Raw genomic sequence first — 56475 nt, forward strand, 5'->3', positions numbered from 1 at the left:
CGCCGTGCGCGGCGTGCCGCCGGAGATCATGGGCATCGGCCCGATCGAGGCCATCCCCGCCGCGCTGAAGCTCGCCGGCATCGGTGCCGCCGACCTGGGCTGGGTGGAGCTGAACGAGGCCTTTGCCGCGCAGTCGCTGGCCGTGCTGAACGACCTCGACAGCAAGGGCATCGTGCTGGACCGCAGCAAGGTCAACCCCAACGGCGGCGCGATCGCGCTGGGCCACCCGCTGGGCGCCACCGGCGCGATCCGCGCGGCCTCCGTGGTGCACGGCCTGCGCCGCACCGGCGCCAAGTACGGCATGGTGACCATGTGCGTGGGCGCCGGCCAGGGCGCCGCGGGCATCATCGAGCGTCTGTGATCCAGGCGTGACGGACCGCACCCGCCGGGGCGCCATGCCCTGGCGGGTTCAGCAAGACCTGGCCCCGCGGCCAACAGCACAGCGAGGACTTGCGATGATCCAGTTCCAGGCTGCCGACGGCTTCGTGCTGACCGGCCATCTGTACGGCAATGCCGAGACCGCCCGTGCGGGCTTGCTGATTGCGCCCGCGATGGGCGTGGAGCAGCGCTACTACGCCGAATTCGGCCGCTGGATGGCGGCCCAGGGCTGGCTGGTGCTGTGCTTCGACTACCGCGGCATGGGTGCGTCCCGGCCCGACGGGCTGCGTCAATCGCTGAAGGGGCTGGACGCGGACATCCACGTCTGGGCCGAGCGCGACGCGGCCGCGGCGCTGGACGAGCTGTCGCGCCGCCTCGCCGAGGCCGACGCGGGCCGCGACGAGCGCCCCATTCACTGGCTGGGCCACAGCCTGGGCGGGCAGATCCTGGGCATGCTGCCCAACCGCCATCGCGTCAGCCGCGCGGTCACCGTGGGCTGCGGCAGCGGCTACTGGCGCGAGAACTCGGCGCATCTGAAGCGATATGTCTGGTGGCTCTGGTACGTGGTCGTGCCGCTGGCGCTGCCGCTGTTCGGCTACTTCCCGGGGCGGCGTCTGCGCAAGGTCGGCGACCTGCCGCGCGGCGTGATGGCGCAATGGCGGCGCTGGTGCCTGGACCGCGACTACATGATGGGCGAGGGAGGCGCGCCGCTGCGCGCGCAGTACGCGGCGCTGACGCTGCCCATGCTGTCGCTGTCCTTCACCGACGATGAATTCATGTCCCGGCGCAACACCGAATCGCTGCACGGCTTCTATGCCGGCGCGCAGCGCGAGATGCGTCGCGTCGCGCCCCAGCAGATCGGCGAGCGCCGCATCGGCCACTTCGGCTTCTTCCGCGCCCGTTTCCAGCACAGCCTATGGCCGCAAGTGAGCGCTTGGTTGATGTGAGCCCCCGCCGAAGGATATGAGCCTCTCGCCCAAGGGGAACCTGGGTCGGCCTCCCGAGGGGGCGGCGATGCTCGCGGGGGCGGCCCCGCTCGCGCATCGCCACATCCCCAAATAGACAGACGCAGAAACTGAAACAGCCAACGAAACAACCGAGCCCAAGCACCGGCGAAAGCCGCCCACCTCATCCCCAGCAGGAGACACCCATGACCATCAAAACCGCCACCGTCAACGGCGTGCTGACGATAGAGATCGCCCGCCCCGAGAAGAAGAACGCGCTGACCCGCGTGATGTACCAGGCCATGGCCGACGCGCTGCGGGCCGCCAACGACGACAAGGCGGTGCGAGCGGTGCTGATCCAGGGCCAGCCGGACATCTTCACCTCGGGCAACGACATCGAGGACTTCATGAGCAGCCCGCCGCGGGATGAGGACGCCCCGGTGTTCCAGTTCATGCGCGCGCTGCTGGGCTGCGAGAAGCCGGTGGTCGCGGCGGTCAATGGCGCGGCGATCGGCATCGGCACCACGATGCTGCTGCACTGCGATTTCGTCTACGTGGCCGACGATGCCCGCCTGGCCATGCCCTTCGTGAGTCTGGGGCTGGTGCCCGAGTTTGGCTCCAGCCTGGTGGTGCCGCGCCTGATGGGCCATCGTCGCGCGGCGGAGAAGCTGCTGCTGGGGGATCCCTTCACCGGCGAGCAGGCCGCCGAATGCGGCATCGCCAACGCGGTGCTGCCGGCCGCCGAGGTGGTCAACCACGCGCGCCGCGTGGCCGAGCGCTTCAACAAGCTGGCGCCCAGCGCGGTGCGCGAGAGCAAGCGCCTGATGCAGGCGCCGGACCGCGAGCAGCTGATGGCGGTGATCAAGACCGAAGCCGAGATCTTCGGCGCCCGGCTGCGCAGCCCGGAGGCGATGGAAGCCTTCCAGGCCTTCTTCCAGAAGCGCCAGCCGGACTTCTCCAAGTTCTGACAGGCAAGGCGCCGGACCGCGCGCGCCGCGCGCCGTCCGGCTTGCCGCGAATTCAGTTGCGCGACGGGTAGATGCCTTCCGTCGCGATGCAGATGGTCATGCCCAGATAGGGGTTGCGCGTCGACACCGGCTGGCTGCCACCGCTCACGTCCGTGACCACCGTGCCGGCCGCCATGTTGCTGTCGGGCGCGTTGCTGCTGTAGAGATTGCTGCGCGCCAGCTTGGCCGGTGACGCGTTGACCGGGTTGTCCGTCGTGCCGGCGCCGCTGTTGGCGCGCACGCGGCCGGTGTGGGCATGGGCCGGCATCTGTGCCACGGTCAGCGTGACCGTCTCGGTGCCGGCCATCTCGCCGATCTGGATGGGCGAGAGCCCGGGCCCGCTGCCGGCGCCGACGATGCTGCGGCCGGACAGATTGGGCAGCCCGAAGGTGACACGGCCATCGCCGCCGAACTGCGTGCCCAGCAGCGAGAACAGCGCGGTGTTCGTCGCGATGGGCATCAGCTGGCCCGCGGCCTGCGCGAAGCCGCGCGGACAGAAGTTGTAGCTCACCACGCAGATGGAGCCGAGCAGGGGCTCGGCGGAGCAGGCCTGTGCCGGCGCCCAGGCCAGCGAGCCCAGCGCCGCGGCGCCGAGGAGGGTCAGCGATCTCAGCTTCATGTCGGTACTCCGTCGTGGTGGGGGGAAGGGGGGCGGCTCAGGCGCGCCGCCGCAGCACCGTGGCGCAGCCCAGCAGCGCCAGCACGAGCAGCGGCAGCGTGCCGGGCGCGGGCACCGGGTTGTTGCCGTCCACGCGCACGTTGTCGACCAGCAGATAGGCGCTCAGCAGCGCGCTGTAGCTGCCGTCGGCGGCGCCGCCGATCTGCTTCAGCAGCGCGCTGAAGCTCAGGCTCTGGCCGGGCAGCACCGTGAACGCGAAGGTGTCGCTGGCGCTGCTGAGCTGGAAGTTGCTGCCGGGGCCGGGGTTGGCGGTATCCGCGCGGTAGTCGGTGAAGTACAGCTCGTTGTTGGCGGCGTCCAGCACCGAGAGGTTGGACTGCACGAAAGCGTCGGGGCCGCTGGCACTGATGCTGTGGACGGTCAGCGCGCGGAAGCTGACCGTGAAGGTGTCGGTGGCCGACAGGTTCTGCAGGCTGAAGAAGTAGTCGATCGCGATCAGCCCGCTGCTCGCCGCGACGGGGGTGCCGGTGTCCTGGCTGGAGCGGCCACGAATGCTCACCTCGGCACCCAGTCCGTCCTGCAGCTCGCTCAGCTGGCCCTGCAGCTGCGAGGGCAGCAGCGTGCCCGGATCGCCGCTGGTGGACGAGGTGGTGGACGAGCCGCCGACGATGCGTTCGATCGAGATGCTCTGCTGCCCGCCGCCGGTGTGCGGCTGCGAGTTGGCGGTGTCCAGCGCGATCTGGGCGTTGATCTGGAGGCCGGCGGGCAACGGGCTGGCCTGGGTGCCCAGGCTCAGGAACAGTCCGGTTGCTAGGCTGGCAAGGCTCAGCAGCTTGATCAAGGGCTGGCGCATGGTTCCTCCCGTTTGTCTAACCTGGGTGCAGCGCCGCCGCAACCCTTGTGCCAGCGCAAAATCCGCAAGTTCTCACAAGCACTTAGAACCATGGCACGAAGTCCCGAGGGTGCGTCTGTCAAATCCACCGACAGTGGTGCGCTGGCGCTGGCCGATGCCCTGCTGCCCTGGGCCGCGGCGGCGCTGGGGCCGCTGCTGCTGTGGCAGGGGCGCTCGGTGCGACGCCGCGCGCTGAAGCTGCCTGAGGCCCAGGGCCCGCGTGAGGGCGAGGCGGGAACGGGTGAGGTCTGCCTGCGGCTGTTGATCGTCGGCGACTCCTCGGCGGCGGGCGTGGGCGCGGCGACCCAGGAGCAGGCCCTGGCCGGCTGCCTGGCCCGCGAGCTGGCTGCCGCGACGGGGCTGCGCGTGCGCTGGCAGCTGCTGGCGCAGAGTGGCGACGGCAGCGCCGAGGCGTTGCGCCGTTTGGAAGCGGCCCAGCCGCGGCCGGCCGACCTGATGCTGGCGGTGCTGGGCGTCAATGACGCGGTGGCACTGCGCTCGCCGGCACGCTGGCTGGCTGACCTCGAACGACTGGACCAGCTGGCGCGGCGCAAGGCCGGGGTGCGCTACACGCTGCACACCGCGGTGCCGCCCATGCAGGTTTTCCCCTTGCTGCCTCAGCCGCTGCGTGGCCTGCTGGGCTGGCAGGCCGCCCGGCTGAACCGCGCGCTGACGCGCGCGCTGCGCGGGCAGCACGGACGCGGCCTGCATGCGATGCCGGCCGACTGGCAGGGCAGCGCGGCCGGACTGATGGCCGACGACGGCTTCCATCCCGGGCCGCCGGGCTACCGGCTGTGGGCGCGCGAACTGGCGCGCCATCTGCATGACTTGGGCCTCGCGGCCCGGCTGCGCTGAACGCCCGCCTTACTGCGGCAGCAGGCGCGGCTTGCCTTCCTTGTCGATGGCGACGTAGGTGAGATTGGCCTCGGTCACCTTGACCACCTGCGGGCTGGCCGGGTTGCGCTCGGCGAACACCTCCACGTGCACGGTGATCGAGGTGCGGCCGACGCGGCGCACCTGGGCGTAGAAGCTCAGCAGGTCGCCGACGGAGACCGGCTGCTTGAAGATGAACTCATTGACCGCGACGGTGGCGACGCGGCCGCGCGAGATGCGCGCAGGCAGCACCGAGCCGGCCAGGTCGACCTGGGCCATGATCCAGCCGCCGAAGATGTCGCCATTGGCATTGGCGTCGGCCGGCATGGGCATCACGCGCATCACCAGCTCGCGCGGACCGGCGGGCTGTTCGGTGGCTTGAGGGGCGGGGGCTTGGGAATCCTTGGACATGGTCAGACCTGTAGCAATGGGAGAATTGTCGCCCATGCGCCGCAGCTCTCCCTCCGCCCCGCCGCCTTCGTTGCAGACCCCGGCCCGCCAGGGCGACTGGTCCACCATCGGGCGGCTGCTGCCCTATTTCTGGCATTACCGCGGCCGCGTGCTGCTGGCGCTGGGCTTCATGATGGCGGCCAAGCTGGCCAATGTCGGCGTGCCGGTGCTGCTCAAGCAGCTGGTGGACAGCCTCAGCATCAAGCCAGGTTCGGCGCAGGCGCTGCTGGTGGTGCCGCTGGGGCTGCTGTTGGCCTACGGGCTGCTGCGTCTGTCCACTTCGCTGTTCACCGAGGCGCGCGAGCTGATCTTCGCCAAGGCCACGGAGGGCGCGTCGCGCGCGATCTCGCTGCAGGTGTTTCGCCACCTGCATGACCTGAGCCTGCGCTTCCACCTGGAACGACAGACCGGCGGCATGACGCGCGACATCGAGCGCGGCACGCGCGCGGTCAACGCGCTGGTGTCCTATTCGCTCTACAGCATCTTCCCGACCCTGATCGAGGTGGTGCTGGTGCTCGCGCTGCTGGCCTGGAAGTTCGACCCGATGTTCGCGTGGATCACCGGCGGCGCGCTGCTGTTCTACATCGCCTTCACGGTGCGTGTCACCGAATGGCGCACCCACTTCCGCCGCCAGCTCAACGAGCTGGACTCGCGCGCCCACACGCGCGCGATCGACTCGCTGCTGAACTACGAGACGGTCAAGTACTTCAACAACGAGGACTTCGAGGCCGAGCGCTACAACGACAGCCTGGAGCAACTGCGCCGCGCGCAGCTCAAGTCGCAGACCACGCTGTCGCTGCTCAACAGCGGCCAGCAGCTGATCATCGCCGCCGCGCTGGTGGCCATGCTGTGGCAGGCCACGCAGGGCGTGGTGCAGGGCCACATGTCGCTGGGCGACCTGGTGATGATCAACGCCTTCATGATCCAGCTCTACATCCCGCTCAACTTCCTGGGCGTGATCTACCGCGAGATCAAGCAGGCGCTGACCGATCTGGACAAGATGTTCGTGCTGCTCTCGCGCGAGCGCGAGGTGGCCGACGCGCCCGAGGCACGCCCGCTGCAGGTGCGCGGTGGCGCGGTGCGCTTCGATGCGGTGGACTTCGCCTACGAGGCCGCGCGGCCCATCCTGCACGGGGTGGCGTTCGAGATTCCGGCCGGCCGCACGGTCGCCGTGGTCGGACCCAGCGGGTCGGGCAAGAGCACGCTGGCGCGGCTGCTTTACCGCTTCTACGACGTCAGCGGCGGCCGCATCCTGATCGACGGCCAGGACATCCGCACGCTGACGCAGCAGAGCCTGCGCCAGGCCATCGGCATCGTGCCGCAGGACACGGTGCTGTTCAACGACAGCATCGCCTACAACATCGCCTATGGCCGGCCGGGCGCCAGCCAGCAGGAGATCGAGGCCGCGGCGCGCGCCGCCCACATCCACGAATTCATCCAGGGCCTGCCACAGGGCTATGCCACCATGGTCGGCGAGCGCGGGCTCAAGCTCTCCGGCGGCGAGAAGCAGCGCGTCGCGATCGCGCGCACGCTGCTGAAGAATCCGCCCATCCTGATCTTCGACGAGGCGACCTCGGCGCTGGACTCGCACAACGAGCGCGCCATCCAGGCCGAGCTGGACGCCGCCGCGCAGGACAAGACCGTGCTGCTGATCGCGCACCGGCTCTCCACCGTGATCCACGCCCACGAGATTCTGGTGATGGACAAGGGGCGCGTCATCGAGCGTGGCACCCATGAACAACTGCTCGCGCAGGGCGGTCGCTATGCGCAGATGTGGCGGCTGCAGCAGAGCGCCGGCGGCGGCGAGGCCGCGGCGTCCGGCGCGTTGCCCGGTCCGGGGCAAGCCCTGCCCGCGCCGCTGTAAGGGCGGTGCCGGGCCGCGCGGCTACACTGCCGGGCGTGGAAACGAAGTGGCTTGAAGACTTTGTCAGCCTGGCCGAGACGCGCAGCTTCTCGCGCTCGGCGCAGCTGAGGCATGTGACGCAGCCCGCCTTCTCGCGCCGCATCCAGGCGCTGGAAGCCTGGGCCGGCGTGGACCTGGTGGATCGTTCGTCCTATCCCACGCGGCTCACCGCGGCGGGCGAGACCCTGCTCGACCAGGCGGTGGAGCTGCTGGCCAATCTGCAGGCCACGCGAAACATGCTGCGCAGCCACCAGTCGGCCGGCCAGGACATGATCGAGTTCGCGGTGCCGCACTCGCTGGCCTTCAGCTTCTTTCCGCACTGGCTGATGGACCTGCGCCAGGGCTTCGGTGAAATCAAGAGCCGGCTGATCGCGCTGAATGTGCATGACGCGATGCTTCAGCTCAGCGAGGGCAACTGCGACCTGCTGGTGGTCTACCACCATCCCAGCCAGCCGCTGCAGCTGGATCCCGAGCGCTACGAGATGGTCTCGCTGGGCCAGGAGACGCTGGCCGCCTATGCGCGCGCCGATGCCGGCGGCCGGCCGCAGTTCAGCCTCCCCGGCCATCCGGGGCAGAAGATTCCCTTCCTCAGCTACGCGGCCGGGGCCTACCTGGGCCGGCTGGTGGAGCTGATCGTGAAGGACGCGCCCACCGCGCTGCACCTGGACGCCATCTACGAGACCGACATGGCCGAGGGCCTGAAGGCCATGGCGCTGGAAGGGCATGGCCTGGCCTTCCTGCCGGCCAGTTCCGTGAAGAAGGAACTGGCGTCACGCCGCCTCGTCCAGGCGGCCGCGCCGGGCGAGTACGAGCTGACCATGGAGCTGCGTATCTACCGAGAGCGCCCCACGGTGGCGCGGCGCAGCAAGCCCGTGGCCTTGGCGCTGTGGGAGTTCCTCGCGCGCCAGCACCCTGGTAAGAACCCTTAGTGCTCATGCGCGGCCTGCATGGTGCCGCCTGATATCGGCATTGGGCGGATTTCGCACACGCCGCTAAAGTCCGGCGCGCCGATGCGACAGGCAATCGGCCCGGCGCTTCTGGGTCATACTTCTGCTCGCACAAAACCGTGCTCCCCGATCCGCTTTCGACTTTGAATCAGGAGTCCCCATGAAGAAAAACCTGCTTGTCCTGGCCCTCGCGGCTGCCTGCGGCGTCGCCGCCGCCGACACGCTGACCAAGATCAAGGACAGCGGCTCCATCACCATGGGCGTGCGCGAATCCTCCGGCGCGCTGTCCTATACGCTGGGTGATGGCAAGTACGTGGGCTACCACGTGGAGATCTGCCAGCGCGTGATCGCCGACATCAGCAAGCAGCTGGGCAAGAAGATCGAGATCAAGTACCAGCCGGTGACCTCGCAGAACCGCATCCCGCTGGTGCAGAACGGCACCGTGGACATCGAGTGCGGCTCCACCACCAACAACAACAGCCGCCAGAAGGACGTGGCCTTCGCGGTGACGACCTTCGTCGAGGAAGTCCGTATCGCCACCAAGGCCAATTCGGGCATCACCTCCATTGCCCAGCTCAAGGGCAAGACCGTGGCCACCACCACCGGCACGACCTCGGTGCAGACGCTGCGCAAGCATGAGCGCGCCACCGGCCTTGACTTCAAGGAAGTGCTGGGCAAGGACCACGCCGACAGCTTCCTGCTGCTGGAGACCGGCCGCGCCGATGCCTTCGTGATGGACGGTTCGCTGCTGGCGGGCCTGATCGCCAAGTCCAAGAACCCGGCGGACTACAAGATCGTCGGCGAGGTGCTCAGCGTCGAGCCGATCGCGATCATGATGCGCAAGGACGACGCGCCGTTCAAGAAGGCCGTCGACGACAGCCTGAAGGCGATGATGAAGTCCGGCGACGTCGCCAAGCTCTATGACAAGTGGCTGATGCAGCCCATCCCGCCCGCGAACGCCAAGGTGGGCCTGCCGATGAGCGAAAACCTGAAGGCAGCGTTGGCCAACCCCAACGACAAGCCCGCGGAAGAGTACGCGAAGAAGTAAGTCTTCGGCTTTGATCCCAGGCCGCCTGATCCGTTCTCGGGCGGCCTTGTTTTTTCGGGAGATCTGATTGTGAGCTGGGATTGGCAGGTGTTCTGCAAGAACACCATCGATGGCGAGGTGGTGCCGCGCTGCTTTGGCAGCGGCGGTGACGTCACCTATCTGGACTGGATGATGTCCGCCTGGGGCTGGACGCTGTCCGTGGCCCTGCTGGCCCTGCTGGTGGCGCTGCTGGTCGGCACGCTGATGGGCATTCTGCGCACCGTGCCCAATCGCAAGCTCGCGCTGGTCGGCGAGGTCTGGACCGAGCTGTTTCGCAACATCCCGCTGCTGGTCCAGATCTTCCTCTGGTATCACGTGATCCCGTCGCTGATCCCGGTGCTGAAGTCCGTGCCCAGCTTCATCCTCGTGGTGCTGGCACTGGGCTTCTTCACCTCGGCGCGCGTGGCCGAGCAGGTCAAGGCCGGCATCCAGAGCCTGCCCAAGGGCCAGCGCTATGCCGGGCTGGCGCTGGGCCTGACGCTGCCGCAGACCTACCGCTACGTGCTGCTGCCGATGGCGCTGCGCATCGTGATTCCGCCGCTGACCAGCGAGTCGATGAACATCGTCAAGAACTCCTCGGTGGCCTTCGCGGTGTCCATCGCCGAGCTGACCATGTTCGCGATGCAGGCGCAGGAGGAGACCTCGCGCGGCATCGAGATCTACCTGGCGGTGACGGGGCTCTACTTCATCTCGGCCTTCGTGATCAACCGCATCGCGCTGTTCATTGAGAGCCAGGTCCGCGTCCCCGGCCTGATCGGGGGGAGCAAGTGATGCTGGAGCTCGACTTCGCCTTCCTGAGCTGGGACGTGCTGTCCAGCTTCATCGCCAAGGGCCTGATCTTTTCCTTCCAGCTGACCCTGGTCGCGATGCTGGGCGGCATCGCGCTGGGCACGCTGCTGGCGCTGATGCGCCTGTCCGGCAAGAAGTGGCTGGAGGTCCCGGCGGCGTTCTACGTCAACACGCTGCGCTCCATCCCGCTGGTGATGGTGATCCTGTGGTTCTTCCTGCTGATCCCGATGATGACCGGGCGCCCGCTGGGCGCTGAGCTGTCCGCCATCATCACCTTCACGGTGTTCGAGGCCGCCTATTACTCCGAGATCATGCGCGCCGGCATCCAGTCGGTCTCGCGCGGCCAGGTTTATGCCGGCTACGCGATGGGCATGACCTACCGCCAGACCATGCAGCTGGTGGTGCTGCCGCAGGCCTTCCGCAACATGCTGCCGGTGCTGCTGACCCAGACCATCATCCTGTTCCAGGACACCAGCCTGGTCTACGCGATCGGCGCCTATGACTTGCTCAAGGGCTTCGAAGTCGCGGGCAAGAACTTCAACCGGCCGGTCGAGACCTATCTGGTCGCCGCCGTCCTCTACTTCGTCATCTGCTTCGCGCTGTCCATGCTGGTGCGCCGGCTGCAGAAGAAGATCGCCATCATCCGCTGACGCGGCTGCCCCGGCGAACTGGAGTGTTTCATGATCGAGATTAAGAACGTTTCCAAGTGGTACGGCCCCTTCCAGGTGCTGACCGACTGCACCACCAACATCCAGAAGGGCGAGGTGGTGGTGGTGTGCGGCCCGTCGGGTTCGGGCAAGTCCACGCTGATCAAGACGGTCAATGCGCTGGAGCCCATCCAGAAGGGCGACATCGTGGTCGACGGCATCAGCCTGACCGACCCCAAGACCAACCTGCCCAAGCTGCGTTCGCGCGTGGGCATGGTGTTCCAGCATTTCGAGCTGTTCCCGCACCTGTCGGTGACCGAGAACCTGACGATCGCGCAGGTCAAGGTGCTGGGTCGCAGCCTGGACGATGCCAAGGCGCGCGGCCTGAAGATGCTGGACCGCGTGGGCCTGATGGCGCACAAGGACAAGTTCCCCGGCCAGCTCTCCGGCGGCCAGCAGCAGCGCGTGGCGATCGCGCGCGCGCTGTCCATGGATCCCATCGTGATGCTGTTCGACGAGCCCACCTCGGCGCTGGACCCGGAGATGGTCGGCGAGGTGCTGGATGTGATGGTGCAGCTGGCCAACGAGGGCATGACCATGATGTGCGTGACCCACGAGATGGGCTTCGCCAAAAAGGTCAGCCACCGCGTGATCTTCATGGACGCCGGCAAGATCATCGAGGACTGCAAGAAGGACGAGTTTTTCGGCAACCCCGATGCGCGCTCGCCGCGCGCCAAGGACTTCCTCGCGAAGATCCTGCAGCATTGATCGCTCTTCCCCCGGGGGGGTGACGAATGGCCGGCGAATGCCGGCCATTCCCATTTCGACGCCCACATCTCGCAGTTGATCTCCTGAGCGCCCAGTCCGGGTCGGCGCGCCTCTAGGATAGGCGCCATGTCAAACAACACCCCGCTCGTGCGTCCCCAGTCCGACCGTCGGCTCTGGCTGAGCTATGCCGGTGCCTGTTTGCTCAGCTGGATGCTCTACGCGATGGCGGGGGCCGAGCTGCAGCGCGGGCTGTGGCAGCTGTGGGAGGCGGCCTACCAGGCTACGCTGAGCCTGGCGCCACCCATGCTGCTGGGGCCTCTGCTGTGGTGGCTGGTGCGCGCGCTGCAGGGGCGCCCGATGGCGCTGCAGCTGGCGGCGCACCTGCTCGGCGCGCTGGGCTTCGCGCTGGCCTGGCAAGGGCTGGAATTCGCGCTCGCCTGGTGGCTGTTCGGGCCCGAGCATGCGCGCGCGATGCTGATGCAGACCGTGTTGTGGCGCGCCATCTGGGGGCTGTTCGTCTACAGCGCGCTGGTGGGCGGCTTCACCGCGGTGCTGAAGACGCGCCAGGCGCGCGCCAGCGCGCTGGCCGCGGCGCAGGCGGAATCGGCGCTGGCGCGTGCCGAGCTGGCGGCAATCAGCGGCAAGCTGAACCCGCACTTCCTGTTCAACACGCTCAATTCGCTGATCGCGCTGACGCGGCGCGACCCGCGCGCGGCCGAGGCAGCGCTGATGCAGTTCGCCACGATGATGCGCTATGTGCTGGACGCCAAGCGCAACGCGGAAGGGCGGGCCAGCCTGGCCGAAGAGGTCGACTTCCTGCACGACTACCTGGCGCTGGAATCGCTGCGCCTGGGCGCGCGGCTGCGCGTGCAGTGGGACCTGGAGCCGGGCACGCTGGACGATGAGATCCCCGTGCTGACCCTGCAACCCCTGGTCGAGAACAGCATCCTGCACGCGATCGCGCCGCGCGTGGAGGGCGGCTGCGTGAGCATCTCGGCGCGGCGCGATTCGCTCAACGGCGGGCTGGCGCTGACCGTGGCCGACGACGGCCCGGGCTGCGCCCCGGATCAACTGGACGGCCCGTCCGTGAACGGCCGCGGCGTCGGCCTGTCGGCGCTGCGGCGCCGCTTCGCGCTGGACTTCGACGGCCGCGCGCGGCTGCGCATCCACACCGCTCCCGGCGCGGGATTCCGCGTCGACCTCTGGATCCCACAGACATGACCACAAGCATCCGCACCCTGATCGCCGAGGACGAACCGCTGGCCCGCGAGGCGCTGGAGGACTGGGTCCGCGCCTTGCCGCAGCTGGAACTGGTGGGGAGCTGCGCCGACGGGCTGAGCGCGCTGGCGCAGATCGAGGCGCTGGAGCCCGAGCTGGTGCTGCTGGACATCCAGATGCCGGGGCTCAGCGGTCTGGAGGTGCTGCGCCGCCTGGGCGAGGCCGGCCGGCGGCCCGCGGTGATCTTCACGACGGCCTACGACGAACATGCGCTGGCCGCCTTCGAGCTGCACGCGGTGGACTATCTGCTCAAGCCCTTCGCCCAATCTCGCTTCGACGAGGCGGTGGCGCATGCGCTGCAGAACCTCGCGCCACCTGCGGCCGAGGTGCTGGAGCCGCCGCAGACGCCGCTGCAGCGCCTGCTGGTGCGCGACCACGGCCGCATCGTGCCGCTGCAGGTCGAGGCGATCGAATACCTGCGCTCCGACACCAAGTACACCGCGCTGGCCAGCGGCGGGCGCCAGTACCTCGTGCGCCTGCCCATCACCAGTTTCGAGCAGCGCCTGGACGCCGAGCGCTTCGTCAAGCTGCAGCGCAGCTGCATCGTGAACCTGGACTTTGTTGTCGCGATGACGCCGGACGAGAATTCCCAGCTGGTGGTGCAGATGAAGGACGGCAGCCGCTTCGTCGCCAGCCGCGAGGTGTCCAAGAAACTTCGGGAGCAGACGTTATGAATGGACTGCGTGGAGGGCGACGCCTGCTGGGCGCGCTGATGCTTGCCTGGCCGCTGCTGGGGCTGGCCCAGTCGCCGCCGCAGCCCGAGGGGCGCACCTATGCGCCAGGACGCTTCGACCGCATCGAGCTGGCCGGCATCGCCCAGGTGCGCTTGACCCAGGGCGAGCGCGACCAGGTCTTCGTCGTCGGCGACAGCCAGGTCCAGGACAGCGTGGACGTGAGCCTGTCGGGCAACCGCCTGGTCATCCGGCCTCAGGGCGGCTGGAAGTTCTGGACCGGGCCGCGGCTGCAGGTGGACATCCAGGTGCGTCGGCTGCACCAGCTGGTGCTGTCGGGCGCCAGCGACCTGATCGCGCAGGGCCCGGTGCAGACCGACCAACTGCTGATCAACATCTCCGGCTCGGGGCTGGCGCGCTTCGACGATCTGCAGGCCGAGCGCCTGAGCTTCGTCATTTCCGGCGCCGGCGAGGGGCAGCTGCGCGGTCGTGTGCGCGAGCTGCAGCTGAGCGTGTCCGGCAAAGGCAAGCTCAGCGCCGGCGACCTGCGCGCCGAGCGCGCGCTGGTGACGGTCAGCGGCGTCGCCCATGCCACGCTGTGGGCCACCGAGGCGCTGCGCGTGCAGGCCTCGGGTGTGGGCATGGTGGAGTATTGGGGCCAGCCCGAGGTGCAGCGCAGCGCTTCCGGCATCGCCCGCCTGACGCCGCTGGGCAACAAGCCGGGCGAGGCGCCCTGAGGCTGGCCGGCGAAGGGGCGATGCGACAATCCCGCCCATGAGCGAGATCCTCACCCTGACCCGGCCCGACGACTGGCATGTGCACCTGCGCGACGGCGCCGCGCTGCAGAGCGTCGTTCCCTACACCGCGCGCCAGTTCGCGCGCGCAATCGCGATGCCCAACCTGCGGCCGCCCATCACCACCGCCGAGCAGGCGGTGGCCTACCGCGAACGCATCCTGGCCGCGGTGCCGGCCGGCGTGGACTTCCAGCCGCTGATGACGCTGTACCTGACCGACCTGAGCTCGCCGCAGGAGATCGCCGCGGCCAAGGCCGCTGGCGTGGTCGCGCTCAAGCTCTATCCGGCCGGCGCCACGACCAACAGCGATGCCGGCGTGACCGACATCCGCAAGACCTACCGCACGCTGGAAGCGATGCAGCGCGAGGGGCTGCTGCTGCTGGTGCATGGCGAGGTCACCGACCCCGAGGTCGACGTCTTCGACCGCGAGGCGGTCTTCATCGACCGCGTGATGACGCCGCTGCGCAAGGACTTCCCCGAGCTCAAGGTGGTCTTCGAGCACATCACCACGCAGGAGGCGGCGCAGTACGTGAGCCAGGCCGGCCCCTACACGGCCGCGACGCTGACGCCCCAGCACCTGCTGTACAACCGCAATGCCATCTTCATGGGCGGGCTGCGGCCACACTACTACTGCCTGCCCGTGCTCAAGCGCGAGCAGCACCGCCTGGCGCTGCTGAAGGCGGCGACCTCGGGCAGCGACCGCTTCTTCCTCGGCACCGACAGCGCGCCGCATGCCTCGGTGATGAAGGAGAACTCGGTCTGCGGCGCCGGCTGCTTCACCGCGCTGTCGGCGTTGGAGCTGTATGCCGAGGCCTTCGAGTCGGTCGGCGCGCTGGACAAGCTGGAGGGCTTCGCGTCCTTCCACGGCCCGGACTTCTACGGCCTGCCGCGCAACACCGCCACGGTGACGCTGAGCAAGACCCGCTGGACCTTGCCCGAGTCCGTGCCCTTCGGCGAAGCGCGCCTGAAGCCGCTGCGCGGCGGCGAGGTGCTGGGCTGGAAGCTGCAGGGCTGAGCCGCGCGTGGACTTCCACGCGCTGGACTGGTCGCGCCCCTGGTGGGCGCCTTATCGCGCCTGCGGCGAACCGGTGCTGGCGGCGCGCCGCGCCGGCATGCCGCTGCACGAGGCGCTGAACCGCGCTCTGGCGCGCCAGCCTGAAGCACCCCGCCTGGGCCCGCAAGGACTGCCGCTGCGCTTCGTCGCGCAGCAGGCGCTGCCGCCGGGGCAGGGCTACGAGGACTTCGTCGCGGCCACCGGCTGCGTGCCGACGCGCGACAACTGGCACGACTTCTTCAACGGCCTGGTCTGGCTGCGCTTCGGCGCGCTGAAGGCGCGGCTCAACGCGCTGCATCGGCAGGCGCTGGAGCACGAGCCGCCGCCCGCGCCAGGGCGGCGCGGCGCGCTGCGCGACGCGCTCACCCTGCTGGACGAGAACGGCGCCTGGCTGGCCGCGCCCACGCCGCTGCACGAGGCGCTGCGACAGCGCCACTGGCAGCGCCTGTTCGGCGAGCTGCGCCCGCTGTGGGCGCAGGCCCGCCTGGTCATCGTCGGTCATGCGCTGCTGGAGCAGCTGCTGGAACCGCGCAAGCCGCTGTGCGCCCATGTGTGGGGGGAGGGGGAATCCCCCGAGGCCCCGTGGCCGCCGGCCGCGGAGCGCCTGCGCGCCAAGCCCTTCAGCCCCTTGCCGGTGCTGGGCGTGCCCGGCTGGTGGGCGGCCAACGAGGCCCCGGACTTTTATGCCGACGCGCAGGTGTTCCGTCCGCCGCGTCCCGCAAAGACGCTAGCATCCGCGGCCGGGGGCTGATGCACGCAGCGCCCCGTCTCGCTCAACGCATCCGGGAGTCGCGCTTGTCACCACCCCATGTCCTGAAGGTCCTGCTGCCGCTGCTGGCGCTGCTGTGCGGCGCCGTCGGCGCCCAGGTTCCCGCGTCGGCGCCGCCGGCCCCGGCGCAGGCCGCCGCCGCGGCCACCCCGCCGCCGCCGTCGGTCAGCGCGCGCCGGCTCTACGAGCGCACCCGCACCCAGCTGCTGCAGATCCGCACCCTGCTGGGCGGCAGCCAGGCCTCGGTGGGCTCGGGCTTCGTCGTCAGCGAGCAGGGCCATGTGATCACCAACTACCACGTGGTCAGCCAGTTCGCGCTGGAGCCCGAGCGCTACCGCCTGCTCTATGCGGCACCGGACGGACAAAGTGGCGCGCTGGAGCTGCTGGACGTCGACGTTCGCCGCGACCTGGCGCTGCTGCGCCTGCAACGTCCCGAGGGCGCGCCCGCGCTGCCGGCGCTGCGTTTCCGCCCGGCCGAGGAGCCGCTCGCCAAGGGCGACCGCATCTACTCCATGGGCAACCCGCACGATGTCGCGTTCGCCGTCGTCGAGGGCAATTACAACGGCCTGGTGGAGCGCAGCTTCGACCCGCTGATCTACTACGCCGGCTCCATCAACGCCGGCATGAGCGGCGGGCCGGTGCTGGACGAGGAGGGCCGCGTCGTCGGCGTCAACGTCTCGGCGATGTTTTTTGCCCAGCAGATGAGCTTCCTGGTGCCGGGCGGCTTTGCCGAGCGGCTGCTGGCGCGCAGCCGCGACGCCAAGCCGCTACAGGGGCCGGCCTGGCCGCGCGTGCGCGAGCAGCTGACGAGCTACCAGGACGAGCTGGTCAAGAGCTTCCTGGCCCAGCCCTGGCGCAGCGGCGGGCATGCGCGCTACCGCGTGCCGCTGCCGCAGGAGGAATACATGCGCTGCTGGGGGCGGGGCAGTTCCAGCGAGGACAAGGGGCTGCAGTTCCAGCGCAGCCAGTGCCGCATGGAGCACGCGGTCTTCATCAGCGGCGAGATCCAGACCGGCTATCTGAACGTGGCCCACGAAACCTATGACGGCCGCCAGCTCGGCGCGCTGCGCTTCTCGCGCCAGTACGGCAACAGCTTCCGCAACGAGGCGCTGGGGCGGGCCGACAAGCACCGCACCGCGCCGCACTGCCGCGAGGAGTTTGTCGCCGCGCCCGATGGCCTGCCGCTGCGCACCGTGGCCTGCCTGCGCGCCTATCGCAAGCTGGAGGGGCTGTACGACCTCAGCGTGCTGGTCGCCGCCGTCGACAGCAGCATCGAGGGCGAGCTGGGCCGCCTGGACGCCAAGGGCGTCAGCTTCGCCAACGCACAGAAGCTGACCCGTCACTTTCTGCAGGGGTATGCATGGACAGCTACGGCGTCGCGGTAATCGAGGTCCTGGACGGGGACGGCCAGGTCCGCTGGGTGCATCGCGTGCTGGCCGGCACGCTGCGCATCGGACGTTCGCCGGCCTGCGACCTGGTGCTGTCCGACCCGCATCTGGCGGCCGAGCATGCGCTGCTGCACTGGGATGGGCAGGATGCCCGGCTGGAGCTGCTGGACAGCCTCAATGGCGGCCGCCTGGCCGACGAGGCGCTGGCGCCGCGCGAGCCGCGGCCCTGGATGGGCTCGCACGAGCTGCTGCTGGGCACCACCCGGCTGCGCTTGCGCAGCAGCCGCGATCCGCTGGCGCCGGAGCAGCCGCTGCCGGCCGCTACCGCGCCGGCCCGCGCCGCCGCGCGCGAACCCGGTCGCCTGCTGCCTGCCTTCGTGCTCGCGGCGCTGTGGGGCGGCCTGCTATGGCTGGACCACTGGCTGGGCAGCGGCCCGGACAGCAGCTGGGTGGAGGCGGCGACCGCCGTGCTCTCGCCACTGGCCGTCGCGGTGGTCTGGGCGGCGCTATGGGCGCTGGTGTCCCAGCTGTTCCGCCACTGGTTCGCCTTCCTGCCGCATCTGCGCCGCGCGCTGGTGGCCTTGCTGGGCCTGCAACTGCTGAGCATGGGGCTGCCCTCGCTGGCCTACATCCTGTCCTGGCCGCGCCTGATGGCGCTGGACGGCGTGCTGACCGCGGCCGGCCTGCTGGGGCTGCTGTGGTGGCAGGCCAGCCTGGTTTGGCCGCGCGCCCGGCGCTGGGTGGGCGGCACGCTGGCCTCGCTGGCCCTGCTGGGCCTGGCCCTGGTGCTGGGCAAGCGCACCGAGCAGCAGCACTGGCTGGGCCCGGCCTATCTGAGCAGCCTGCCGCCGCCCGTGCTGCGCCTGGCGCCCACGCGGCCGCTGGACGGGTTCGTCGACGGCCTCAAGGCCCTGGAGGAGCCGCTGCGCCAGCAGGCCGCCAAGCGCAACGAGCAGCAGGAGCCCGGCAGCGAGGAGTGAGCCCAGACAGCGGGCGGCGCACCGAGCGGCGCAAGGCCGCTCGTTGCGCGCGGTCGCTCAGGCGGGCAGGAAGCCCTCGACCGACAGGTAGCGCTCGCCGGTGTCGTAGTTGAAGCCCAGCACGCGCGCGCCGGCGCCCAGCTCGGGCAGCTTGGCGGCGATCGCGGCCAGCGTGGCGCCGCTGGAGATGCCCACCAGCAGGCCTTCCTCGCGCGCGCTGCGGCGCGCGTATTCGCGCGCGTCCTCGGCATCGACCTGCAGCACGCCGTCCAGCAGCTCGGTCTTCAGGTTTTTGGGCACGAAGCCCGCGCCGATGCCCTGGATCGGATGCGGGCTGGGCTGGCCGCCGCTGATGACCGGCGAGGCCTTGGGCTCCACCGCATAGACCTTCAGATTCGGCCAGGCCTTCTTCAGCACCTGCGCGCAGCCGCTGAGGTGGCCGCCGGTGCCCACGCCGGTGATCAGCGCGTCCAAGCCCTCGGGGAAGTCGGCCAGGATCTCCTGCGCCGTGCTGCGCACGTGCACGGCGATGTTGGCCTCGTTCTCGAACTGCTGCGGGATCCAGGCGCCGGGCGTCTGCGCGGCGATCTCCTCGGCGCGTGCGATCGCGCCTTTCATGCCCTTCTCGCGCGGCGTGAGGTCGAACTGCGCGCCATAGGCCAGCATCAGGCGGCGGCGCTCGACGGACATGCTGTCGGGCATCACCAGGATCAGCCGGTAGCCCTTCACGGCCGCCACCATGGCCAGGCCGACGCCGGTGTTGCCCGAGGTCGGTTCGACGATGGTGCCGCCCGGCTTGAGCAGGCCGCGGGCCTCGGCGTCCTCGACCATGGACAGCGCGATGCGGTCCTTGATCGAGCCGCCCGGATTGCTGCGCTCGGACTTGACCCAGACCTGGGCCTGCGGACCGAACAGGCGGTTGATGCGGATGTGGGGGGTGCCGCCGATGGTGGCGAGGACGTTGTCGGCTCTCATGGGGAGGTTCTCCTTGTGCGCGAATGCTAGCCCCGCTGCTGGACGGAATCGGACCTGGGGCATAGATCGAATGGTCAGATGCTTATGCCGCGCGGGCAAGGGCGTCGCCCGGTTCCCGCGTCCGTGATGTTGGATAATGCGGCCCGTGAAGCAAGCCAGACCGCCGCTGGTGCAAGCGTGGAAACACCGCACTGGAGGAAGGTCCGGACTGCATAGAGCGGCGTAGCAGCCAACGGCTGTCCGGCGTGAGCCGAGGATCAGAGCAACAGAGACGAGTCGCCGCGGGCCCCAGGTCCGCGGCGGGTGAAACGGGCAATCTCTACGCGCAGCAACACCAAGTAGGCCAGCGATGATGCGGCTCGCAGAGCTGGCGGGTAGGTGGCATTGAGCCGGGCAGCGATGTCCGGCCCAGAGGAATGGCGGTCACGGCCCGGGCCCCGCAAGGGGTCCGGGCCGCACAGAATCCGGCCTATCGGCTTGCTTCACTCTTTATCGGCGCCGGCCAGCAGGGCCTCGATGGTCTGCTGCACGGCCAGCGCCTCGGCGAAGCCGGGCAGGCTGTGCGAATGGCCCTCGATCATCGCCATCCAGTGCAGCAGCAGATCGACCGTGCCGCTGACATGGTGCTGCTCCGGGCTGCCCAGCACGCGCTCCTGTGTGCCGTCGCGCTGCACGATGCGGCCGAACCATTCGCTCAGCTCAATCTCGCCCTCGCTGGCCCGCCACAGCATGCGGTTGTGGTCGGCCGGAGCGCCGGGCACGCCGCCCACCGAGGCGCGCAGGCGCACCGGCACGCCGGCCGCGAGCAGCTCGGCGTCCAGCGCGGTCTCGGCGCCCAGGCCGTCGACCGGATAGCGGACCGTGGAGCGCAGCAGGTGGGCCGGGCCCAGCACGCGCTGCAGCACGAAGATGAAGTGCGAGATCACCTCGCGCGTGAAGCCGCCCTCCAGCCGCCCGCTGAGCCAGGCGCCGGCGTCGGCCTGCCAGGGCCGCGGCCAGGCCGCGAAGCTCAGCTCCAGCTCCACCGAGCGCAGCGCGCCCAGCGGCCGCCGCGACGCAATGCCGAAGGTCTGCTGCAGCACCGACAGCCCCGCCGACGCGGCGAGCGAGAAGTTCACCGCCGCGCGCCGCCGCTCGCGCTCGATGCGCGCGATGCAGGCGCGCGCCGCGTCGGTGTCGGTGGACAACGGCTTTTCGCACAGCACGGCCAGGCCCGCGTCCAGCGCCGCCTCGGTCAGCGGGATGTGGGCCTGCGGCGGCGTCGCGATGTAGATGCCGCGCAGCTCGCTGCTGCGGATCAGCGCGTCGGCGCTGGTCGCCGGGCGCAGATGGGGATGGCGCGCCACCGTCTGGGCCAGCACCTGGGGATCGGCATCCCAAACCATCAGCGGTCGCAGACGGGCATGCGCCGCCAGGCGGGCCAGCATGCGCTGACCCATGACGCCCAATCCGATCACCCCGATGTTCAAAAGTCCCGGCACCGCTGTGGCTCCTCGACGGCAAAACGGCGCAGTTTAGGCCCCGCCGCTACACTGCCGCTCCACGCCTATGCCCGCCTCTCTGTAACGGGCGCACTACGCACGAAATGAGCATGAATCCAAACGCCGCCACGCTGTGGCGTGCGCCGCGCTGGGCGCTGTCCATCCTGCTGGCCGCGCTGGCCACGGTGGGCCCGTTCTCGATCGACACCTACCTGCCCGCCTTCGCCGGCATTGCGCGCGCGCTCGACGCGAGCCCGGTGCAGATGCAGCAGACCTTGTCGGGCTACCTGCTCGGCTTCGCGCTGATGAACCTGTTCCACGGAGCGCTGTCGGACAGTTTCGGCCGCCGCCCCGTCGTGCTGTGGGGCATGGCCATGTTCACCCTCGCGTCGCTGGGCTGCGCGCTGGCCGGCAGCATCGGCCAGCTGGTGTTCTGGCGCACGGTGCAGGGCTTGTCGGCGGGCGCGGGCGTGGTCGTCTCGCGCGCCATCATCCGCGACATGTTCCCGCCGTCCGAGGCGCAGCGGGTGATGTCGCAGGTGACCATCTTCTTCGGCCTGGCGCCGGCGATCGCGCCGATGATCGGCGGCTTTCTGTTCGAGCACGCCGACTGGCACTCCATCTTCTGGTTCCTGGTCGGCGTCGGCGCGCTGCTGCTGGTGGCCAACTGGCGCCTGCTGCCCGAGACCTTGCACGAGGATCACCGCCAGCCCTTCCACGTCGGCCATCTGATGCGCGGCTACCGCGAGCTGGTGACCAGCCATCGCTTCATCCTGCTCGCGCTGGCCAGCGGCATTCCGTTCAACGGCATGTTCCTCTACGTGCTGTCCGCCCCGGTCTTCCTTGGCGAGCACCTGGGCATGGCGCCGTCGCGCTTCTTCATCTTCTTCTGCTTCACCATCGGCGGCATCATGGCCGGCGCCTGGCTCAGCGGCCGCCTGGCCGGGCGCATCAAGCCCAAGCAGCAAATCCGCCGCGGCTTCGTGATCATGGTGCTGACCTCGGTGGCCAACATCGTGTGCAGCGCGCTGCTCGAGCCCGCCGCCTGGTGGTCCTTCCCGCTGATCGGCACCTTCGCGTTCGGCTGGGCGCTGATGGTGCCGGTGGTGACGCTGATGGTGCTGGACCAGGCGCCGGACCGGCGCGGCATGGCCTCGTCGCTGCAGGCCTGCATCGGCAGCGCGGCCAACGGCCTGGTGGCCGGCCTGCTGGTGCCGCTGGTGATGCATTCCACGCTGAGCCTGGCGCTGGCCTCGGCGGGCATGATGTGCATCGGCCTGCTGTCCTGGCTGTGGGTCAAGCGCGAGGTCGGCCTGCTGCACGCCTGAGGGCACTCAAGATTCGGCCCCGAACGGCCGACATTGCGCAGTAGGGGCGCGGCGTCTGCCGCCGCCCCGCCGTGGAGCCGCCCATGTCCCGAACCCGCCTGCCCCTGACCCGTCTGTTCGCCGCCGTGCTGCTGCTGCCCTGCCTGGGGCTGGCGGCCGAGGAGCGTGCCAGCGACGCCGCGCCCAGCGCGCTGCGCGAGCGCCTGGCCGACCGGCTCAAGGACGACGCGGCCACGCTCAAGCTCAGCGGCCCGCGGCGCCCGGACAAGGCGGCCTCGGGCGCCGCGGCCGAGCCGTCGCGCCGTGGCTCGGCGGCCGCCCGGGGCGCGGCGAAGCCGGCCAAGCCCGCGGCGCCCCCAGCGCCAGCGCCCTGGGGCTATGAGGGCGACGGCGCGCCCGAGCACTGGGCCCGGCTGGCGCCCGAGAACCGGCTCTGCGCCGCCGGCCTGCGCCAGAGCCCCGTGGACCTGCGCGACACCGTGCGTGTGGAGCAGGAGCCGCTGCGCCTGGACTACCGCGCCGGCGCCTTCACGGTGCAGGACAACGGCCGCGCCATCCAGCTGACGGTGGCGCCGGGCAATGCGCTGCAGGTGATGGGCCGGCGCTTCGAGCTGCAGCGCCTGGTGTTCCGCGCGCCGGCCGAGTCGCGCATCGCGGGGCGCAGCTTCGACATGTCGGTGCAGCTGCTGCACAAGGACGCCGAGGGCCGCCACGCGGTGCTGGAGGTGCTGCTGGACCGCGGCATGGCGCCCGCGCCGCAGCCCGCCGTGCAGACGGTGCTGAACCATCTGCCGCTGGAGCGCGGCGAGGCCTACACGCCGGCGCAGGCGCTGGATCCGCTGGACTTCCTGCCCGCCGACCGCGCCTACTTCAGCTACATGGGCTCGCTGAGCACGCCACCTTGCACCGAGGGCGTTCTGTGGCTGGTGCTGCGCCAGCCGGTGCCGATCTCATCGCCGCAGCTGGAGATCTTCCGCCGCTTCCACCCGATGAATGCGCGCCCGCCTCAGCCAGCCGGCGACCGCCTGATCAAAGAGTCCAGCTGAGGCGCCGAACGCGCGTCCAGTGTCAGCACCTGAGCTTCGCCCTCGGCCGCGCTGGCGCGCAGCACGGCGGCGGGTGCGGCGAAGTCGATCTCCAGTTCCAGGCGCTGGCCCTCGTGGTCCCAGTGCAGGGCCAGCTGGTGCCCGGGGCGCGGCGGGCAGTCGAAGCGGCCGCTGAACGCGGGGTGCTGGTTGCGCAGCCGGATCAGCGCGCACAGCGCCTGCACGACCGGGCGCTGCAACTGCGCATGGATCTCGTCGGGGGCGTAGCGGTGGCGGTTGATGTCGCGGCCCACGCCGCTGTGGGCCAGCAGTTCCATGTCGTTGGCGCCAGCCAGCAGGCCCACGTAATAGACCTGGGGCACGCCGGGCAGGAAGAACTGCAGCGCGCGCGCGATCAGGTAGGCGGTTTCGTCGCCGCCCAGCGCGTCGAAGAAGCTGCAGTTGACCTGGTAGAGGTCCAGGTTGGACGCCGCGGCGCCGGTGGCGCGCCGGCTCTGCCCGCCGCTGTTGGCGTGGATGCGCTCGACCAGCGCATCCAGCTCCGCCGGCGCCACCAGCCCCGGGCAGCGCTCGCGGTCGCTGGCGTCCGCGCCGATGTCGATGATGCCGATGCCGTCGTGCGTGTCCAGCACGGTCAGCGCGTTGACCGGGCGCTGCGCGATCCAGGCCTTCAGCGGCCCCGCCGTGCCATTGAACAGCGCATGCAGCGCCAGCGGTGGCAGCGCGAAGTCGTAGACCCAGTCCACCTGGCGCGCGATCTCGATCTGGCGCTGGTAATAGCTGTGGATCTCGACCAGCACCTCCATGCCCAGCGTATGCGCCTGCGCCGTGAACGCGGCGATGAAATCGAAGGTCTCCGGCATCATGAAGCAGCTCGCGCCCGCCTTCTTGACGGCGTAGCCCGCGGCGTCCAGCCGGATCATCGTGATGCCGCTGTCGGCGAAGCGCTTCAGGATGCCCGCGAGATAGGCGCGGCCCTGCGCGTGGTGGACGTCGATGTCCAGCTGCTGCGGCGTGAAGGTGGTCCAGAGGATCTTCTTCTGCCCGTTCTTCAGCGTCGTGCAGCTCAGCGGCAGCCCGGGACGGGGGCGGTAGATCGCGAGCAGGTCGCGCTCCGTCGCGCCTTGCGGGAAGACGGCGTCCAAGGTCAGGAACAGCCCGGCGTAGGGCGAGTTCTCGCCATGCGCCGAATAGTGCTGGAACTGCGGCGAGTCGGCCGACATGTGGTTGACGATCACATCGGCCATCACCGGCAGTTCGGAGGCCAGGGTCTTGAGGTCCAGCCAGTCGCCCAGGCGCGGGTCGACCAGGGTGTGGTCGATCGGGTCGAAGCCGGCATCGGCGCCGTCGATGGGATGGAAGAAGGGCAGCAGATGGACGCCGCCGAACAGGCCGGCCAGCGGCCCGTCGCGCCCCAGCAGGGCATGCAGTTCGCGCAGGCCGCCGCCGCCCAGACGGTCGACATAGGTGATCAGTTGGACTTGGTTTTTCATGGCGAGGGAGGGCGCGTCGCGCCGGTCTGCACGCGCAGCACCGCCAGCGCCGCCAGCAGCATCAGCGCGCCGGCGAGGCGGATCACGTGGTCGGGGTGGCCGCCCAGCAGCGGCTGGTAGATCAGCGGCAGCGTCAGCATCTGGATCAGCATGGGGATCACGATGAACATGTTGAAGATGCCCATGTAGACCCCGGCGCGCTCGGGCGGAATGCTGCCGGCGAGCAGCACATAGGGATTGCCCATGATGGAGGCCCAGGCCAGGCCGATGCCCAGCATGGGCAGGAAGAGCAGGGCGCGGTCCTGGATGGACGGCAGCACCCACATGCCCACGCCGGCCAGCGTCAGGCACAGCGCATGCGTCCACTTGGCGCCCAGGCGGCGCGTCAGCGGCAGCATCGCGAAGGCGGCGACAAAGGCCACCGCGTTGTAGAAGCCGCCCAGCTGGCCGTTGAGCAGACCCGCTTCGCGGAAGCCGGCCGACTGCGGGTCGGCGGTGTGGAACAGCGTGCGCGCCAGCGCCGGCACGATGTAGATCCAGTAGCACATCATCGCGTACCACTGACACAGCTTCATCCACCAGAGCTGGCGCATGGTGCGCGGCATCTCGCGCAAGGCCTGCACGATCTCGTCCAGCGTGGCCGCGACGCCGCGCGGGCGGGCCTCGATCTGACGCCGTTCGTCATCGCTCAAGGGCAGCTCGGGCACCCGGCGCACCGACCACCAGACCGTGCTGAAGGACAGCAGCGCGCCCATCATGAAGGCCACCGCGGTGACCTGCGGGATGTGGCTCTCGTTGAGCGCGTCGCGGCTCATGCCCAGCCAGACCAGGACCGAGGGCGCCAGGTAGGCAAGGGTCTGGGCCAGGCCGGTGAAGGCGCTCTGCGTCAGGAAGCCGGCGGCGTGCTGGTCGGGGTTGAGCCGGTCCGACACATAGGCACGGTAGGGCTCCATCGTGACGTTGTTGGCCGCGTCGAGGATCCACAGCAGCGCGGCGGCGAACCACAGCGTCGGGCTCATGGGCATGGCCAGCAGGCCCAGGCTGCAGATCAGCGCGCCGATCAGGAAGAAGGGCGTGCGCCGGCCGCGCGGCGAGGTACTGCGGTCGCTCAGCGCGCCGACCACCGGCTGCACCAGCAAGCCGGTCATGGGGCCGGCCAGCCACAGCAGCGGCAGGCTGGCTTCGTCCGCGCCCAGGTAGGCGTAGATCGGGCTCATGTTGCTCTGCTGCAGGCCAAAGCTGAACTGGATGCCGAAGAAGCCGACATTCATGTTCAGGATCTGCCAGAAGCTCAGGCGGGGTTTCATGCGGCGGTCTCCTGCGTTGCGGCGGGTCCGGCGTCCAGTGTCTCGCGCCAGTGGGCGAAGAAGCCGGAATCCGCGGCCGGCACCGGGCCGCGTTGGCCGCACAGCGCGGCGGCGTAGCGGTTGGCCAGCGCCAACGCGGGCGCGATGGGCCAGCCACGCAGATGGGCCGCCAGCAGCATGGCGCTGAAGCCGTCGCCGGCGCCCACGGTGTCCACCACCGCCACCGCCTGCCCGCCGCCCTGCGCCACCAGCCGCCCCGGCGCGTCGAAGCAGGCATAGCCGCGCGTGCCCAGCGTGAGGATCACGCGCTTCAGGTCGAAGCGCGCCATCAGCGCGCCCAATGCGGGCTGCAGCGCCGCCAGCGGCCGGGCGGCAAGGTCGGCGTCACCCGGGGCAAGACCTGGAACGAACCAGCGCAGCAGCCGCTGCAGCTCGTCCTCGTTGATCTTCAGCCAGTCGGTGCGCGGCAGGTTCAGCTGCGCGAGTTCGCGCTGTGGCAGGCCGTCGCGCAGATTCAGGTCCAGGTAGCGCAGGCAGTCCGTTGGCAGCGCATCCAGCAGCGCCTGGACGGTCCGGCGCGTACCCTCGCCGCGTTGCGCCAGCGTGCCGAAGTAGAACAGCGGGGTCGGCGCCGCGCGCAGCGCGGCGAGGGCCGGCCCGCTTTGCACATGGTCCCAGGCGGCGTCGCCGTGGATCACGAAACGGTGCTGGCCGGGCGCATCCTCGACGACGCTGACCCGGCCGCTGGCATGCCGCCCGTCGCGCTGCACGCCCAGCGGCGGCAGGCCGAAGGCCTGCAGCTCGCGGACGAGGCGCTCGCCGTGCCCGTCCTCGCCCAGCCGGGTGACCAGGCGCGGCGGCTGGCCCAGCGCCGCCAGGCTGCGCGCGACGTTGAAGGGCGCGCCGCCCGGCAGGCCCTGGTCGCCGAACTCGTCGACCAGGATCTCGCCCACCAGCAGCGGGCTTGCGGCCTTGCTCATCGTGCGAGGTCTCAGAAGCTGTACTTCAGCTGGGCCTTGACGCTGCGGCCGTTGATGGAGCGCGCCACGTAGATGGGGTTGTTGCCCAGGTTGTTCTGCCCTTCGGCCTCGGTGTAGCCGATGCTGTTGAACAGGTTGTTGACGCCCAGGTTCAGGCTCAGGCCCTGGCCGAACTCATAGCTGGCGAAGGCGTTCACCACCGCATAGGCCGGCAGCACGACGGTGTTGTCGTTGTCGGCATAGCTCTTGGTCGTCGCGACCACGCTGGCGCCCACTTCCAGCGCGCCGAATTGCATGCTGGGGCTGAGCTGCACGACCAGGTCGGCCTGGCGGCGCGGCTTCTTGCCGGTGGCGCTGACGCGGGCATGGGTGTAGGTGGCGCCGCCGGCGAGGCGGAAGTCGCCCGCGCTCCAGGCCAGCTCGGCCTCCAGGCCGCTGGCCTTGTAGCTGTCCTTCAGGTAGCGCTGCGAGGTGACTTCGAAGCCGCCGTCTTCCTTGGTCTTGGCGTGGAAGAGCGTGAAGAAGCTGGACAGGGCGCCGCGGCGCAGCTTCAGGCCGGCTTCCATCTGGTCGGTTTCGTTGATGGGATAGGGCCGGGCGCCGGTGGCCACCGCGGTGTCCCAGACCACGCGGTCGGGCGAGGCCCAGGACACGCCATGGCTGACGCGGCCGAAGGCGGCGGTGTCGCGGTCCAGCGCATAGTTGGCGCCCACGGAATAGCTGGTCGCCCCGGTGTCGTAGCTGATCTTGTTGCGCGTGCTCTCGTCCCAGCCGGCCGCCTTGCCGAAGATCTGGGTGCCGCTGGCGCGCAGCTTGTCATGGCGCACGCTGGCGTCCAGGCTCAGCGGGCCCTGGTCCCAGGTCAGCGCGGCATAGGGCGCGGTGGCGCTCAGCCGCACGTCCAGCGAGCGATAGCAGCAACCGCCCCACGTGGTGGTGGCATCGCCGACCGGCTGGGTGGTCGGCGCGCCGTTGTTGTCCAGCAGGCGGGCGCCATTGCCGGTCAGCTCGATGTTGTAGCGGTTCCAGTACCAGGTCTGGCCGACGTTCTGGGTGCCGGTGAACAGGCCGCCGGTCAGCGTCAGCTTGGAGCCGCCGGCCAGCTGCAGCTGCTTCTGCAGGCGCAGGTCGTTGAAGCTGTTGCCCATGTCGTCCAGCGTGCTGTTGAAGATGTGGGCGGAGAAGTAGTTGGTCGTCGACGGCGAGCCGGCGGGACGGCTGCCGGACGGGAACACGCCCAGGAAGCGGCCCGAGATGTCGCTGGTGCGGAAGCGTTCGGTGACGGTCAGGTCGCCGGCGAGCTTGAACTGGGCTTCGAGGCCGATGGAGCGGTTCTTCACATGCAGGCCGTCGGCCGGGTTGGTGGCGCTGCGCTGGCCGTTGCGGTCGACCACCGTGTCGTTGCCGAAGTTGCTGTTGATGAAGAAGGCGGTGCGCGGGTCCACGCCCGGCAGCGCGCTGATCTTGCTGCCATTGAGCTGCACCGGCACGGGCAGGTAGGTGGGGGTGCGGTCGTCCAGGTTCTTCAGGTTCAGGCGCACATAGCCGTTGCTGAATTCCTTGGTGATGCTGGCGCGGATCTGGCCGCCGTGCTCGACGTTGACGTCGGTGTGGCGCGTGCCCTCGCCGACGCGCTGGAAGCCGCCCAGCTGGACATAGAGGCCGTCACCGACGCGCCCGCCCCAGTCGAAGTCCAGGCGGTTCTGGCGATGATCCAGCCCCAGGCTGTAGCCCAGCGAGCCGCCGCCCTGCTTGCCGGTCTTGCTCACGAAGTTGATGATGCCGCCGGGCGAGTTGGTCGCCAGCGTGGAGGCCGAACCGCCCCGCACCACCTCGACGTTGGAGAGGAAATTGTCGGCGCGCAGGAACTGGTCCGCGGTGGCGAAGGAGATGTCGCCCACCAGCAGGATGGGCAGCCCGTCTTCCTGCAGCTGCACATAGCGCGAGCCGCCGGCGGAAATGGGCACGCCGCGCACGGTGATGTTGGCATTGCCTTCGCCGCCGCTGGATTCGGCGCGCACGCCCGGCACGAAGCGCAGCGCCTCGGCCGCGTTGCCGGGGGTGTGCTTCTGCAGCGTCTCGCCGTCCATGGTCGACACCGAGACCGACTGCTGCATCTTGCTGCGCGCCGTCGAGGTGCCGGTGACGACCACCTGCTCCAGCTTCAGGCCGTCCTTGCTCTCTTCCTTGGCGGCGTCGGCGGAGGCGGTCTGCGCCTGGGCGGCGAGGCCGGCGAGCGCCAGGCTGGCGACCAGCAGGCGGGGCCGGGGGTGGAAGCGGGAGGACGGTGCGCGCGACAGGCGGACCGCGGGAAGGCTGCGGGGCATGGATGTCTCCTGGTTGGGCATCGGCGGTGGTCCCGCCGTTTTGAATGGAGGGCCCGCGCCGGGAATTGGAGCGCGAGACCCGCCTTGTCCGCATTGTGGGCGTTGTTCGAACGTATTGCAATCGATTGCAATTGCGGGAAAACCAAGGGGTGGTGGATGCGCTCGGGAAATTGTGGAAAAGCACCGCATCTTCGACAGAGCGGCGATTCGGGCGCCCTTGTCAGGATGGCGTCGGCTGTGTATGCAAACGCTTGCAGTTGATCGCGCGGGCGACCGTGACGCTTCAGCTGCTGGCGCGCTGCACCAGATGGACGGGCAGGGTGCGCGCGGCGCTGGGGTGCCCATCCAGCTGGTCCATCAGGGCCTGGACCAGGGCGGCGCCGGCCTCCAGCACCGGCTGGTGCACGGTGCTCAGCGGCGGTTCGCAGTAGCTGGCCAGCGACAGGTCGTCGTAGCCCACCACGCGCAGCTCCTGGGGGATGCGGCGCCCCGCCTGGCGCAGGCATTGCAGCGCCTGGATGGCCAGCAGGTCAGAGCAGGCGAAGATTCCGTCCAGCTCTGGATGCGCCCGCAGCCAGTCCTGCACGCTCTGGCGCGCCGCGTTGGTCTCGAAGGGGGCGGCCAGTTCCAGCGCCGGGTCGGCGGGCAGTCCCGCAGCCTGCAGGGCCTGCCAATGGCCTTCGCGGCGCAGCCAGACCTCGGGCAGGCTGGCGTCGCCGATAAAGCCGATGCGCCGGGCGCCGCGCGCGATCAGGTGTTCGGTGGCCAGGCGCCCGCCCAGCAGGTTGTCGCCGCCGACGCTGCAGTACAGCTGCTGCGGCAGTTGTCCGCCCCACACCACCAGCGGCAGTCCGCGCGCCGCCAGCGCGTTGAGCCGGTCGTGGTGATGCCACTGGCCGATGATGATCAGCCCGGCGGCCCGGCCCGAGTCGTGCAGCGCCGCGGCCTCCTCCAGCCGGGCCGCGTCCACACGCGACAGCAGCATGTCGTGGCCGCGCTCGGTCAGCGCGTCCGCCAGGCTGCCGACCAGCGACAGGAAGAAGGGATCGGACACATGCTGCCGCGAACCCCGCTCGTACGGGATCACGACCGCGACCGTGCGGTTCTTCTGCAGGCGCAGGTTCTGCGCGCCCAGGTTGATCGAGTAGTTCAGCGAGCGCGCCAGTTCGGCCACGCGCGCCCGCGTTTCGGCATTCACCAGCGGGCTGCCCGCCAGCGCCCGCGACACCGTGGACACCGACACGCCGGCCAGGCGGGCGATGTCGGCCATCTGCAGGCGCTTGCTCGCGGGCGTGGCCGCCGGCTGGCCGGGCGGCGGCAGGCGGGAGGGTGGGGTGGGGGCGGCGGAAGACATGGCGGCATTGTCCGCTGTGGCGCGAGCGCTGCGATCCGCGCCCCCGGCCCGCCGTGGTCGTGCGAGCATGCGGCCCCGTGGAATTGGCATGAACGAGGAAACACCATGAGCCAGGCCCGTCACCGTTCGCCGCGCGCCGTTCTGGCGTTGATGCTGGGCCTGCAGGCCGCCGCGGCCGGCACCGCCGCCCCCGCGCAGCCCGAGCTGGACCGGCTCGTCTGGCTGGCGGGCTGCTGGGCCGCCGAGGACGGCGAACCCGGCTCCGGCGAGCAATGGATGGTCCCGGCCGGCGGCGTGATGCTGGGCATGAGCCGCACGCTGAGCCAGGGCCGCGTGCGCAGCTTCGAGTTCATGCGCATCGCGCCGGATGGCGAGGGCGGATCGCTGAGCTACTTTGCCCAGCCCCTGGGCCGGCCCGCCACCGCCTTTGCGCTGCGCAGCCTCAGCAGCACCGAGGCGGTGTTCGAGAACCCGGCGCACGACTTCCCGCAGCGCGTGGTCTACCGCTACGAGGCGCCGGTGCATCTGCGCGCCCGCCTCGAGGGTCGCGTCGACGGGCGGCCCCGGCAGCTGGAATTCCCCATGCTGCGGGTGGCCTGCGGCGACGGAGAGGGCGCGGAGCGCTGATTCGGGCACGCCGATTGCCCAGGGGCCCATGGCGCCAGGCGCCGCAAGCTGCGCCTGCATTCGCGCTGGAAAAAGCGCGGTCGATGGTCCAGATTGAAGACTTCACGCGCAGCAAGAGGCCCAGGGCCCGGGAGACCGATCATGGCGAGTTCAGCACCGCATGTCCCGTCCGGCGGCGAGGAGGCCATCCGGCCCTTCCGTCTCGAGGTCGAGCCGTGGCGGCTCGAGGATCTGTCCCAGCGCCTGGCCCGCACCCGCTGGCCGAGCGAGATCCCGGGGCAGGGCTGGCGCCGCGGGGTTCCGCTGGCCTATCTGCGCGACCTGGCCGAACACTGGCGGTGCCGCTACGACTGGCGTCGCCATGAGGCCGAGCTCAACCGTTGGCCCCAGTTCACCACGGTCATTGAAGGGCAGCGCCTGCATTTCCTCCATGTCCGTTCGCCCGAGCCGGGGGCTTTGCCGCTGATCCTCACGCACGGCTGGCCGGGCTCCATCGTGGAGTTTCTGGACCTCATCGGCCCGCTCAGCGATCCACGCGCGCACGGCGCGGCGGCGGGCGATGCCTTCCATCTGGTGATCCCGTCCATTCCGGGCTTCGGTCTGTCGGGGCCGACCCGCGAAGCCGGTTGGACGGCGCATCGCGTTGCCACCGCCTGGGCCGAACTGATGCGCCGGCTCGGCTATGCGCGTTATGGGGCGCAAGGCGGTGACCTCGGGGCCATCATTTCTCCGGCCTTGGGGCGCGTCGAACCGGACGGTGTCGTCGGCGTCCACGTCAACGCGGCAAGCATCGGCTTCATGCCGTTTCCGCCTCTTTCCGAGGCTGAACTGGCCGAACTCAGCGAATCCGAGCGCCGGCGCGTGCAGCGTATCCAGGCTTTCATGGATGAGGAATTCGGCTACGCGCAGCTGCAGTCCACCCGCCCGCAGACCCTGGCCTATGCGCTCAACGACTCGCCGGTCGGGCAACTGGCCTGGATCATTGAGAAGTTCCAGGCCTGGACGCACGGTTCAGAGGTTCCCGAAGACGCGGTGGACCGGGACCGTCTGCTGACCAATGTGATGCTGTACTGGCTGACCGAGACCGCCGGGTCGTCGGCCAGCATCTACTACGAAGACAAGCATGCCGGCGTCTGGCCGAAGCCCTCCTCGGTGCCCACCGGCGTGGCGGTGTTTGCAGAGGACATCTCGATCCGCCGCTATGCCGAGCAGGCCAATGCCATCGTGCACTGGTCGGAGTTCGATCGCGGCGGCCACTTCGCGGCGCTGGAGGTGCCGGACCTGCTGATCGAGGACGTGCGCCGGTTCTTTCGGCCCCTGCGCTAGCGGGCGGGCCGCGGTGTGTCCGCTTCTGCCGGCATGCAGGGCGTCCAGTTTGCGATGGAAACGGGCCGCGCCGGGGTCGCCGTCGTCGGAGGTCCAGTCCAGGTGGGTGCATTCCTTCTCGATGGCATGACCGGCGATTCACGTCATCAGCCGCTCGCCGACCTCGTGACCCCGGAGCTCTCTGGGGCATAGAGTTCCCTCACCGACCGCGAGCCATGCCGCTTGGGTGTCGGACACGGCCCTGCGGTGGCCGGCTGCCGTCGAGCGGACATTAGCCCGCCATTTGGCCGACATCAAACGGTCCGTCCGTCCCACTATCGGCGCGCCTGCGCGCTCAACAAGCGCGATCTGCGGCCCGATTTGCGCTGTTCGCACAAGTTCCGTGGGAGTTCACGCAGCACTTGCACACACCTCCCCAAGTGCTTCATTTAGAAGGACTTTTATCTTTCCAATTTCTCAGAATAAGCGTCTAAGTGCTTGATTTCATTGAGAAATCTTTCGGTTTTCCTTGACCTGTGTGCAGCTCGCCATTAAAGTGGTGGAAAGTGGAATTTCGTGGGGCATTGTGGCGAATGTCGTGTTTCAAGGGGCAAGTGCCTTGGCGTTGGACGCCAAGGGGCGCTTGAGCGTCCCCACGCGACATCGCGAGGTCCTGCAGGCCCTGTGCGGCGGGCAGCTGACGCTCACCAAGCACCCCGAGGGCTGCCTGATGGTGTTCCCCCGTCCGGCCTGGGAACAGTTCCGTGACCGTGTCGCCGCGCTGCCGATGTCGGCCGCCGGCTGGAAGCGTGTCTTCCTGGGCAATGCCCAGGACGTGGAGATCGACTCGGCCGCCCGCGTGCTGGTGGCACCCGAGCTGCGCGCCGCGGCCGGGCTGCAGAAGGACGTGATGCTGCTGGGCATGGGCAGCCATTTCGAGCTCTGGGATGCGGCCGCCTATGCGGCCCACGAGGCCCAGGTGATGCAGTCCGAGCTGCCGGACGCCCTCAAGGATTTCAGCTTCTGATGAGCGCGCCGCAGTCCCCCGTCCCCTTCACGCACACCACGGTGCTGCTGCACGAGACCGTGGATGGCGTGCTGACGCGTCCCGATGGCGTCTATGTGGATGGCACCTTCGGGCGCGGCGGCCATTCCCGGCTGCTGCTGTCGCGGCTGTCACCACACGGCAGGCTGATCGCGATCGATCGCGATCCCGAGGCCATCGCGGCCGCCACACAAGGGCAGACGCGGGTCGAGGACCCGCGTTTCTCTATCTGCCATGCACCTTTCGCCGACCTGGCGGCCCAACTGGCCGCGCTGGAGGTGACCCGGATCGACGGCCTGATGCTGGATCTGGGTGTCTCCAGCCCCCAGATCGACAACCCGGAGCGCGGGTTCAGCTTCCGTTTCGACGGGCCGCTGGACATGCGCATGGATACGACCCGCGGCGAAAGCGCCGCGGACTTCCTGGCTCACGCCGACGTGAGCCAGATCGCCACGGTGATACGCGACTATGGGGAAGAACGGTTTGCTCTGCCGATTGCAAAGGCGCTTGTTGCTCGCCGGGAAAGCGGGCGTCCTGTACGAAGCACCGCCGAGCTTTCCCAAGTCGTGGCTGGTGCGGTCAAAACCCGCGAACCGGGCCAGGATCCTGCAACGCGCACATTTCAGGCTCTACGGATATTCGTCAACGCCGAGCTTGAAGAGCTGCAGCAGGGGCTGAAGGCAGCGCTGGCGCTGCTCGCGCCCGGCGGTCGGCTGGCGGTGATCAGCTTCCATTCGCTGGAAGACCGCATCGTGAAGAATTTCATCGCGGCCCACAGCCGGGAAGAGGTGGATCGTCGCGCGCCCTTCGCCGCGCCCAAGCCGCTGCCGCTGCGCGCCGTCGCGCGCATCAAGCCCAGCGAGGCCGAGGTGAAGGCCAATCCGCGCGCGCGCTCCGCCATCCTGCGCGTGGCCGAGCGCACCGACGCGCCCTATGTGGCGGAGGTGGCGCCGTCCGGCAAGCTGGCGCGCGGCGCCAGGAGGCCGGCGCGATGAGCCGCCTGAACCTGCTGTTGCTGATCGCCGTGCTGGGCTCGGGGCTGTATCTCGTCAAGACCTCGTATGACGCGCGGCGCCTGTTCACCGAACTGGACCGCGCGCAGACCGAGGCGCGCCGGCTGGAGGCCGACCACCAGCGCCTGCTGGCCGAGCGCCATGCCCAGGCCACCAATCTGCGCGTGGAGCAGGTGGCGCGCGAGCGGCTGAAGATGCGCGCGATCACGCCCGAGATCACGCAGACCCTGGACAGCGCGGCCTCCGCACCGGGGACCGCGCCATGAAGCTGGGTCGAGGCAAGGAAGGCGGCCAACCGCGCGCCGCGCGCAATGTGGCGCGCAGCGTGCGCTATTCCACCAGCCCGCTGCTGGCGTCCAAGACGCCGCCCTGGCGTTCGCGCTTTCTGGTCGCGCTGGTGGGCCTGAGCTTCGCCGGCCTGCTGGGCCGCGCCGCCTACGTGCAGCTGATCGGCGAGGACTTTTTCCAGCGCCAGGGCGAGGCCCGCTATGCCCACAAGCTGGAGCTGCCGGCCAGCCGCGGCCGCATCAACGACCGCAACGGCCAGGTGCTGGCCGCCAGCGTGGCGGTGCCGTCGATCTGGGCCTTCCCCAAGGAGGTCGACACCGACCCCGACAAGCGCCGCGAGCTGGCGAAGGCGCTGGGGCTGCCGGTGGCCGAACTGGAGCGCCGGTTGGATCCGTCCAACCGCTTCGTCTTTCTGCGCCGCCAGGCCGACGACCAGACCGCGGCCAAGATCAAGGCGCTCAACCTCAAGGGCGTGTTCCAGGACCGCGAATACAAGCGCCAGTACCCCGAGGGCGAGGCCGCGGCCCACATCGTCGGTTTCACCAACATCGAGGAGCAGGGCCAGGAAGGCATCGAGCTCGCGTTCCAGAAAGACCTGCAGGGCCGCGACGGCTCGCGCGCGGTGGTGCGCGACCGCCTGGGCCGCGTCGTCGAGGACATGGGTGAGCGCGTGCCGCCGCTCAACGGCCGCGACATCCAGCTGTCGATCGACGCCAAGGTGCAGTTCTTCGCCTACCAGCGCATCCGCGACGCGGTCGCCGAACACCGCGCCCGCGCCGGCTCGGTGGTGGTGCTGGACGTGCAGAGCGGCGAGCTGCTGGCGCTGGCCAACTTCCCCAGCTACGACCCGGCGAACCGCCAGAACCTCTCCGGCGAGCAGCTGCGCAACCGCGCGCTGACCGACGTCTTCGAGCCCGGCTCGACGATGAAGCCCTTCATCACCGGGCAGGCGTTGGAGACCGGGCGGGTCCGGCCCGACACCGTGCTGAACACCTCGCCGCGCAGTGTCGTCATCAGCGGCTGGTCGCCCACCGACGCTCACCCGCATGGCGACCTCACCGTGACGCAGGTGATCCAGAAGTCCAGCAACATCGGCACCGTGCGCATGGCCATGCAGATGCAGCCGCGCGAGATGCATGAGCTGTTCACCGCGATCGGCCTGGGGCAGCGGCCGCAGATCCACTTCCCCGGCGCCGTCACCGGCAAGCTGCGGCCCTGGAAGAGCTGGCGCCCCATCGAGCAGGCGACCATGAGCTACGGCTATGGCCTGTCTGCCTCGCTGCTGCAGCTGGCGCGCGCCTACACCGTGTTCGCGCGCGATGGCGAGATCATTCCCGTGTCCCTGATGAAGGTGCAGGAGCCGCTGCCGGTGCACGGCGTGCGCGTGTTTTCGCCCAACACCGCGCGTCAGGTGCGCGAGATGCTGCAGATGGCCGCCGCGCCCGGCGGCACCGCGCCCATGGCCATGGTCAGCGGCTACAGCGTCGGCGGCAAGTCCGGCACCGCCCACAAGCAAGAGGGCAAGGGCTACGCGGGCAACAAATACCGGTCCTGGTTCGTGGGCATCGCGCCCATCTCCAACCCGCGCATCGTGGTCGCGGTGATGGTGGACGAGCCCAAGAACGGCGTGTATTTCGGCGGCGCGGTCGCCGGTCCGGTGTTCAGCCAGGTCGTGGCGCAGAGCTTGCGCCTGCTGGGCGTGCAGCCGGACCTGGAGGTCAAACCGCTGATCGTGGCCAACCAGAAGGTTCAGGCCGTGGACGAAAGCTTCTGATGCAGGGCAACCCATGCTGACCCGCCTCAAATCCCCCGACGCCGCGGCGCGCTGGCTCCTTGAATGGACGCCCAGCGGCCGCCTGTGCACCGACAGCCGCAGCATCGGGCCCGGCGATGCCTTCATCGCCTGGCCCGGCTATGCCAAGGACGCCCGCCAGTTCGTCGCCGCCGCGCTGGCCGGCGGCGCGGCCACCTGCCTGGTCGAGGACCAGGGCGTGGACGCCTATGGCTTCGTCGACGCGCGCGTGGCCGCGCTGACCGATCTGAAGGCGGCCTGCGGCCGCATCGCCGCGGCCTTCTACGGCCAGCCGTCCGAGCGGCTGGACGTGGTGGCCGTCACCGGCACCAATGGCAAGACCTCCAGCACCTGGTGGGTGGCGCAGTCGCTGAGCCTGCTCGGCGCGCGCTGCGGCATTGTCGGCACGCTGGGCGTGGGCCAGCCGCCGCTGCCTGGCCAGGGTGAATCGGCGCCCATCGAATCCACCGGGCTGACCACGCCCGATCCGGTGCGCCTGCAGGAGGCCTTCCGCCACATGGCCGACCAGGGCTATGCCGCCTGCGCCATCGAGGCCTCGTCCATCGGCGTGGAGGAGCACCGCCTGGCCGGCACGCGCGTCAAGGTCGCGCTGTTCACCAACTTCACGCAGGACCACCTGGACTACCACGGCAGCATGGAGGCCTACTGGGCGGCCAAGCGCAAGCTCTTCACCTGGCCGGGGCTGCAGGCGGCGGTGATCAACGTCGACGACGCCAAGGGCGCCGAGCTGGCGGCCGAGCTGGGCCATGACACGGCGCTGGACCTGTGGACCTATGGCCTGGGCCGCGACGACGTGCGCCTGGCCGCGCTGGACTTGCGCCACGAGGCGCAGGGCCTGGCCTTCACGCTGAAGGAGGGCGAGCAGCGCCTGCCGCTGCAGACCGGGCTGATCGGCGAATACAACGTCGCCAACCTGCTGGGCGTGATCGCCGCGCTGCGCGCGCTGGGCCATGCGCTGGCGGATGCCGCGCGCGTGGCCGCGCAGGTGACGCCGGTGCCCGGGCGCATGCAGCGCGTGGGCAATGGCCGCGAGCTGCCCCAGCTGGTGGTGGACTATGCCCACACGCCGGACGCGCTGGAGAAGGCCCTGCAGGCCCTGCGCCCGCTGGCCAGCGCGCGTGGCGGCCGTCTGCATGCCATCTTTGGCTGCGGCGGCAACCGCGACCCCGGCAAGCGGCCACAGATGGGCGCGATCGCCGCGCGGCTGGCCGACGCGATCACGCTGACCAGCGACAACCCGCGCCACGAGGACCCGGCACGCATCCTCGCCGACATCGCCGCCGGCCTGCCCACCGGCCGCGCGCACACGCTGCAGGCCGACCGCGAGCAGGCCATCCTGGCCGCCACGGCCGCCGCCGATGCGCGCGACGTGCTGCTGATCGCCGGCAAGGGCCACGAGGACTACCAGGAGATCGCCGGCGAGCGCCGGCCCTTCTCGGATGTCGAAGTCGCGCGCCGCGCGCTGATCGCGAGGGCCGGCCTGTGAACCGCCTGATGACCCTGGGCGAAGCCCACGCGCTGCTGCAGCCGCTGCTGCCGCAGGCCTTGCTGGTGGGCGATGCCGCGACGCCGCTGCTGCGCGTGCACAGCGACACGCGCACGCTGCGCGCCGGCGACCTCTTCGTGGCGCTGCGCGGCGAACGTTTCGACGCGAACGACTTTCTGGCGCAGGCGCGCGCCGCCGGCGCGGCCGCCGCGCTGGCCGAGCGCGGGCTGGCGGCCGCGGGCCTGCCCGGCATCGAGGTGCCCGACGCCCGGGCCGCGCTGGGGCTGCTGGCCGGCGCCTGGCGCGAGCGCCTGCACCTGCCGGTGATCGCGGTGACCGGCAGCAACGGCAAGACCACCGTCACCCAGATGGTGGCGGCCATCCTGCGCGCGTGGCTGGGCGAGGCCGGCATGCTGGCCACCGAGGGCAACTTCAACAACGACATCGGCGTGCCGCTGACCCTGCTACGGCTGCGCCAGGACGATGCCTGCTGGCACCGCGCCGCGGTGATCGAGCTGGGCATGAACCACCCCGGCGAAATCGCGCCGCTGGCGGCCATGGCGCGGCCCAGCGTGGCCCTGGTCAACAACGCGCAGCGCGAGCACCAGGAGCATCTGGGCAGCGTGGAGGCCGCGGCGCGCGAGAACGGCGCGGTGATCGAGGCCCTGGGCCCGGCCGGCGTGGCCGTGTTTCCCGCCGAGGACGCCTGCGCGCCGATCTGGCATGCACAGGCCGGCAGCCGTGCCTGCCTGAGCTTTGCGCTGCAAGGCCAGGCCGACGTGATGGGGCGTGCCCACTGGGTCTCGCCGCCGGAGGACGCCGGCGCGGGCGCCGGCCTCGCCGGGCATTGGGCGCTGGAGCTGATGACGCCCGCCGGCCAGGTGCCGGTGGCGCTGGCCATGGCCGGCCAGCACAACGTGCGCAACGCGCTGGCCGCGGCGGCCTGCACGCTGGCGGCCGGCGCGCCGCTGGCGGCGATACGCGCCGGGCTGGAGAGCTTCCGCGCGGTCAAGGGGCGCTCGCAGCTGCAGGCCCTGGTGCTCGGCGGCAAGCAGCTCACGCTGATCGACGACAGCTACAACGCCAACCCCGACAGCGTGCGCGCCGCCATCGACGTGCTGGCCCAGCTGCCCGGCGACAGCTGGCTGGTGTTGGGCGACATGGGCGAGGTCGGCGACCAGGGCCCCGAGTTCCACCGCGAGGTGGGCGCCTATGCCGCCGACCAGGGCCTGGCCGCGCTGTGGACCGCCGGCAGCGCCGCGCGCGAGGCCGCGGCCGCCTATGGCCCGGGCGCGCGCGCCTTCGACACCGTGCCCGAACTGATCGCCGCGCTGGGCGCGGCGCCGCGGGTGCGCAACATCCTGGTCAAGGGATCGAGATTCATGAAGATGGAACACGTGGTGGCCGCCCTGCAGGCGGCGGGAGCGGCGCATGCTGCTTAGTCTGGCGCAGTGGCTGCAGATGATGTACCCCAACGAGCTGGGGTTTCTGCGCGTCTTCAACTACATCACCTTCCGTGCGGTGATGGCGGCGCTGACCGCGCTGCTGATCGGCCTGGCCTTCGGCCCCTGGGTGATTCGCCGGCTGACCGAGATGAAGATCGGCCAGCCCATCCGCCAGTACGGCGTCCAGCAACATCTGGCCAAGAGCGGCACGCCCACGATGGGCGGCGTGCTGATCCTGATCGGCATCGGCGTGTCCACGCTGCTGTGGTTCGACTGGAGCAACCGCTTCGTCTGGGTGGTGATGCTGGTCACCATGGGCTTCGGCGCGATCGGCTGGGTCGATGACTGGCGCAAGGTCGTGCGCAAGGATCCCGAGGGCATGCGCAGCCGCGAGAAGTTCTTCTGGCAGTCGCTGATCGGCCTGCTCGCCGCGATCTACCTGGCCTTCTCGGTGTCGGAGACCAGTTTCCTGGGCGTGGTGGAGCTGTTCTTCCGCTGGGTGCGCAGCGGCTTCTCCACCGACCTGCCGCCCAAGGCGGACCTGATGGTGCCCTTCTTCAAGACGGTCAGCTATCCGCTGGGCGTGTTCGGCTTCATCGCGCTGTCCTACTTCGTCATCGTCGGGTCGAGCAATGCGGTCAACTTCACCGACGGGCTGGACGGCCTGGCCATCATGCCGGTGGTGATGGTGGGCTCGGCGCTGGGCGTGTTCGCCTACGTCACCGGCTCCTCGGTCTATTCCAAGTACCTGCTCTTCCCCTACATCCCCGGCAGCGGCGAGCTGCTGATCTTCTGCGCCGCGATGGCGGGGGCAGGTCTTGCCTTCCTGTGGTTCAACACCCATCCGGCCCAGGTCTTCATGGGCGACGTCGGCGCGCTGGCGCTGGGCGGCGGGCTGGGCACGCTGGCGGTGATCACGCGCCAGGAGATCGTGCTGGGCATCATGGGCGGCGTCTTCGTCGCCGAGGTGCTGTCGGTGATGCTGCAGGTCAGCTGGTTCAAGTACACGAAGAAGAAGTTCGGCGAGGGCCGGCGCATCTTCAAGATGGCGCCGCTGCACCACCACTTCGAGAAATCGGGCTGGAAGGAGACCCAGGTGGTCGTGCGCTTCTGGATCATCACCATGCTGCTGTGCCTGATCGGCCTGGCCAGCCTGAAGCTGCGCTGAGGACGCGAACCATGGACTTTCCCGCGCTGTTCCAGACCGCCGACGGACGCCCGCTGCGCGCCCTGGTGCTGGGCCTGGGCGACTCCGGGCTGGCGATGGCCCGCTGGGTCGCCCGCCACGGTGCCGCGCTGAGCGTCTGGGACAGCCGCGAGACCCCGCCGCAGCGGGCCACGCTGCGCGAGGAGCTGCCGGACGCGGTCTTTTTGCACGGCGAGCTGCCCGAGCAGGCACTGGACGGCGTGGACCTGCTACTGAAGAGCCCGGGCTTGTCGCCGCTCGACGAACGGCTGCAGCCGCTGCTGCGCCGCGCCGCCGCGCAGGGCCTGCGCGTGCAGGGCGAGCTGGACCTGTTCGCGCAGGCGCTGGCGGAGCTGCGCCGCCTCTACAACTACCAGCCCGGCGTGCTGGCCATCACCGGCACCAACGGCAAGACCACCACGACCTGCATGACCGCACTGCTGGTGGAGCGCGCCGGACGCCGCGTCGCGATGGCTGGCAACATCGGGCCCACGCTGCTGGACACGCTGAGCGCCGCGCTGGCCCGGGAACCGCAGCCGCAGCCGCCCGAGCAGATTCAGGCTCAGGCTCAGGCGGACGGCGAGATGCCGCCCGAGACCGTGGCACAGGCGTCGGAGAGCCCCGAGGCCGAACCGGCGGTGCCGGCGCCCGAGGCGGCCGACGCGACGGAGGTGGCCGCGCCGCCCGCCGACGCCGCGCCCGAGCACTCGGTGCTGGACGAGGTCGCCGAGCTGCTGGACGAACAGCCGCTGCCGATCAAGCCGCCGCCGCCCCGGCCGCCGGAGTTCGAGGCGCTGCCTCAGGTCTGGGTGCTGGAGCTGTCCAGCTTCCAGCTCGATGGTGTGCAGGGCTTCGAGCCCAGCGCCGCCGCGGTGCTGAACATCACCCAGGACCATCTGGACTGGCATGGCGACATGCCGGCGTATGCGCGCGCCAAGGGCCGCATCTTCGGCGAGCAGGCGGTGATGGTGATCAACCGCGACGATGCCGAGGTGGAGGCCCTGGTGCCCGCGCCCATCCAGGTCAAGCAGGGGCGCGGCCGTCCCAGCAAGACGCTGGAGCGCCGCGTCGTGCGCTTCGGGCTGGATCTGCCGCGCCGCCCCGGCGATTTCGGCCTGCTGGTCGAAAACGGCATGGCCTGGCTGGTGCGCGCGCGCGAGCTGGAGGAAGGCCTCAAGCGCAAGAAGGGCGAAGAGGACGAGCCCCTGATCCTGCAGCGCCTGATGCCGGCCGACGCGCTGCGCGTGCGCGGCCGCCACAACGCGGCCAACGCGCTGGCCGCGCTGGCGCTGGCCACCAGCGTCGGCTGCCCGCTGGCGCCCATGCTGCACGGGCTGCGCGAATACCGCGGCGAGCCGCACCGCGTGGAGTTCGTCCACAGCGTGCGCGGCGTGGACTTCTACGACGATTCCAAGGGCACCAACGTGGGCGCCACCGTGGCCGCCATCCTGGGCCTGGGCGCGGACCGCGCGCCGGCCCGGCTGCTGCTCATCCTGGGCGGCGACGGCAAGGGTCAGGACTTCTCGCCGCTGGCCACGCCGGTGGCCTTGCATGCGCGCGCGGTGGCCCTGGTGGGCCGCGATGCGGCGCAGATCGAGGCCGCGCTGAAGGGCGCCGGCGTGCCGCTGCACCATGAGGCGACGCTGGAAGGCGCGACCCGCTGGTGCCTGGCCCAGGCCGAGCCCGGCGACAGCGTGCTGCTGAGCCCGGCCTGCGCCAGCCTGGACATGTTCCGCAACTACGCGCACCGCGCCGAGGTCTTCGTCGCGACGGTGCGCGAGCTGGCGATCGAGGAAGGACAGCTGGAATGAGCGACGCGAGCGCCAGCACCAAGCTCGGCTGGGCCCAGCGCCTGACCGGCGTCTTGCGCCGCGGCGAGAGCGCCGACGCGGTGCCCGTGCGGGACTGGGTTTCCACCTCCGCCGGCCAGCCCACGCGCATCCTCGGTTTCGACCTGACCCTGGTCTGGGTGGTGCTGGCGCTGCTGGCGCTGGGGCTGCTGATGGTCTATTCGGCCTCCATCGCGCTGCCGGACAACCCCAAGTTCGCGCGCTACCTGCCCACGCACTTCCTCGTGCGCCATGTGTTCGCGATCGCGATGGCGCTGCTGGCCGCGCTGGTGACGGTGCAGATCCCGGTGTCGGTCTGGGAGCGCAACGCGCCCTGGCTGTTCGTCGTCGCGCTGGTGCTGCTGGTCATCGTGCTGATCCCCCATGTGGGCAAGGGCGTGAACGGCGCGCGCCGCTGGCTGCCGCTGGGCGTGATGAACTTCCAGCCCTCCGAGCTGGCCAAGTTCGCGATCGCGATGTATGCGGCCAACTACATGATGCGCAAGATGGACGTGAAGGAGAACTTCTTCCGCGCCGTCTGGCCCATGGCCGTGTCGCTGGCCTTCGTGGGCGTGCTGCTGCTGGCCGAGCCCGACATGGGCGCCTTCATGGTGATCGCCGCGATCGCGATGGGCATCCTGTTTCTGGGCGGCGTCAACGGGCGCATGTTCTTCCTGATCGTCGCGGTGCTGATCGGCGCCTTTGTGCTGATGATCACCTTCAGCGAATTCCGTCGCGAGCGCATCTTCGCCTACCTCAACCCCTGGGACGAGAAGTACGCGCAGGGCAAGGCTTACCAGCTGACGCATTCGCTGATCGCCTTCGGCCGCGGCGAGCTGTTCGGCCAGGGCCTGGGTGGCAGCGTCGAAAAGCTGCACTACCTGCCCGAGGCGCACACCGACTTCCTGCTCGCGGTGATCGGCGAGGAGCTGGGGTTCGTCGGCGTCGCGGTGGTGATCTTCGCGTTCTTCTGGCTCTCGCGCCGGCTGTTCCACATCGGCCGCCAGGCCATCGCGCTGGACCGCGTGTTCGCCGGCCTGTATGCGCAGGGCGTGGGCATCTGGATGGGCGGCCAGGCCTTCATCAACATGGGCGTGAACCTGGGCGCGCTGCCCACCAAGGGCCTGACCCTGCCGCTGCTGAGCTTCGGCGGCTCGGCCATTCTGATGAACTGCATCGCGCTGGCCGTGGTGCTGCGCATCGACATCGAGAACCGGCAGCTGATGCGCGGAGGGAGGCAGACATGACCCGGCATTTGGTGGTCATGGCGGCCGGCACCGGCGGCCACATCATCCCCGGCCTCGCCGTCGCGGCCGAGATGCAGCGCCGCGGCTGGACCGTGTCCTGGCTGGGCACCGAGGCGGGCATGGAGAACAAGCTGGTGCCGCCGTCAGGCCTGCCGCTGGACCGACTGGCCTTCGCCGGCCTGCGGGGCAAGGGCCTGAGGCATGCGCTGCTGGGCGTCGGCCGGCTGGTCAAGGCACTGGCGCAGAGCGCCACCGTGTTCAGCGCGCGCAAGGCCGACGCCGTGCTGGGCATGGGCGGCTATGTCTGCCTGCCGGGCGGCTTCATGGCCTGGCTGTCGCGCAAGCCGCTGTTGCTGGTCAACGCGGACGCCGGCCTGCTGCTGTCCAACAAGGCGCTGGCGCCGTTTGCGCGCCGCCTGGCCTTTGGCTTTGACGGCGAGGCCGCGGCGCAGCAGAAGAAGGCCGTGGTCACCGGCAATCCGGTGCGCGCCGAGATCGAAGCGCTGCCCGCGCCCGAGCTGCGCTTCGCCGGCCGCAGCGGCCCGCTGCGCGTGCTGGTGGTCGGCGGCTCGCTGGGCGCCAAGGCGATCAACGAGGTGCTGCCGCGCGCGCTGGCGCTGTGCCCGGCCGATGCTCGTCCGCAACTGACGCACCAGACCGGCGAGGCCCACCTGGCGGCCGTGCGCGAAGCCTATGCGCGCGCCGGCGTCGCGCTGGTGGAGCAGGGCGGCACGGTGGACGTGCGGCCCTTCATCACCGACATGGCGCAGCAGCTGGCCGAGGCCGACGTGGTGATCTGCCGCGCCGGCGCGGTGACGGTCAGCGAACTGTGCGCCGCCGGCGTGGCCAGCGTGCTGGTGCCGCTGGTGGTCAGCACCACCTCGCACCAGCGCGACAACGCGCAATACATGGCGCAGCACCAGGCGGCGCTGCACCTGCCGCAGGGCGAGCTGAGTGCCGAGCGCCTGCACGCGCTGCTGCAGATCCCGCGCGAGCAGTGGCTGGCGATGGCCGGCCGCGCGCGCGCGCTGGCGCGCCCGCAGGCCGCCGCGCGCGTGGCCGATGAGATCGAGGCGATGCTGGAGGCGCGCGCATGAAGCACGCGATCCGCCACGTCCACTTCACCGGCATCGGCGGTGCCGGCATGAGCGGCATTGCCGAGCTGCTGCTGGCCCAGGGCTACCGCGTCAGCGGTTCCGACCAGGCCGAGGGCGACACCACGCGGCGCCTGCGCGCGCTGGGCGTGACGCTGCACATCGGCCATGCCGCCGCGAACCTGGGCGAGGGCGACCAGGCGCCACAGGTGCTGGTCAAATCCAGCGCCATCCGTGCCGACAACCCCGAGCTGATGGCCGCGCACGAGCGCGGCATCCCGGTGCTGCTGCGCGCGCAGATGCTGGCCGAGCTGATGCGTCCGCGCATGGGCGTGGCGGTGGCCGGCACGCATGGCAAGACCACGACCACCTCGCTGCTGACCACGGTGCTGATCGAGGCCGGCCTGCGTCCGGGCTATGCGATCGGCGGCCAGTTGCTCGCCAGCGGCGCGAACGCGGCGCTGGGCGAAGGCGCGCTGATGGTGGTGGAGGCGGACGAGTCCGACGCTTCCTTCCTGCACCTGCTGCCGCAGCTGGCGATCGTGACCAACATCGACGCCGACCACATGGACACCTACGGCCACGACATGGCCAGGCTGCGCCAGGCCTTCGTGGACTTCCTGCACCGCATGCCCTTCTGGGGCGCGGCGGTGCTGTGCGGCGACGACCCCGGCGTGCGCAGCATCCTGCCCATGTTGTCGCGGCCGCAGATCCTCTACGGCCTGGGCGAGCACAACGCGGTGCGCGCGGTCGACGTGGTGGCGGACGCCGGCGGGCGCATGCGCTTCAGCGCGCTGCGCCGCGACCGTTGCGGGCAAGACCTGGCCCCGCTGCCGGTGGAACTGGGGCTGGCCGGACGGCACAACGTGCTCAACGCGCTGGCGGTGATCGCGATGGCGATGGAGCTGGGCGTGGACGACGCCGCGTTGCAGCGCGCGCTGGCCGGCTTTTCCGGCGTGGGCCGGCGCTTCCAGTCCCATGGCGACCATGCGCTGGCCGGTGGCTCCGTGCGCGTGATCGACGACTACGGCCATCACCCGGTCGAGATGCAGGCGGTGCTGGAGGCGGCGCGTGGCGCCTTCCCGGGGCGGCGCCTGGTGCTGGCCTTCCAGCCGCATCGCTACACCCGCACGCGCGACTGCTTCGACGAATTCGCGCGCGTGCTGGCGCAGGCGGACGCGGTGCTGCTGACCGAGATCTATGCCGCCAGCGAGACGCCGTTGCCGGGCGTCAGCGGCGCGCGCCTGGCCGAGGCCGTGCGCGCGCGCGGCACCCCGGCCGCCTATGTGGCCGACTGGCACCAGCTGCCGCAGGCGCTGCTGGACCAGGGCCGGGCCGAGGACGTCTGGATCGTGATGGGCGCGGGTTCGATCGCCGCCGTCCCCGCCCAGGTGGTGGAACAACTGAAGAAACTGGACAGGAAGGGAGGGACCGCATGAAGCTGGACCTCAACATCGATCCCAAGGCCATGGGCCGGGTCGCCGTGCTGATGGGCGGCACCTCGGCGGAGCGCGAGGTGTCGGCCACGATGTCGGGCCCGGGCGTGCTGGCCGCGCTGCAATCCCAGGGCGTGGACGCGCAGGCGTTCGACCCGGCGAGCACCGATCTGATCGAGCTGAAGCAGCGCGCCATCCAGCGCGTCTTCATCGCGCTGCATGGCCGAGGCGGCGAGGACGGCACGGTGCAGGGCGCGCTGGAGCTGATGGGCATTCCGTACACCGGCTCCGGCGTGATGGCCTCGGCGATCGCGATGGACAAGATCATGACCAAGCGGCTGTGGCTGTCCGACGGCCTGCCCACGCCGCGCTGGGTGAGCCTGAAGCGCGAGCAGCTCCAGCGCGAGGTGGTGCGCTGCGTGCCCGACGATCTCGGGCTGCCGTTGTTCGTGAAGCCGCCGCACGAAGGCTCGTCCATCGGCGCGACCAAGGTCATGGGCTACTCCGACATGCAGGAGGCCGTGGAGCTGGCCGCGCGTTACGACGCCGAGGTGCTGTGCGAGGAGTTCATCGACGGCACCGAGCTGACCTGCCCGCTGCTGGGCGATGGCGATGACGCCCTCGCGCTGCCCGTCATCGAGATCCGCGCGCAGGCCGGCAACTACGACTACCAGAACAAGTACTTCACCAACACGACCCAGTACCTGGTGGGCCAGTTGCCGCCCGCGCAGCAGGCCGAGGTGCAGCAGCTCGCGCTGGCCGCTTACCGCAGCCTGGGCTGCCGGGGCTGGGGACGCGCCGACCTGATGCGCCGCAACAGCGATGGCAAGTTCTTCCTGCTGGAGATGAACACCTCGCCGGGCATGACCTCGCATTCCCTGGTGCCCAAGGCCGCGCAGGCCGCGGGCATCAGTTACGAACGGCTGTGCCTGTGGCTGCTGGCCCAGGCGCGGCTGGACGGACAGCGCTGACGCCGAACGACCATGCGCAACGCGCCCTACGCCCCGCAAACCCCGCTGCCGCCGGACATCCGCGTGATGAACGGCGTCGCCGCGGTGTTGCTGCTGGGCGTGGTGCTGGCGGGCTGCGCGCTGACGCTGCAATGGCTGGCGCGCCAGCCGGTCTTCGCGATCCGCTCCATCCTGGTCGAGGGCGACGTCAGCCGCAACAGCGCCGCCTCCTTGCGGGCCAATGCGCTGCCGCGCTTGTCGGGCAGCTTTCTGAGCATGAACCTGCAGACGGCGCGCGAGGCCTTCGAAGCCGTGCCCTGGGTGCGCCGCGCCACGGTGCAGCGCGTCTGGCCGCGCCAGCTGCGCGTGCAGCTGGAGGAGCACCGGCCGGCGGCGCTGTGGGAAACCAAGGCCGAGGGCGCTGACGCCGACAGCGACGCGGTGGCGGAGTCGCTGCTGGTCAACAGCTTCGGCGAGGTGTTCCAGGCCAACCTGGGTGACGTGGAGGACGAGGACTTGCCGGTGCTGTCCGGCCCGCAGGGCAGCGCGCCGCGCATGCTGAGCATGTGGCGCCAGCTGGAAGCCCTGGCGCGGCAGAAGCTGGGCGAGTCGGTCGACCGGCTGGACCTGTCCGGCCGCGGCTCCTGGCGCCTGAGTTTGGAAAAGGGCGGGGTGGTGGAGCTGGGGCGTGGCGACGAAGCCGAGGTGCTGGCGCGTTTCGGCCGCTTCGCCGGCACCGTGGCCCAGGTCGCGGCGCGCTACCAGTCGCGGCCGGTGTCGGCCGACCTGCGCCACGAGCAGGGCTATGCATTACGCCTCGCGGGGGTTTCCACGCAGGCGCCCAAGACGAAAACGAAACCGGGAAGCCGGTAACTGAGGACGGACATGGCCAAGGAATACAAGGATTTGGTCGTTGGTTTGGACATCGGCACCGCCAAGATCATGGCGGTGGTGGCCGAGGTGATGGGCAATGGGGAGTTGCGCATCGCCGGTTTGGGGGTTGCGCCCAGCCACGGCCTGAAGCGCGGCGTGGTCGTCAATATCGACGCCACCGTGCAGTCCATCCAGCAGGCCTTGAAGGAAGCGGAGATGATGGCCGACTGCCGCATCTCCAGGGTTTATACGGGGATCACCGGCAGTCATATCCGCGGCCAGAACTCGACCGGCATGGTGATCGTGCGCGACAAGGAGGTCACGCCGGTGGATGTGGCGCGCGTGGTGGAAACCGCCAAGGCCATCAATATCCCGAATGACCAGCGCCTGCTGCTGGTGGAGCCGCAGGAATTCGTGATCGACGGTCACGAGGTCAAGGAACCGATCGGAATGAGCGGCGGCCGGCTGGAGGTCAAGGTCCATATCGTGACCGGCGCCCAAAGCGCCGCCGAAAACATCGTCAAATGCGTGCGCCGCTGCGGCCTGGAGGTGGAGCAACTGGTGCTCAATCCCAGCGCCTCGAGTTTGGCGGCGCTGACCTCGGACGAGCGCGACCTGGGCGTGGCGCTGGTCGACATTGGCGCCGGCACCACGGACGTGGCCATCTTCACCGGCGGTTCCATCCGCCATACCGCGGTCATTCCGATCGCTGGCGACCTGATCACCAGCGATATTGCGATGGCGCTGCGCACGCCGACCAAGGATGCCGAGGAAATCAAGGTCGAACATGGCGTTGCGAAACAACTGCGCGCCGACCCGTCCGACCAGGTGGATGTTCCGGGTTTGGGCGACCGGGCGATGCGGCAATTGTCCAAACAGGCGCTTGCCGGCGTCATTGAACCGCGCGTCGAAGAGATTTTCTCGCTGGTCCACCAGGTGATCCGGGAATCGGGCTACGAGGAATTGCTGTCCTCGGGCATTGTCCTGACCGGCGGTTCGGCGGTCATGCCGGGCATGGTGGAACTGGCCGAGGACATATTCCTGAAACCCGTCCGGCGCGGCAATCCGACCTATAGCGGCGCGCTGTTCGACATGGTCGCCAATCCCCGCTCGGCGACCGTGATGGGGCTGTTGGAGGAGGCGCGTCTTTCGCGTACGCGGGGTTTCAAGGCGGCGCAGCAGGCGGGGTCGGTCAAGACCTTGTTCGGTCGTGCCAAGGATTGGTTCCTGGGGAATTTCTGACCACTGGTTTCAAGGTGTAAGTCAGGGCTAAGAAAACGGCGCGGAAACGTGCCGTGGGCTCAAAAAAAAGGGCCAACCCTGTGGTTTTTTGCGGATGGCAACTGCACAATATCGTTAGGAGGTTTGATATGGCGATCGAGATGATCGAAGAGTTTGACCAAGGCACCCAGATCAAGGTGATCGGCGTGGGCGGTGGCGGCGGCAATGCCGTCGAGCACATGATCTCGCAAGGGGTGCAGGGCGTGGAGTTCGTGGTGGCGAACACCGATGCCCAGGCGCTGAATCGATCCAAGGCCGACCAGCTCCTCCAGTTGGGGCACAGCGGTCTGGGCGCTGGCGCCAAGCCCGAGGTGGGCCGTTCGGCGGCCGAAGAGGCCGAGGCCCGCATTCGCGAGTCCATCCAGGGCGCGCACATGCTGTTCATCACCGCCGGCATGGGCGGCGGCACCGGCACCGGCGCGGCGCCCGTGATCGCGCGCGTGGCCAAGGAGATGGGCATCCTCACCGTGGGCGTGGTCACCAAGCCCTTCGAGTTCGAGGGTTCGCGCCGCTCCAAGGCGGCGGATGCCGGCCTGGCCGAGCTGGAGGCGAATGTCGACTCGTTGATCGTTGTGCTCAACGACAAGCTGCTGGAAGTGCTGGGTGACGACGTCACGCAGGACCAGGCCTTCGCGCACGCCAACGACGTGCTGAAGAACGCCGTGGGCGGCATTTCCGACATCATCCACATGCCGGGCCTGGTCAACGTCGACTTCGAAGACGTCAAGACCGTGATGAGCGAGCCGGGCAAGGCGATGATGGGCACGGCCGTGGCCTCGGGCCCCGACCGCGCGACCAAGGCCGCCGAGCTGGCCGTGGCCTGCCCGCTGCTGGAAGGCATCGATCTGTCCGGCGCGCGTGGCGTGCTGGTGTTGATCGCCGCGAGCCGGAACAACTTCAAGCTGGCCGAGAGCCGCAACGCGATGACCGCGATCAAGCGCTACGCGGCGGACGATGCCCACATCATCTACGGCACGGCCTACGACGAAAGCCTGGGCGACGCATTGCGCGTCACCGTGATCGCCACCGGCTTGAGCTCGCAGCGCGCGCGCCAGCAGGCGCCGCTGCAGGTGGTGCAGCAGCCCCAGCTGCGCACCGGCACCGACAACATGCCGGTGCTGACGCAGTCGGTCGTGATGTCCGGCGCGGCCACCACGGCTGGCGCGGCGTCCGGCCAGGACTTCGGCGGCATGAGCGTGCCCAGCGTCTGGCGCCATGGCCGCACCGCCGCGGCCAAGGTCGAAGCACTGTCCTCCAATGGCATGGATGAGATCGAGATCCCGGCCTTCTTGCGCAAGCAAGCCGATTGATCCGGCGCGCGTTCATCCCTCCTGGAAGGCCATGCGTTGCATGGCCTTTTTTCTTTTCCGCCCACTCGTTGCGGCCCGGCTGCTCTACACCATCTGCCGCCGGGCCCTTGAACCTGTTTCGGGTATTTTGTTGCTCGCCCACGGCGGCGCGCTAGTGATCCAATGGGAGTTTGGGCAGACTGAGCCCTTGTGCGCAATGCGCAAGATCCTGGGATGCGCGTCCCAGCAGAAGTTAGAAGAACCCATGCAGCGGTGGATTGCGCGTCTAGTGGGGCTGTGGGTGCTGTGCACCGCGCTGGCCGCCCACGGCCAGCCCCAGGCGACCTTGAACGCGGCCGTCCCAGCCGGGACGGCCGCCTCGGCGTTGCCGCTCACCGGTGTCTCCTTCGCTCGCATTGACGCACCCCGCGCAAGCGCGCCGCCGGACGTGGTCCCGCCCGTGCCGACGGATGGCGCGGCCAGGCGTTTCCGACTCGGGGCTCCTCTTAGGCTTGCGCCGCCTGCGCCGGTCGCGCAGCTGCTCGGGCTGGGGTCGCTGCTGGCCGGGCTGATGGCGCTTGCGGCGCTGCGCCGCGTGCGGCCGGACGCATCCTTGGGATGGCTGGGTCTGGCCGGGGTGTGCTGGGGTGTTTTTCTGCTGCTGCCGCCCCAGGGCGCGGCGGCCGACGCGCGCTGGGACGGCACGCTGGCGGCGCTGCAGGCCGGACTGGGATGCAGCTGGCTGCTGGCCGCCGCACTGGCCTGTGCGCCGCCGCGCCCGCGGCGGCTGATGCTGGGTCTGGCCGTGGGGGGCGTGGTGCTGGGGTTGACGGGGGGCGCCTGGGCCCTGGCCTGGCTGCCCTGGCTGGACGCCGGCGTGTTGCTGGCGCTGTCCGCGGTGCTGCTGGTGCAGGCGGCCAAGGCCGGCCTTGCGCGTACCGCGACGGTGGCCGCGGTGCTGGTGCCGCCGACGCTGCTGGCGCTGTTGGATGTTTCCGGCCAGGGCCCGCCCTGGCCCACGCTGTTGCGCTGGGCGCCACTGGCCTTGTTGCTGTTGCTGCCGTGGTGGCTGGGGCGCCGGCATGCGCAGGCCTTGCAGCGTGTCGAGGCCGGCGAGCAGGAGATGGCGCGCCGCCTGATCCAGCAGCGCGAGGCGCTGACCGAGCAGCTGCAGCACGAGGCCGCGCAGGAGCGCCGCCAGGCGCTGCTGCAGGAACGCCAGCGCCTGATGCAGGACATGCACGACGGGCTGGGCTCCTCGCTGTTGTCGGCCATGGTGGCGGTGGAGCAGGGCACCATGGGGCGCGAGCAGGTGGTGGACGTGCTGCGCGAATGCGTGGACGACCTGCGCCTGGTGATCGATTCGCTGGAGCCCGTGGGCCACGATCTGGTGGCGCTGCTCGCGACCATGCGCTACCGCCTGGGCAAGCGCATGCAGCTGGGCGGGGTCAAGCTGGACTGGGACGTACAGGACCTGCCGCCGCTGCCCTGGCTGGAACCGCCCGACGCGCTGCAGGTGCTGCGGCTGATGCAGGAGGCGATCACCAATGCGCTGAAGCACTCGCATGCGAGCCGCATCCGCCTCGTCACGCGCGACATGCAGACCCGCGTCGAGATCCGCGTCGAGGACAACGGCGAGGGCTTCGACGTGGAGCGCATCCAGCACGGCCGGGGCCTGCGCGGGCTGCAGCGGCGCGCGCGCAAGCTGGGCGGCTCGCTGCGCGTGGACAGCAGCGTGGGGCATGGCACGGTGGTGACCTTGCGCCTGCCGATTGATCGCCGGGATAGCGAGAAGCCATGGGCAGCGGAGGGGCCGATAGGGGACAATCCCTAGAGACCCATTCCCGCAGCGTTTCCCTGGCCCATGCTCAAACAACGAACCCTCAAATCCCTGACCCACGCCGTCGGCGTGGGCATACACAGCGGGCAGAAGGTCGAGCTGACCCTGCGTCCGGCGGCCCCGGACACCGGCATCGTGTTCCGGCGCGTCGACCTGGCCCAGCCGGTGGACATCCCGGTGCGGCCGCTGAACGTCTGCGACACGCGCATGGCGACGACCATCAGCCCCGGGGGCGACCCCGGCCAGCCCAAGGTGCAGACCATCGAACACCTGCTGTCCGCCTGCGCCGGCCTGGGGCTGGACAACCTGCTGGTGGACATCAACGCCGACGAGGTGCCGGTGCTGGACGGCTCGGCGGCGAGCTTCGTGTTCCTGCTGCAGTCGGCCGGCATCGAGCTGCAGAACGCACCCAAGCGCTTTCTGCGCGTGAAGAAGCCGGTCGAGGTGCGCCGCGGCGAAGGCAAGAGCCTGATGTGGGCCCGGCTGGAGCCGCTGCACGGCTACACGCTGAGCTTCCAGATCGAGTTCGACAACCCCGCGGTCGCGGCGACCGGCCAGCACTATGTCTTCGACATGGGCAGCGGCCAATACAAGCGCGAAATCGCGCGCGCGCGCACCTTCGGCATGACCAAGGACATCGAGCTGATGCGTTCGCGCGGGCTGACGCTGGGCGGCAGCATGGACAACGCCATCGTCGTCGACGACTACCGCGTGCTCAATGCCGAGGGCCTGCGCTACGACGACGAGTTCGTGAAGCACAAGATCCTGGACGCGATCGGCGACATGCAGGTGGCCGGCCATCCCATGCTGGCGGCCTACACCTCCTTCAAGGGCGGGCACGCGCTGAACAACCTGCTGCTGCGCGAACTGCTGGCCGACTCGCAGGCCTACGAACTCGTCACCTTCGAAGACGAACGCGACGCCCCGCAGGGCTTCGCGGAGCTGGCGCCGGCGTGGTGAGCGCCGCGCACCAGGACCTGCTGCCATGATGATCTTCCGCCTGCTTATCGGCCTGCTGGTCGCCGCCACCGTGCTGTGCTTCGCACTGAACCTGGCCACCGGCCAGCCGGTCTGGCGCCTGCGCGCCTTCCTGATCATGAAGTGGACCGTGATCGCCGGGCTGGGCTTCTTCGCGGTGCTGATTCTGGAACGGCTGGCGCTATTGCTCTAGCGCCTGGAGCTGCACCAGGCGCTGGTAGATCCCGTTTTCGCGCGCCATCAGCTCGTCGTGCGTGCCCTGCTCGGCCAGCCGGCCGTGGCTGAGCACGAGGATGGGGTCGGCCTCGCGCAGCGTGGACAGGCGGTGCGCCACCGCGATCACCGTCACGCGGCCGCGCAGGCCCAGCAGGGCTTCGCCGACGCGGGCCTCGGTGGCGCTGTCGATGTTGGCGCTGGCCTCGTCCAGCAGCAGCACGCGCGGATCGCCGGCCAGCGCGCGCGCCAGCGCGATCAGCTGCTTCTGCCCGGTGGAGACGGCCAGCCCGCCATCGCCCAGCCGGCTGTCGTAGCCCCGCGGCAGCGCGGCCAGGAAATCGTGCACCCGCGCGGCACGCGCGGCCTCGAACAGGCGCTCGTCGGGGATGTCGCGGCCCATGCGCAGGTTCTCGCGCACCGTGCCCGAGACCAGGTAGGGCTCCTGCGGCACCAGCGCCACGGCCTCGCGCAGCCGCGCCTCGGGGATGTGGGCCAGCGGCTGGCCATCCAGCAGCAGCTCGCCCCGCTGCGGCGCATAGAAGCGCAGCAGCAGCGCCAGCAGGCTGGACTTGCCCGAGCCCGTGTGCCCGGCGATGCCGACGAAGCTGCCCGGCGCGATCTCCAGGCTGATGTCCTGCAGCACCGGCTGGCCGGGTTGGTAGCCGAAGCTCAGGCCGCGCAGGTTGATCGCGCCGCGAGGCACCCGCGCCTCGGGCCGGGTGGCGTCGGCTTCGGCAGGTTCGCGCAGCAGCGCGTGCACGCGCGAGGCCGCCACCAGCGCCTGCTGCAGCTGGCTGAACTGCATGGTGATCTGGATCAGCGGCTCGACGACGCGCGCGATATAGCTCAGGAAGGCGTAGAGCAGCCCCACCTCCAGCACCGCGCCGGGCGTGGCCTCGCCGCGCAGCCCAAAGCCGTAAATCAGCGCGACGATCAGCAGCACGTTGAGCAGGTCCAGCGCCGGCCGCAACAGCCAGGCGTTGGCCTTGAGCTCCTGCTTGCGCGCATCCAGCTGGGCCGCGTTGGTGCCGGCGAAGCGCTGCGAGAAGCGCCGCGCCGCGCCCGCGCTCTGCAGCATGGCCATGCCGGCGATGCTCTCCGCCATCTGCGCGTTGAGCTCGGCGCGCAGCGCGCGCGTGCGCTGCACGGCGGCCGCGCTGGCGCGCTGGTAAAGCCAGATGATGGCCACGCTGGCCGGCACCAGCGCGACGACGATCAGCATCAGCCGCCAGTCCAGCCAGGCCATCGCGACGAGCGCGCCCAGCACCACGATGCCGGAGTCCAGCATCACGAACAGCACCTGCCGGTACAGGTTGTTGACCGCGTCGGTGTCGTTGGTGACCCGGCTCAGCAGCTGGCCGCTGATGGAACGGTCGAAGAAGGCGATGGGCTGGGCCAGCACATGGTCCCAGACCTGGGTGCGCAGCCGCAGCACCGAACGCTGCGCCACGCCGGCCATGCGGCGCAGCTGGGCATAGCGCAGCAGGCTGGCGATCCAGCCGCTGGTCAGCATGGCCGCCAGCAGCAGCGCGATCTGTGGCCCATCGAAGCGGCGCGGCAGCAGCTGCGCGTCGATCAGGTGCTTGCCCAGCACCGGGCCCAGCGCCTCCAGCAGCGCGGCCAGCACCAGCCACAGCAGGCCTTGGGTCAGGCGGCGCGATTCGGGCCGGGCCGCCCGCACCAGCAGCGCCAGGGCCTCGCGCATCGGCGCGCCGGCCGGCGCATTGTTTGCCGGCTCACTCTGCGTCAAGGCTGGCCTCCAGTTGTTGATAGCGCCACTGGCTGGCGTACCAGCCGTCCTGCGCGAGCAGCGCCTCGTGCGTGCCGCGCTCGACGATGCGGCCGCCGCGCAGCACGATGATCTCGTCCGCCTCGCGGACCGCGGAGAGGCGATGGCTCACCACCACCAGGCTGCGCTCCGGGTGGCGTTCGCGCAGTTCGCGCCAGTGGGCGAGGATCTGGGTTTCGGTGCCGCTGTCCACCGCCGAGAGGGCGTCGTCCAGCAGCAGGACCGGGGCCTCGGCGAGCAGCGCGCGGGCGATGGCGACGCGCTGGCGCTGGCCGCCGGACAGCGTGACGCCGCGCTCGCCGACCAGGGTGTCGTAGCCCTGCGGCAGGCGCAGGATGTCTTCGTGCACCGCCGCCAGCTCGGCGGCCGCGGCGATCTGCGCGCGGCTGGCGTCCGGGCTGGCCAGCGCGATGTTCTCCGCCACCGAGGCCGAGAACAGGAAGGGCTCCTGCGGCACCCAGGCCAGCGTGCGGCGCAGCGCGTCCAGCGCGAGCCGCGGCGCCGGGATGCCGCCCAGCAAGACCTGACCCCGGTCGGGCTCGTACTGGCGCAGCAGCAATCGCAGCAGCGTGGACTTGCCGGCGCCGGTGGGGCCGACGATGCCCAGCGTGCGCCCCGGCGCCAGATGCAGCTCGATGCCCGCCAGCGCCGCCACCTCGGTGCCGGGGTAGCGGAAGTCCAGCCCCTGCCAGTGCAGGGACGGACCCGGGGGCACGGCCTCGCGCCCCTGGTCGACCAGTCCGTCCGGCGCGTCCAGCACCGGCTGCAGCCGCGCCCAGGCGGCGCGGCCGCGCTCCAGCAGCGACAGCACCCAACCGGCCGCGAACATCGGCCAGATCAGCTGGCCCAGGTACATGGTGAAGGAGGTCAGCATGCCGATGCTGATCTCGTCGCGCTGCACCAGCCAGGCGCCCAT

Annotated in this window: 51 protein-coding genes and 1 other RNA gene (2 of these 52 cut by a window edge); 40 read left to right on the forward strand and 12 right to left on the reverse strand. The window is 70.1% G+C overall.

Annotated features, from left to right (window positions below; all coding sequences use genetic code 11):
• The 3 genes from LZ017_RS00260 to LZ017_RS00270 form a co-directional block, all read left to right on the forward strand.
• Positions 1-361, forward strand: the final stretch of a protein-coding gene (locus tag LZ017_RS00260) for an acetyl-CoA C-acyltransferase (RefSeq protein ID WP_241298042.1). The gene continues 854 nt to the left of window position 1, outside the view; the window shows 361 of its 1215 coding nt (coding positions 855-1215); its start codon lies off the left edge, out of view; the stop codon is at positions 359-361.
• A gap of 94 nt (positions 362-455) precedes the next feature.
• Positions 456-1325, forward strand: a complete 870-nt coding sequence (locus LZ017_RS00265; RefSeq protein WP_241298043.1) for an alpha/beta fold hydrolase — start codon at positions 456-458, stop codon at positions 1323-1325.
• A 203-nt stretch (positions 1326-1528) separates the two neighbouring features.
• Positions 1529-2290: an enoyl-CoA hydratase gene (locus tag LZ017_RS00270; RefSeq protein WP_241298044.1), complete on the forward strand. Its 762-nt coding sequence runs from the start codon at positions 1529-1531 to the stop codon at positions 2288-2290.
• Positions 2291-2342: 52 nt separating this feature from the next.
• Here the strand turns inward: LZ017_RS00270 and LZ017_RS00275 are convergent, their stop codons facing one another.
• Positions 2343-2948, reverse strand: a complete 606-nt coding sequence (locus tag LZ017_RS00275) for a phage tail protein (RefSeq protein ID WP_241298045.1) — start codon at positions 2946-2948, stop codon at positions 2343-2345.
• 37 nt (positions 2949-2985) lie between these two features.
• Positions 2986-3801, reverse strand: a complete 816-nt coding sequence (locus LZ017_RS00280; protein ID WP_241298046.1) for a PEP-CTERM sorting domain-containing protein — start codon at positions 3799-3801, stop codon at positions 2986-2988.
• Between the two features lie 90 nt (positions 3802-3891).
• Between LZ017_RS00280 and LZ017_RS00285 the strand changes: the two genes are divergently transcribed.
• Positions 3892-4695: an SGNH/GDSL hydrolase family protein gene (locus LZ017_RS00285; protein ID WP_241298047.1), complete on the forward strand. Its 804-nt coding sequence runs from the start codon at positions 3892-3894 to the stop codon at positions 4693-4695.
• 9 nt (positions 4696-4704) lie between these two features.
• On the opposite strand, the gene LZ017_RS00290 is transcribed toward LZ017_RS00285, so the two are convergent.
• Complete coding sequence (locus tag LZ017_RS00290) at positions 4705-5124, reverse strand: acyl-CoA thioesterase (protein WP_241298048.1); 420 nt, start codon at positions 5122-5124, stop codon at positions 4705-4707.
• Between the two features lie 34 nt (positions 5125-5158).
• On the opposite strand from LZ017_RS00290, the gene LZ017_RS00295 reads away from it, so the two are divergent.
• The 13 genes from LZ017_RS00295 (at position 5159) to LZ017_RS00355 (ending at position 18238) form a co-directional block, all read left to right on the forward strand.
• Positions 5159-7027, forward strand: a complete 1869-nt coding sequence (locus LZ017_RS00295; RefSeq protein WP_241298049.1) for an ABC transporter ATP-binding protein/permease — start codon at positions 5159-5161, stop codon at positions 7025-7027.
• Positions 7028-7062: 35 nt separating this feature from the next.
• On the forward strand, positions 7063-7995 hold the full coding sequence (locus tag LZ017_RS00300; protein ID WP_241298050.1) for a LysR family transcriptional regulator: 933 nt from the start codon (positions 7063-7065) through the stop codon (positions 7993-7995).
• Between the two features lie 178 nt (positions 7996-8173).
• On the forward strand, positions 8174-9061 hold the full coding sequence (locus LZ017_RS00305) for an amino acid ABC transporter substrate-binding protein (RefSeq protein WP_241298051.1): 888 nt from the start codon (positions 8174-8176) through the stop codon (positions 9059-9061).
• A 69-nt stretch (positions 9062-9130) separates the two neighbouring features.
• Entirely contained in the window at positions 9131-9871 is a 741-nt protein-coding gene (locus LZ017_RS00310; protein WP_241298052.1) for an amino acid ABC transporter permease, read from the forward strand.
• Complete coding sequence (locus LZ017_RS00315; protein WP_241298053.1) at positions 9871-10539, forward strand: amino acid ABC transporter permease; 669 nt, start codon at positions 9871-9873, stop codon at positions 10537-10539. The genes LZ017_RS00310 and LZ017_RS00315 overlap by 1 nt, the downstream gene beginning before the upstream one ends.
• Before the next feature lie 30 nt (positions 10540-10569).
• The gene (locus LZ017_RS00320; protein ID WP_241298054.1) at positions 10570-11304 is read left to right on the forward strand and encodes an amino acid ABC transporter ATP-binding protein; all 735 of its coding nucleotides are present in this window, start codon (positions 10570-10572) and stop codon (positions 11302-11304) included.
• A 126-nt stretch (positions 11305-11430) separates the two neighbouring features.
• Positions 11431-12525, forward strand: a complete 1095-nt coding sequence (locus LZ017_RS00325) for a sensor histidine kinase (protein WP_241298055.1) — start codon at positions 11431-11433, stop codon at positions 12523-12525.
• Complete coding sequence (locus LZ017_RS00330; protein WP_241298056.1) at positions 12522-13256, forward strand: LytTR family DNA-binding domain-containing protein; 735 nt, start codon at positions 12522-12524, stop codon at positions 13254-13256. The genes LZ017_RS00325 and LZ017_RS00330 overlap by 4 nt, the downstream gene beginning before the upstream one ends.
• Positions 13253-13990, forward strand: a complete 738-nt coding sequence (locus LZ017_RS00335) for a head GIN domain-containing protein (RefSeq protein WP_241298057.1) — start codon at positions 13253-13255, stop codon at positions 13988-13990. The genes LZ017_RS00330 and LZ017_RS00335 overlap by 4 nt, the downstream gene beginning before the upstream one ends.
• A 37-nt stretch (positions 13991-14027) precedes the next feature.
• Positions 14028-15062 (forward strand): dihydroorotase, encoded by a 1035-nt coding sequence (gene pyrC, locus LZ017_RS00340; RefSeq protein ID WP_241298058.1) that lies wholly within the window; start codon positions 14028-14030, stop codon positions 15060-15062.
• 7 nt (positions 15063-15069) lie between these two features.
• A complete protein-coding gene (locus LZ017_RS00345; protein ID WP_241298059.1) occupies positions 15070-15852 on the forward strand; it encodes a DUF3025 domain-containing protein in 783 nt (260 codons plus the stop codon).
• Positions 15853-15896: 44 nt separating this feature from the next.
• Positions 15897-17255 (forward strand): serine protease, encoded by a 1359-nt coding sequence (locus tag LZ017_RS00350; RefSeq protein WP_241298060.1) that lies wholly within the window; start codon positions 15897-15899, stop codon positions 17253-17255.
• On the forward strand, positions 17231-18238 hold the full coding sequence (locus LZ017_RS00355) for an FHA domain-containing protein (RefSeq protein WP_241298061.1): 1008 nt from the start codon (positions 17231-17233) through the stop codon (positions 18236-18238). Before LZ017_RS00350 ends, LZ017_RS00355 begins: the two co-directional genes overlap by 25 nt.
• Positions 18239-18295: 57 nt before the next feature.
• Here LZ017_RS00355 and cysK read toward each other — a convergent pair whose 3' ends face one another.
• Entirely contained in the window at positions 18296-19213 is a 918-nt protein-coding gene (gene cysK / locus LZ017_RS00360; RefSeq protein WP_241298062.1) for a cysteine synthase A, read from the reverse strand.
• Positions 19214-19360: 147 nt separating this feature from the next.
• On the opposite strand from cysK, the gene rnpB reads away from it, so the two are divergent.
• Positions 19361-19701, forward strand: an RNA gene (rnpB, locus tag LZ017_RS00365) — RNase P RNA component class A.
• On the opposite strand, the gene LZ017_RS00370 is transcribed toward rnpB, so the two are convergent.
• The gene (locus LZ017_RS00370; RefSeq protein ID WP_308194050.1) at positions 19696-20694 is read right to left on the reverse strand and encodes a Gfo/Idh/MocA family oxidoreductase; all 999 of its coding nucleotides are present in this window, start codon (positions 20692-20694) and stop codon (positions 19696-19698) included. The two genes, rnpB and LZ017_RS00370, sit on opposite strands and share 6 nt — an antisense overlap.
• Before the next feature lie 110 nt (positions 20695-20804).
• Between LZ017_RS00370 and LZ017_RS00375 the strand changes: the two genes are divergently transcribed.
• Positions 20805-22022, forward strand: coding sequence for a multidrug effflux MFS transporter (locus LZ017_RS00375; protein ID WP_241298064.1), 1218 nt, complete (start codon positions 20805-20807; stop codon positions 22020-22022).
• Positions 22023-22105: 83 nt separating this feature from the next.
• Positions 22106-23068 carry a carbonic anhydrase gene (locus tag LZ017_RS00380; protein ID WP_241298065.1) on the forward strand — a complete coding sequence of 321 codons (963 nt, stop codon included), beginning with the start codon at positions 22106-22108 and terminating at the stop codon, positions 23066-23068.
• Here the strand turns inward: LZ017_RS00380 and gtfA are convergent.
• From gtfA to LZ017_RS00405, 5 genes are all read right to left on the reverse strand, one after another.
• Entirely contained in the window at positions 23029-24561 is a 1533-nt protein-coding gene (gene gtfA / locus LZ017_RS00385) for a sucrose phosphorylase (protein WP_241298066.1), read from the reverse strand. The two genes, LZ017_RS00380 and gtfA, sit on opposite strands and share 40 nt — an antisense overlap.
• The gene (locus LZ017_RS00390) at positions 24558-25868 is read right to left on the reverse strand and encodes an MFS transporter (protein ID WP_241298067.1); all 1311 of its coding nucleotides are present in this window, start codon (positions 25866-25868) and stop codon (positions 24558-24560) included. The genes gtfA and LZ017_RS00390 overlap by 4 nt, the downstream gene beginning before the upstream one ends.
• Entirely contained in the window at positions 25865-26848 is a 984-nt protein-coding gene (locus LZ017_RS00395; protein ID WP_241298068.1) for a PfkB family carbohydrate kinase, read from the reverse strand. Before LZ017_RS00395 ends, LZ017_RS00390 begins: the two co-directional genes overlap by 4 nt.
• A gap of 11 nt (positions 26849-26859) precedes the next feature.
• A complete protein-coding gene (locus LZ017_RS00400) occupies positions 26860-29175 on the reverse strand; it encodes a TonB-dependent receptor domain-containing protein (protein ID WP_241298069.1) in 2316 nt (771 codons plus the stop codon).
• A gap of 283 nt (positions 29176-29458) precedes the next feature.
• A complete protein-coding gene (locus LZ017_RS00405; RefSeq protein WP_308194051.1) occupies positions 29459-30529 on the reverse strand; it encodes a LacI family DNA-binding transcriptional regulator in 1071 nt (356 codons plus the stop codon).
• Between the two features lie 105 nt (positions 30530-30634).
• On the opposite strand from LZ017_RS00405, the gene LZ017_RS00410 reads away from it, so the two are divergent.
• From LZ017_RS00410 to LZ017_RS00505, 20 genes are all read left to right on the forward strand, one after another.
• Complete coding sequence (locus LZ017_RS00410; protein ID WP_241298070.1) at positions 30635-31156, forward strand: DUF6265 family protein; 522 nt, start codon at positions 30635-30637, stop codon at positions 31154-31156.
• 141 nt (positions 31157-31297) lie between these two features.
• Complete coding sequence (locus tag LZ017_RS00415) at positions 31298-32482, forward strand: epoxide hydrolase family protein (RefSeq protein ID WP_241298071.1); 1185 nt, start codon at positions 31298-31300, stop codon at positions 32480-32482.
• A gap of 577 nt (positions 32483-33059) precedes the next feature.
• On the forward strand, positions 33060-33488 hold the full coding sequence (mraZ, locus tag LZ017_RS00420; protein WP_241298072.1) for a division/cell wall cluster transcriptional repressor MraZ: 429 nt from the start codon (positions 33060-33062) through the stop codon (positions 33486-33488).
• The gene (gene rsmH / locus LZ017_RS00425; RefSeq protein ID WP_241298073.1) at positions 33488-34501 is read left to right on the forward strand and encodes a 16S rRNA (cytosine(1402)-N(4))-methyltransferase RsmH; all 1014 of its coding nucleotides are present in this window, start codon (positions 33488-33490) and stop codon (positions 34499-34501) included. The genes mraZ and rsmH overlap by 1 nt, the downstream gene beginning before the upstream one ends.
• Positions 34498-34785 (forward strand): cell division protein FtsL, encoded by a 288-nt coding sequence (ftsL, locus tag LZ017_RS00430; protein ID WP_241298074.1) that lies wholly within the window; start codon positions 34498-34500, stop codon positions 34783-34785. Before rsmH ends, ftsL begins: the two co-directional genes overlap by 4 nt.
• Complete coding sequence (locus LZ017_RS00435; protein ID WP_241298075.1) at positions 34782-36581, forward strand: penicillin-binding protein 2; 1800 nt, start codon at positions 34782-34784, stop codon at positions 36579-36581. Before ftsL ends, LZ017_RS00435 begins: the two co-directional genes overlap by 4 nt.
• 13 nt (positions 36582-36594) lie before the next feature.
• The gene (locus tag LZ017_RS00440) at positions 36595-38106 is read left to right on the forward strand and encodes a UDP-N-acetylmuramoyl-L-alanyl-D-glutamate--2,6-diaminopimelate ligase (protein WP_241298076.1); all 1512 of its coding nucleotides are present in this window, start codon (positions 36595-36597) and stop codon (positions 38104-38106) included.
• Between the two features lie 8 nt (positions 38107-38114).
• Positions 38115-39548, forward strand: a complete 1434-nt coding sequence (murF, locus tag LZ017_RS00445) for a UDP-N-acetylmuramoyl-tripeptide--D-alanyl-D-alanine ligase (RefSeq protein ID WP_241298677.1) — start codon at positions 38115-38117, stop codon at positions 39546-39548.
• Positions 39538-40719: a phospho-N-acetylmuramoyl-pentapeptide-transferase gene (gene mraY / locus LZ017_RS00450; RefSeq protein ID WP_241298077.1), complete on the forward strand. Its 1182-nt coding sequence runs from the start codon at positions 39538-39540 to the stop codon at positions 40717-40719. The genes murF and mraY overlap by 11 nt, the downstream gene beginning before the upstream one ends.
• Before the next feature lie 11 nt (positions 40720-40730).
• On the forward strand, positions 40731-42548 hold the full coding sequence (gene murD, locus LZ017_RS00455; RefSeq protein WP_241298078.1) for a UDP-N-acetylmuramoyl-L-alanine--D-glutamate ligase: 1818 nt from the start codon (positions 40731-40733) through the stop codon (positions 42546-42548).
• Complete coding sequence (gene ftsW, locus LZ017_RS00460; protein WP_241298079.1) at positions 42545-43813, forward strand: putative lipid II flippase FtsW; 1269 nt, start codon at positions 42545-42547, stop codon at positions 43811-43813. The genes murD and ftsW overlap by 4 nt, the downstream gene beginning before the upstream one ends.
• The gene (gene murG, locus LZ017_RS00465; RefSeq protein ID WP_241298080.1) at positions 43810-44910 is read left to right on the forward strand and encodes an undecaprenyldiphospho-muramoylpentapeptide beta-N-acetylglucosaminyltransferase; all 1101 of its coding nucleotides are present in this window, start codon (positions 43810-43812) and stop codon (positions 44908-44910) included. Before ftsW ends, murG begins: the two co-directional genes overlap by 4 nt.
• Positions 44907-46346 carry a UDP-N-acetylmuramate--L-alanine ligase gene (gene murC, locus LZ017_RS00470; RefSeq protein WP_241298081.1) on the forward strand — a complete coding sequence of 480 codons (1440 nt, stop codon included), beginning with the start codon at positions 44907-44909 and terminating at the stop codon, positions 46344-46346. Before murG ends, murC begins: the two co-directional genes overlap by 4 nt.
• Positions 46343-47314 carry a D-alanine--D-alanine ligase gene (locus LZ017_RS00475; protein ID WP_241298082.1) on the forward strand — a complete coding sequence of 324 codons (972 nt, stop codon included), beginning with the start codon at positions 46343-46345 and terminating at the stop codon, positions 47312-47314. Before murC ends, LZ017_RS00475 begins: the two co-directional genes overlap by 4 nt.
• A 12-nt stretch (positions 47315-47326) precedes the next feature.
• Positions 47327-48166 carry a cell division protein FtsQ/DivIB gene (locus LZ017_RS00480; RefSeq protein WP_241298083.1) on the forward strand — a complete coding sequence of 280 codons (840 nt, stop codon included), beginning with the start codon at positions 47327-47329 and terminating at the stop codon, positions 48164-48166.
• Positions 48167-48178: 12 nt separating this feature from the next.
• Positions 48179-49408 (forward strand): cell division protein FtsA, encoded by a 1230-nt coding sequence (gene ftsA / locus LZ017_RS00485; RefSeq protein WP_241298084.1) that lies wholly within the window; start codon positions 48179-48181, stop codon positions 49406-49408.
• A gap of 128 nt (positions 49409-49536) precedes the next feature.
• Entirely contained in the window at positions 49537-50757 is a 1221-nt protein-coding gene (gene ftsZ / locus LZ017_RS00490) for a cell division protein FtsZ (RefSeq protein WP_241298085.1), read from the forward strand.
• A gap of 244 nt (positions 50758-51001) precedes the next feature.
• Positions 51002-52570 carry a sensor histidine kinase gene (locus LZ017_RS00495; protein WP_241298086.1) on the forward strand — a complete coding sequence of 523 codons (1569 nt, stop codon included), beginning with the start codon at positions 51002-51004 and terminating at the stop codon, positions 52568-52570.
• Positions 52571-52600: 30 nt separating this feature from the next.
• A complete protein-coding gene (gene lpxC / locus LZ017_RS00500; protein ID WP_241298087.1) occupies positions 52601-53536 on the forward strand; it encodes a UDP-3-O-acyl-N-acetylglucosamine deacetylase in 936 nt (311 codons plus the stop codon).
• A gap of 25 nt (positions 53537-53561) precedes the next feature.
• Complete coding sequence (locus LZ017_RS00505) at positions 53562-53747, forward strand: hypothetical protein (protein WP_241298088.1); 186 nt, start codon at positions 53562-53564, stop codon at positions 53745-53747.
• On the opposite strand, the gene LZ017_RS00510 is transcribed toward LZ017_RS00505, so the two are convergent.
• Positions 53736-55520 carry an ABC transporter ATP-binding protein gene (locus LZ017_RS00510; RefSeq protein ID WP_308194052.1) on the reverse strand — a complete coding sequence of 595 codons (1785 nt, stop codon included), beginning with the start codon at positions 55518-55520 and terminating at the stop codon, positions 53736-53738. The genes LZ017_RS00505 and LZ017_RS00510 overlap by 12 nt on opposite strands.
• Positions 55507-56475: the 3' portion of an ATP-binding cassette domain-containing protein gene (locus tag LZ017_RS00515; protein WP_241298089.1), read on the reverse strand. The gene runs 783 nt beyond the window's last position; 969 of the gene's 1752 nt are visible here — the last part of the coding sequence; its start codon lies off the right edge, out of view; it ends in the stop codon at positions 55507-55509. The genes LZ017_RS00510 and LZ017_RS00515 overlap by 14 nt, the downstream gene beginning before the upstream one ends.

Source organism: Pelomonas sp. CA6, from assembly GCF_022549225.1.
GTDB lineage: Bacteria > Pseudomonadota > Gammaproteobacteria > Burkholderiales > Burkholderiaceae_C > Roseateles.

Excerpts from the sequence above, each read along its gene's own strand:
- lpxC (WP_241298087.1), top strand. The coding sequence starts at position 52,601 with ATGCTCAAACAACGAACCCTCAAATCCCTGACCCACGCCGTCGGCGTG.
- LZ017_RS00285 (WP_241298047.1), top strand. The coding sequence starts at position 3,892 with ATGGCACGAAGTCCCGAGGGTGCGTCTGTCAAATCCACCGACAGTGGT.
- LZ017_RS00325 (WP_241298055.1), top strand. The coding sequence starts at position 11,431 with ATGTCAAACAACACCCCGCTCGTGCGTCCCCAGTCCGACCGTCGGCTC.
- LZ017_RS00290 (WP_241298048.1), bottom strand. The coding sequence starts at position 5,124 with ATGTCCAAGGATTCCCAAGCCCCCGCCCCTCAAGCCACCGAACAGCCC.
- LZ017_RS00435 (WP_241298075.1), top strand. The coding sequence starts at position 34,782 with ATGAAGCTGGGTCGAGGCAAGGAAGGCGGCCAACCGCGCGCCGCGCGC.
- LZ017_RS00400 (WP_241298069.1), bottom strand. The coding sequence starts at position 29,175 with ATGCCCCGCAGCCTTCCCGCGGTCCGCCTGTCGCGCGCACCGTCCTCC.
- LZ017_RS00405 (WP_308194051.1), bottom strand. The coding sequence starts at position 30,529 with ATGTCTTCCGCCGCCCCCACCCCACCCTCCCGCCTGCCGCCGCCCGGC.
- ftsL (WP_241298074.1), top strand. The coding sequence starts at position 34,498 with ATGAGCCGCCTGAACCTGCTGTTGCTGATCGCCGTGCTGGGCTCGGGG.
- LZ017_RS00380 (WP_241298065.1), top strand. The coding sequence starts at position 22,106 with ATGTCCCGAACCCGCCTGCCCCTGACCCGTCTGTTCGCCGCCGTGCTG.
- ftsA (WP_241298084.1), top strand. The coding sequence starts at position 48,179 with ATGGCCAAGGAATACAAGGATTTGGTCGTTGGTTTGGACATCGGCACC.
- cysK (WP_241298062.1), bottom strand. The coding sequence starts at position 19,213 with ATGAGAGCCGACAACGTCCTCGCCACCATCGGCGGCACCCCCCACATC.
- LZ017_RS00495 (WP_241298086.1), top strand. The coding sequence starts at position 51,002 with ATGCAGCGGTGGATTGCGCGTCTAGTGGGGCTGTGGGTGCTGTGCACC.
- LZ017_RS00315 (WP_241298053.1), top strand. The coding sequence starts at position 9,871 with ATGCTGGAGCTCGACTTCGCCTTCCTGAGCTGGGACGTGCTGTCCAGC.
- LZ017_RS00355 (WP_241298061.1), top strand. The coding sequence starts at position 17,231 with ATGGACAGCTACGGCGTCGCGGTAATCGAGGTCCTGGACGGGGACGGC.
- LZ017_RS00475 (WP_241298082.1), top strand. The coding sequence starts at position 46,343 with ATGAAGCTGGACCTCAACATCGATCCCAAGGCCATGGGCCGGGTCGCC.
- murG (WP_241298080.1), top strand. The coding sequence starts at position 43,810 with ATGACCCGGCATTTGGTGGTCATGGCGGCCGGCACCGGCGGCCACATC.
- LZ017_RS00305 (WP_241298051.1), top strand. The coding sequence starts at position 8,174 with ATGAAGAAAAACCTGCTTGTCCTGGCCCTCGCGGCTGCCTGCGGCGTC.
- murC (WP_241298081.1), top strand. The coding sequence starts at position 44,907 with ATGAAGCACGCGATCCGCCACGTCCACTTCACCGGCATCGGCGGTGCC.
- mraY (WP_241298077.1), top strand. The coding sequence starts at position 39,538 with ATGCTGCTTAGTCTGGCGCAGTGGCTGCAGATGATGTACCCCAACGAG.
- LZ017_RS00330 (WP_241298056.1), top strand. The coding sequence starts at position 12,522 with ATGACCACAAGCATCCGCACCCTGATCGCCGAGGACGAACCGCTGGCC.
- murD (WP_241298078.1), top strand. The coding sequence starts at position 40,731 with ATGGACTTTCCCGCGCTGTTCCAGACCGCCGACGGACGCCCGCTGCGC.
- LZ017_RS00415 (WP_241298071.1), top strand. The coding sequence starts at position 31,298 with ATGGCGAGTTCAGCACCGCATGTCCCGTCCGGCGGCGAGGAGGCCATC.
- ftsW (WP_241298079.1), top strand. The coding sequence starts at position 42,545 with ATGAGCGACGCGAGCGCCAGCACCAAGCTCGGCTGGGCCCAGCGCCTG.
- LZ017_RS00280 (WP_241298046.1), bottom strand. The coding sequence starts at position 3,801 with ATGCGCCAGCCCTTGATCAAGCTGCTGAGCCTTGCCAGCCTAGCAACC.
- rsmH (WP_241298073.1), top strand. The coding sequence starts at position 33,488 with ATGAGCGCGCCGCAGTCCCCCGTCCCCTTCACGCACACCACGGTGCTG.
- LZ017_RS00295 (WP_241298049.1), top strand. The coding sequence starts at position 5,159 with ATGCGCCGCAGCTCTCCCTCCGCCCCGCCGCCTTCGTTGCAGACCCCG.
- LZ017_RS00275 (WP_241298045.1), bottom strand. The coding sequence starts at position 2,948 with ATGAAGCTGAGATCGCTGACCCTCCTCGGCGCCGCGGCGCTGGGCTCG.
- LZ017_RS00410 (WP_241298070.1), top strand. The coding sequence starts at position 30,635 with ATGAGCCAGGCCCGTCACCGTTCGCCGCGCGCCGTTCTGGCGTTGATG.
- ftsZ (WP_241298085.1), top strand. The coding sequence starts at position 49,537 with ATGGCGATCGAGATGATCGAAGAGTTTGACCAAGGCACCCAGATCAAG.
- LZ017_RS00375 (WP_241298064.1), top strand. The coding sequence starts at position 20,805 with ATGAATCCAAACGCCGCCACGCTGTGGCGTGCGCCGCGCTGGGCGCTG.
- pyrC (WP_241298058.1), top strand. The coding sequence starts at position 14,028 with ATGAGCGAGATCCTCACCCTGACCCGGCCCGACGACTGGCATGTGCAC.
- LZ017_RS00390 (WP_241298067.1), bottom strand. The coding sequence starts at position 25,868 with ATGAAACCCCGCCTGAGCTTCTGGCAGATCCTGAACATGAATGTCGGC.
- LZ017_RS00335 (WP_241298057.1), top strand. The coding sequence starts at position 13,253 with ATGAATGGACTGCGTGGAGGGCGACGCCTGCTGGGCGCGCTGATGCTT.
- LZ017_RS00505 (WP_241298088.1), top strand. The coding sequence starts at position 53,562 with ATGATGATCTTCCGCCTGCTTATCGGCCTGCTGGTCGCCGCCACCGTG.
- LZ017_RS00440 (WP_241298076.1), top strand. The coding sequence starts at position 36,595 with ATGCTGACCCGCCTCAAATCCCCCGACGCCGCGGCGCGCTGGCTCCTT.
- LZ017_RS00480 (WP_241298083.1), top strand. The coding sequence starts at position 47,327 with ATGCGCAACGCGCCCTACGCCCCGCAAACCCCGCTGCCGCCGGACATC.
- gtfA (WP_241298066.1), bottom strand. The coding sequence starts at position 24,561 with ATGAAAAACCAAGTCCAACTGATCACCTATGTCGACCGTCTGGGCGGC.
- LZ017_RS00320 (WP_241298054.1), top strand. The coding sequence starts at position 10,570 with ATGATCGAGATTAAGAACGTTTCCAAGTGGTACGGCCCCTTCCAGGTG.
- LZ017_RS00395 (WP_241298068.1), bottom strand. The coding sequence starts at position 26,848 with ATGAGCAAGGCCGCAAGCCCGCTGCTGGTGGGCGAGATCCTGGTCGAC.
- murF (WP_241298677.1), top strand. The coding sequence starts at position 38,115 with ATGACCCTGGGCGAAGCCCACGCGCTGCTGCAGCCGCTGCTGCCGCAG.
- LZ017_RS00270 (WP_241298044.1), top strand. The coding sequence starts at position 1,529 with ATGACCATCAAAACCGCCACCGTCAACGGCGTGCTGACGATAGAGATC.
- LZ017_RS00265 (WP_241298043.1), top strand. The coding sequence starts at position 456 with ATGATCCAGTTCCAGGCTGCCGACGGCTTCGTGCTGACCGGCCATCTG.